Below are 40,850 nucleotides of genomic sequence, written 5' to 3'. Positions count from 1 at the left end.
ACCTTCTCGCTCTACCAGATGGTGTACGTACTGCATGGATCCAGCCCTTCTGTTCCCATCGCCTCAAGGTGTGGAGACACACCCCAAAATAATCCGCCGCTTCTCTCGGTTTTACATACCTAGCCATACCAAGCAGCCATACTGAACATATTGTGCATTATTTTCAGTATAGTCCAGCATATCATTGACTAGAGTCATGCTCCATCAACTGAAACTCTTTGCCCGAAAGCTGCACTTGCCGCCCCTGCCGCTCCAGGGTCAGGCTGGCCAGGTGCAACTGCAGGGATCCCAGGCTGAGGCTGTCTCCTTGCCATTGGGGGGAACGGCGTCCCAGAGCCCGCACCCGTGCCAGCAGCTCCACCAGATCCACCGGCTTGACCAAATAGTCGTCCGCCCCCGCATCCAACCCCTGCACCACATCCGATGTTGCGTCTTTGGCAGTTAACATCAGCACCGGCGCACATCCCCCCGATTGGCGGTATTGCCGACAGAGCTGGATCCCGCTTGGCCCCGGCAGCATCCAATCCAAAATCAGGAGATCATAGGCTTTCTCCTCCATCAGCCAGGCAGCCATCTCCCCTTCCTTGGCACAGTCAACCACGTGGCCGCACTTGGACAGGGCAGCCTGTAAAGGCTCCAACTGTTCCGGGTCGTCCTCCACCAGCAAAATTCGCATCGTCCTGTGCGCCGTTGACCAAGACGGCCAGTTCCCACTGCCCAGGCTAGGATGGATCACGGAAATAGCCCTCTGCAAGGGAGAGAACAACGGTGGGGTGGCCCAAAATCCATCGGTGGCAAGATCTGGGGTTTGATTTTTGGCTGGTGCTGCCCTTGGCAGGGCTTCTTTTTGTGGCGGGGGGAGAGTGGGTGACGGGCCAAGCGCTGAGCCGTCCTCGCCGGCTAGAGCAACCTTTGGCGATTCGCAGCCAGCAACAAGCCACCTTGGCTCTGGATATTCTTTCCATTCAGGCGGAGATCCGCCGCTCCCGTGGCTACACCAAGGTGGAGGTGACTACCACCAATCCCCACCTGCGCAAGCTGGAATTTGAATTTCCGGAGCTGGATCCGGATCGGGTGGCCGCCCAGATTGCCCAAGAGCTGGGCCTCACCCCCGACCAGGTGCAGCGCCTCACCCGCTACAGCTTGGACTAGAAAGATATTTCAAGATATTTCAAACAGGAAGGCTATCTCCCGCGTTCCCTTGGGTCAGCCCTCCGAAAAAATCCGGGCCAACTGCTCGCAGGCCGCTCTAATCTTCTCCAGGGTGCCGGGGTTGACCAAGCCGTAGTAGTCAAATCCATAGACCCTCTGGGTTTGAACAGCTTGCAGTTGATTCCAAAAGGGGCGGGAACGGAAAAAGGCCAAGGGATCCGCCGCCTCCGGGTTGACCACCAACAAAACCTCGGGGTTGGCTTCCAGGATGCGCTCTGCCGCAAGGGTGACATAGCCGCGAAATTGCCCTTGGCTTTGCAGGGCAGCCGTCAGGTTATCGGCGCCAAAGCGCTCCAGCAGATCCCCGGCCCAGCTTTGCCGGTTGGGAGAGAGAATCGGCTGGGTGCCCACCAAAAGCAGGGTTTTGGGGCGAACTGGGGGCAGCTCCTGGGGCAAAAGCGATCCGTACTCCCGCAGCAAGGGATCCGGATCCGCCCCCAAGGCAGCAGCCAGAGTGGCGATGGTTGCTTCCAGGGCAGCCCAACTGTCCACCTGCGTGAGATAGGTGGGGATCCCCAATGCCTGCAATCGTTCTGCCAAAGCCGTGTGAAAGCCACTGGCCCCCACCACCCAGTCCGGTTGCAGGGCCACGATTTGCTCCAGGTTAGGTTGGTTGCCCAGCCCCAGCCGAGTTATGCCCTGAAAGCGGGGATCCGCCTCCAACAAGCGCCCGGACGGGATCCCCACCAGCTTGTCCGGAGCCAGGCGATAGAGAATATCGGCTGTCAAGGTGGTGAGGCTGGCCACTCGCCGAACCGGAGCTGGCGGGATCTGGCTTTGGGCGCGGGCCAAGCGACCCATTCCCCAAACCCCCAGGCTGGCCAGGCCCAAGACAAGGAGTTGACGGCGAGAAAGACAAGACGGCATGGACGATCTCCAAAACAGTTCCAAAACAGTCAATTGAGGGTGAACTGAATCGGCACCGTTACCCACGACTCAATCGGGGTGTTGTTCCTCAAGGCGGGGCTAAATTGCCAGCGTTGCACCGCCTCTTGTGCGGCCCTGTCCAGGGCCGGGAAGCCGCTGGAAGAGACAATTTCCACCTGCTGCACCTGCCCTTGGGCATCCACCTTGACCCGCAACAGCACTTGCCCCTGCTGGTTGAGGCGGCGGGCTTGGGGAGGGTACTGCGGCGGCGGGTTGCGCCCCGGGATGGGGCGGGCCAGGATGTCCGGCCTGGCAGCCACTGCTGCGGGCGAGGAGGTGGGGGAGGATGCCTCCCCGGCCCCTTCTGCCGCTGTCGGCGCAGAACCCTGCGCTTGGGATCCACCGAGGCCACCCGTCCCAGGAGCGCTGGATCCAGATCCCTCGCTCCCGCCGGGGGAAGCAGTGCCCCCGCCACCCGAACGGATCCCTTGGATGAGGGGGGTGAAGCGGGGAATGGGAGCGCTCGTAGCAGCCACGGGGGGCGGCCTGTCGGCCACAGGTGCAGCCGTGGGGGTAGCCACCGGAGTTGGAGGGGGCTGCTGTGGTGAGGGGGTGACCGTCGGTGTTGGGGAGGGCGGAGGAGGGGTTGGTGCGGCCATCGGCGTGGGTGGAGGGGTCGGCTCCGGCTTTGCTGTGGGAACAGGCGTAGGGGTGGGGGGCGGCGTTTGCAAAGCCAGCTCAGACTTGGGAACGGCAGTGGTCTCTACTCTCTCCTGAGGCGCAGGAGCCGGTGGGGGTGGGTTATCCGCGGGAGGTGATTCCGGGGCCGGGTCGCTCGGCTCCCCTGCCGGCTTGGGCAAGGCCGAATCTGCCTCTGCCGCAAGCTGCGGCGGCAGCGGATCCTCCAGCCACAGCGTGACCGGGATCCGCACTTCGGGCTCCAGCAGAGGTCGAAATCCCCACCCAACCCATCCCAGCAGCCCCAGCAGATGCAGAAGCAGCGAGAGCAAAGTCTCCCAGCGCAGCGGGCGGGGCTCCCGACTTTGCCCAGGCAACTCAGGGAGATCCTCCAGCGAGGCGCAGGCAACTGAGAGGGCAAGGGAGCAATAGCCCGCCAGCAGCGCCTCCCTAAGTAGCTTCTCCCCCCAGCCGATCCAACGCAGTCCTCCAGATCTTTGGCGCCGCCCCATTGCCCACAGCCCCAGCTCCAGCCAGGCCAGACCCACCCCGTAGGCCATGCCTGCCTGCTGCCAATACCCCATCTGCAGGCGCCACAAAAGCCGAGGGTGGGATCCCCTCCCCGAAGAAGCGGATCCCCGGTTGGTGTGAGTGGGGGGTTCGGCGAGCATGGCTCGGGGCTATCTCGATGGGCACGGCTGGCGGGGAGTCCTAGAAGCGGCTGGAGAAGCTGAGGGCCACATGGCGCCCCGGCTGAGCCCGCCGCTCCACCTCAGGGCCGACAAAGAGGGTGCGGGTCTCGGAGTAGAGAAAATACTTCTCGTCGAAGAGGTTGAACACCCCGAAATTGAGCTGCCAGTTGTCGTCCAGGTTGTAGTAGCCCAGCAGATCCACCACCGTATAGCCGCTGGGCACAAAGGGAATCTGCGGGGGAGCGTTGGGGTTGGTTTGCACCACCTCCCGCTGCGGATCCCGCGGATCCGCCACCAGCGTGGCCACCAGCCTCGCCCCCCACACCTGGCTGGGATCGTCGTAGTGCAGCCCCAGCACCGCCGTCAGCGGCTCAATCGAAAGCAGGGGCTTGTTTTCTGTAAGATTGTCCCCCACCGCCCAGGCAAAGCTGCCGTTTAGGCTCCAGCCGGTTAGGTCGGGGCTGAAGAAATATTGCCCTGTCGCTTCCACGCCGTAGATGCGGGCGCGGCTGACGTTTTGGCTCTGGAAGAGGATGACCGGCGGGGGCGGCGGGCTGCCGGGGGGGCCGGGGGGCGAGGGCTCAGATCCCACCCGCCGGAACGCCTCGATAAAGTCGTTGTAGGTGTTGTAGTAGGCGGCCAAACTGAAGCTGGCCTGCGGGTAGATCCCTCGCAAACCCACTTCAAAACCCTGGCTGGTTTCCGGGCGCAAGTCGGGGTTGGAGAGGGTGCGATAGCGAAAGAAGGGGCTGACCAAGTTGGTGAAGCCGCTGTTGATCTCGTTGTATTGGGGGGCCCGAAAGCCGGTGTTGTACTGGGCCGTAAAGGTAAGGTTGGGGTTTATCCTCCACACCAGGCCCAGCTTGGGGGAAACGGCATCGGCAAAGAGGCTGGCCGCTTCTGACCCACTTTTGAGGAAAGCTTCATCGGGACTGGGGGTGAGGTTGTAGGTGTCGTAGCGGATGCCGGGGATCAACGTCAAGTTGCCGCCGCCGAAATCGATCTCATCCTGCACATACAGCCCAAAACGGACGGTGTCCGAGTCGGGAAAATCTTTGGTGGGAAAGGTGTCTGGGGGAATGTTTTGGGTTACCGCTCCGGTTTGCAGGTTGGTCTGAAAACGGTTGCGGGGTCGTTCGTTGCGGGTGGTGGAAATCTCCATGCCATACACCAGGCGGTGGGAGAGATCCCCGGTTTGGAAGCGGCTTTGGGCCTGCAGGCTGGCTCCTAAAATGTTGCTGACCAGCTCGTTGAAGGTATCTCGCCGCACAGGTACGGGTCGGCCCTGCACGGTGATGGTGCGCTCTTCCACGCTGGGCTCGCGGGTGCGGGCGGGCTGGTAGTAAATCTGGGCGGTGGCCAACTCAAAAGCGGGATTCTCAGGGTTGGCGTAGCGATACTCCAAACTGAGGCGGCTGCGCTCGGTGTCGATGGTTTCCCTAAATAAGCTGATGCCGGGATCCAGGTTGCGCCGCGAGAACGTGGTGGTGGTGCGGCTGTTGAAGTACTCGCCGGTCAGGGTGAGGCTTTCCAAGGGGCTGAAGCGGTAAACCAGCTTGGCCAAAACGTTGTCCCCATCCACCGTTTGTCGATCTTTAAAGCTGGGATCCGCTTTGATATCCGGCTCCCTGGCGTCGCGGCGGGTGTAGATGAGCAGGGCTTCCAAGTTCCCCTGCCGGCCCGCCAAGCTGAGGGTGTTGACAAAGCCTTGGTTTTTGCTGTCGTACTGGCTGGAGAGGCCCACATGGCTGTCCCGTTCCCCCAGCAGATCCGCCGGGTCTAGAGTAGTGTAGGTTACCACGCCCCCCAAGGCATCGCTGCCGTAGAGGGTGGAAGCGGGGCCGCGGATGATCTCCACCGTCTTCAGGGTCTCCAGCTCAAAGGTGTCCCGCCCGATGTTGAAGGGGCCGAAGGAAAACCGCTCCGGCTGCCGGATCCCGTCCACCTGGATCAGCACCCGGTTGGCGTCGAGGCCGCGGATGTTGAAGTCCTGCAGGCCATAGCGGACATTTCGCCGCACGCTCACCCCCGGCTCGTAGCGCACCAGATCCTGGATGTTCTGGATAAGCTCCTGCCGCAGGCGCTCCCGGTCGATGACGGTGATGGTGGCCGGGGAGTCGGCCAGGGTGCGCTCGGTGCGGGTGCCGGTGACCGTAACCTGCTGCAGGTTGAAGACGGGGGTGCCCTGCCGCAGCACTTGCAGATCCGCTTGCAGCCGCTCCACCTCCGCCTGATCCCCCCGCCGGCGGGCAGCTTCGATCTGGGCTTCTAGCTCGCGAATCTGCTCCTGGATGGTGGTGGCTCCCCGAGGGGTGGCCTGGGCCAGCAAAGGAGTCTCAGGGATCCGAGCCGCGGGTTGCGCCTGGGCCAGGGATCCCCAACTCAGCCCCAGGCCCAGCCCCAAGCTCACCGCCTTCCAGCCCCAACCGGTTACTCGCATAACGTTTCACTCTCCCAAAAACCCACAAAAAACCAAGTCAAACCTTCGCCTCAACACCCTTTCCTCCCAGCCAGAGGGGCCTTGCTGGGTCTGCGCTGCGCAGGGGGCAAAGCTGCGGCCCCACCGGCGTTGGCATCCACTCCACCTCCAGGCCAAACACCTCCTGCACCCTGCTGGGGGTCAAGACCGCCTGCGGGGATCCCAGGGCCTGCAACTGGCCGGATCCCAGCAGGGCCACCCGCCGGCTGTAGCGAATGGCCAGGTTCAGGTCGTGCAGCACGGTAATCACCGTCAGCCCTTGCTCCTGCTGCAGCCGTCGCAACAGCTCCAGCAGCTCCAGTTGGTGGCGCAGATCCAAAAACGTGGTGGGCTCGTCCAACAGCAGCACCTGCGGCTCCTGCACCAGGGCCAGCGCCAGGAAAGCCCGCTGCCGCTCGCCGCCGGAGAGCGTCTCCACCCGCCTCAGGGCCAGGGATCCCAGTCCCGTCTGCGCCAGCGCCCATTCCACCCGCTGCCGATCTGCCCGCGGCAACTGCCACACCCACCAGGGCTGGTGAGGAGAACGCCCCAAGCTCACCAATTGCCACACCGTCAGCCCTGCCGGGATCCGCGGCTGCTGGGGCAAAAGGGCCAACTGCCGGGCCACCTGTTGCGGGCTGAGCTGGGTGTGCAGATCCCAACCGTTCAGGTACACACGCCCCGCCTGCGGGATCAACACTCGGCTCAGCAGCCGCAGCAACGTCGATTTGCCGGAGCCATTGGGGCCGACAATGCTCAGCCATTCCCCCGCCTGCAGGCTGAAGCTCACCTGATGGATCACCTGCCGCGAGCCATAGCCCCCGCTCAGCCCCTCGGCCTGCAAAATTGGCCGGCCCTCCCTCATCGCTCTGCCCCCTGCTGCCGCAGCAGCCAGCCGAAAAACGGCGCCCCCATCAACGCCGTGACGATCCCCACCGGCAGCTCCACAGCCCCCAGCCGGGTGAGGAGATCGGCGCCGCTCAACAGAGCTGCCCCCCCGAGGGCCGAAAGGGGCAACAGCCAGCGGTGATCCGATCCCACCCCCTGGCGCACCATGTGGGGCACCACCAACCCCACAAAGCCGATCAACCCCCCCACGCTGACGGCTGCCGCCGCCAACAAAGCTGCCACCAGGCCGATGGCCACCCGCGTCCGCGCCAACGGGATCCCCAAGCTCACCGCCATCTCTTCTCCCAGGCCCAGCAGGTTCAAAGCCCGCGCCTGCGCCCAGCCCAGCCCCAGCCCGACCAGGATGTACACCCCGGCCACCCGCACCTCCGGCCAGCCCCGCCCGCTCAGGCTGCCGATCAACCACGTCAGGGCCACCTGCACCCGCTCATCGGCCATCAACAACAAGGTGGAGCTAATGGCCCCAAAGAGCGCGCTGACGGCCACCCCCGCCAAGATCAGCCGCTCCACCGCCAGCCCGGAGCGGGTGCGCGCCAGGCCATACACCAACACCGTGGTCAGCACCCCGCCCACCCAAGCCGCCAAGGGCACCCAAGCCGTCCACTCCCCCCAGGTGAGCAGCCCCACCGCCGCCAGGCCCGCCCCCGCCGAGATGCCCAGCAGGTAGGGATCCGCCAGCCCATTGCCCAACATCCCCTGCAGCAGGGCCCCCGCCATCCCCAAGGCCGCCCCCAGCAACTGGGCCAAAAGTGCCCGCGGCAGCCGCAACTGCCAGACAATGGTCTGCCGGACTGGATCCCCTTGCCCCCACAGGGCCTGCCACAGCTCCGCAAAAGTCATGGGAACGGATCCCAAGGCAATCGAGATCCAAAGCAGCAAGAGGATGACACTCAGTAGCAAAACCGCCAAGCCGACCGGCGAGAGGATCCGCCTGGCCTGCCCCCAGCGTGTCTCCGAGTCAACTCCTGATGACAGACGCCCTTGATTGGCCAACATCGCAAACCTCAGGACTTTTGAGAGGGGGAGAGCCGCAAGACAGCTCCGACCGGCTCGCCAGAGCAGCGAGCCCAACCCCGCCAAGCTTTCCAGCTTGTTGAGACTTAGATTCAATAAAGACGTAGCTGCCAGAATAACAGGCTTTCTGGGTTATTGCAAGTCAGTTCTAATAAGCTTCTGCCCGCGTCCCCCCCTTGAGTGCCAACCCTTTGGCGTGAGATCGGGCAACACCCAACCTACTCAGGCCTAACCTGCCAGGGATCCGACTGCCCCGGGTAGGGTCATTCCCAGCAGCCGTGGAATGGGAAGTCCTTGACATACTCCCCTACCTAAAGGCAGGGGATTCTTGTTCTTGGTTCTACGGGCGCACTTACCGTATCGGGTTGCCCCTCTACAGCAGCGGTGCATCTCTCCCCAAGCGTTCCCGACCCCCAGGCCCCCCTACATCCCCCCGTATACGGGGGGACACAGGGGGGCGGGGGGCAGCGGTTCCCTTATGCCCTAAGGTACCGTTTTGCCATTTCAACCCTAAGACGCTTAACTTAAAGATGCTGAGCCCCAAAAGGCTTAGCCCCTTCTTCAGGATATTCAGAGCTGCATTCTGATCCCTATCCAGCACAAGCAGACACTTGGGGCAAATATGAGTTCGCGTAGACAGAGTCTTAACCACTCTATGCCCACAACCACTACAATCCTGCGTGGTGTATTGAGGCGGCACTGCTACGATTGCCTTGCCCCACACCTTGCCGTAGTAGTCTAGCCAGTGAGTGAATAGCGACCAGCTAGCATCTTGGATCGATTTGGCAAGATGACGATTTTTGACCAAGTTCTTCACCGGCAAGTCCTCATACACCACGATGTCGTTAGACATCACTACGCACCGGGCTAGCTTAATCGCCCAGTCTCTACGCTGGCGCTGGACTTTGAGGTCAATCCTACCTACTCGGTTCTTCTGTTTGTGGTAGTTGTTTGATTGCGGTTTTCTCCCTTTTGCGAACATCCTGCTCAACTTGCGTTGATGCCTTTTTAGCCGCTTCTCGCTGCGGCGCAAAAACTTCGGGCAATTCACGGTATTGCCGTTCTGGTCGGTGTAGAAATGCTTGAGCCCAAGATCAATACCGATAACATTGCCTGTGTATTGTCCTTGCTCCTTGCGGTCTACATCCAGACAGAACTGGGCATAGTACCCATCTGCTCTTCGGATCACCCGCACACGGTTGATTTTGGAGCTCAGGATATCCTGTCTTGCTTCTCCATTGCAGTACAGCGCAAAGGTCCCTGCTCCAAACCCGTCCGTGAAGGTGATAGACAGGCCATCATCAGATAACTTCCAGCCCGATTGCTTGTATTCCACAGACCGGCAATGCTTCTTGAACTGGGGATAGCCTTTCTTCTTTTCGCCCTGCTTGCACCGTCTGTAGAAGTTGGAAATCGATAGCCATGCTCGCTCCGCACTCGCCTGCCGAGCAGCAGAGTTGAGCTTATTCGCAAATGGGAACTCCTTCGCCAAGTCTTTGCAGAAAGCATACAGATGCTTCTTCCCTACCCCCCGATTGTCCATCCAATGGCGCAGGCATTTGTTGCGCACAAACTGTGCGGTGCGGATGGCTTCGTCCAAAGCTTGATACTGCTTTGGCGTCCCGTTGAGGAGTTTGGCTTCCCTGACTAACATGAATCTATTTTATTCTGGGTCTTATCAGATAAAACAATCTGCGCCTTATATCCCTGACCTAAAGGGCGGGGCTTTATGGCGCCGCTTGGTAATCTCCTCTCTTCCGGAGGGAGAGGGGGGAAGATCTCAAATCAAATAGAATGGCCCAAGCCGGTTAGCTTGGGTTGGATGGACCCTGAATTTGGCCCCCTCTTGCAAGCATTGGTGCCATGGCTTCTTCTGCTGAGACCACTTGGGATGCCCTGCAGGTGGATCCCGCCCTGCTCACCCCCATGATGCAGCACTACGTGGAGCTGAAGCGGCAATACCCGCACGCCATTCTGCTCTACCGCCTGGGGGATTTCTACGAGATGTTTTTCCAGGACGCGCAACTGGTGTCGCGGGAGCTGGAGCTGGTGCTCACCGGGCGAGAGGCAGGGGCCATTGGCCGGGTGCCCATGTGCGGGATCCCTTACCACGCCTTCGACCGCTATGCCGCCCAGTTGGTGGCCAAAGGCTACGCCCTGGCCGTCTGCGACCAGATGGAGCCGGCGGATCAGGCCAAAGGCCTGGTGCGGCGGGAAGTGACGCGGGTGATCACACCCGGCACCGTCATCGAAGAGGAGCTGCTGCAGGCGCGGCAAAATAACTACCTGGCGGCCATTGTCCGCCTGAGAGGCTCCAAGCAAACGGTCTGGGGCCTGGCCTATGCCGACATTTCCACCGGCGAGTTCTGGGTCTGCCAGGGCGAGGGGCAAGAGCAGCTAGAACAGGAGCTGGCGCGGCTGCAGCCGGCGGAGATCCTGCTGCCCACCGAAGAGGGGCTGGGCCTGGGCCTGATGCGGCCCGGGGATCCCCAAGCCCCCCTGGGCCTGCCCGGCCAGTACACCTATACCCTGCGGCCAGCCGAACCCTTTGAGCTGGCCACGGCGCGGGAAAACCTGCTGCAGACCTACGGCCTGCGCTCCTTGGAGGGCTTGGGCTGCGAGGGGCTGCCCCTGGCCATTCGGGCGGCGGGAGGATTGCTCCACTACCTGGAAGAAACTCAAAAAAACCTGGTGCAGCCTTCCCCTCAGGGGGGCCATCCGCTCCTGCGCCCGCCCCGCACCTACCAGCTCACCGACTACCTGATATTGGACACCCAAACCCGTCGCAACCTGGAGCTGACCCAGACCATCCGCGAGGGGGCCTTTGTCGGATCCCTGCTCTGGGTGCTGGATCGCAGCCGCACCGCCATGGGGGGACGCACCCTACGCCGCTGGCTGTTGCAGCCTTTGCGAGATCCAGGGCAAATCCGCCTCCGCCAGGACACCATCCAGGAGCTCTTGGAAAGCCCCTCCCTGCGCACCCGCCTGGGATCCCTGCTGGACTCTCTCTACGACCTGGAGCGGCTGGCCAACCGCGTCGCCTCCGGCACCGCCAACCCGCGCGAGCTGGTGGCCCTGGGATCCTCTTTGGGCAAACTGCCCCAGTTGGCCGAGCTGGTGGCCGAAGCCCAAACCCCCCTCCTGCAGAGCCTACAACAGGTGGATCCCGCTCTGGTTGACCTGGGCCGCCGCATCGAGCACACCCTCCTGCCCTCGCCGCCCCCTGTGCTCACCGAAGGGGGGTTGATCCGGCCTGGGGTAGATGCCGAGCTGGACAGGCTGCGGCAGCAGGTGGAGCAAGACCGCCACTGGATTGCCCAGTTGGAGAAAACCGAGCGCGAGCGCACCGGCATCCCCACCCTCAAAGTGGGCTTCAACAAGGCCTTTGGCTATTACCTCAGCATCAGCCGCGCCAAGGCCCAGCAGGTGCCCAAGGAGTACATCCGCAAGCAGACGCTAACCAACGAAGAGCGCTTCATCACCCCTGAGCTCAAAGAAAAAGAGGCCCGCATCCTCACCGCCCAAACCGAGATCAACCAGCGGGAGTACGAGCTGTTTGTACAACTGCGCCAGGAGGCGGGATCCCAAGCTGCCGCCATCCGCCAGGTGGCCCAGACCCTGGCTGCTGTCGATGCTCTCTTTGGCCTGGCCGAGGTGGCCGTGCAGCAGGGCTACACCCGTCCCGTGATCACCGCCGATCGCCGCCTGATCATCGAAGAGGGGCGCCATCCGGTGGTGGAGAAGTCTTTGCCCCAGGGCCTATTTGTCCCCAACTCGGTGCGTCTGGGATCCCCCCACGGCCCGGATCTCATCGTCCTCACCGGCCCCAACATGTCCGGCAAGTCCACCTACTTGCGGCAGATTGGGCTGATCCAGATCCTGGCCCAGATGGGCAGCTTTGTCCCGGCGCGGCGGGCGGAGCTGGGCCTGTGCGACCGCGTGTTTACCCGCATCGGCGCCGTCGATGACCTGGCCACGGGACAGTCCACCTTCATGGTGGAGATGAACGAGACGGCCAACATCCTCAACCACGCCGGCGAGCGCTCCCTGGTGCTTCTGGACGAGATTGGCCGCGGCACCGCCACCTTCGACGGCCTTTCTATCGCCTGGGCCGTAGCCGAGTACCTGGCCACCCAGGTGCGCGCCCGCACGATCTTTGCCACCCACTACCACGAGCTCAACCAACTGGAAACCCTGCTGCCCAACGTGGCCAACTTCCAGGTGGTGGTGAAAGAGCTGCCGGATCGCATCATCTTCCTGCACCAGGTGCAGCCCGGGGGGGCCGACCGCTCCTACGGCATCGAGGTAGGGCGCATGGCCGGCCTGCCCCAGCCGGTGATCGAGCGGGCCAAGCAGGTGCTGGCCCTAGTGGAACAACACAGCCGCATCGGCCTCGGCCTGCACAGCCAAGGGAAAAGCCGCCCTTCTTCAAACAACCCCAAGAAACGGTTCAAGCAAGAATCCAATTCCCGCGGGATACCCGACTGCGATGCCAAGGCTGGGGATCAACTATCCCTGATCCCGACCTCCCTCTACCCCGAGGAGCTCTAGGTCTATCCTCGCTCCGGATCCCGTTCTTCCAGCCCCAAGGTGGCGGCCAGCACCTCCAGCTCCTCCCGCTGCCCCTCCACCCAGAGGTGGGATCCGGGGGGCGGAGCGGCCTCTTGCAGCTTCAGGCGGATCTGCTGCGGGCGGTGGCTGCGCCGCCAGTAGTACCAGCCCGCCCAAGGAGAGGCCAGCAGCAGCGTCCAAGGCCAGGCTCCCCAAGCCGGCTGCAGCATCTGCAGCACCAGGGCCAAACAGGCCAGCCCTGCCCCCGCCAGCCCCGTCAAAAAAACAGCCAACCCCACACTGGCCCGCGCCTGACCCACAAAGGTGGCGATCCCCTCCGGGTCAGCAGATTGCAAGCGATAGGCGCGCCCCTCCAGGTGCTTTCGGAGAAGGGATCCCATTTCTTCCAGGTTGCGACTGCTAAAATAGAGACGAGCTTCGACGCGGTCTTTGCCAGAGGCTCGCAGAAAAAAGAACAGGCCGATGGCCAGCAAGACCGTAAGCAGTAGCGTTGAAATTGTCTCCCCTTGCAAGGAAGAAGAGGCGGCTACTGCCGCACGTGCCTCGGATAGAGAGCCAAAGTTGATGGGCGGCGCAACTGCGATCGGGGCTTTCTCTCCTGACCAGAAAGAAGGAGACTTGGCAAGAAAGCAGTTCATGGAATGCTAGTTTACACGCCTGCTGACCAGTTTAGACTTCTCAGAGGAGCTGGCCGCCCCCTCCTCCAAAGAAAAACCGAGTTGCCACCTCTATCGCTTTGTAGCTCGCATGGGCAAAAAACCCCTCGGAGGGCAGTGCGCTTTTCAGCAACCTCAGTGGCAGTTCAAGAGGAGGGGAGGCTACGCCGGATCTCGTGCCTCTCGGCTGGGAAGTGCAACTATAATAATAATTAAGTTATGATAAGAGGCTTCTGCTTTACTGACTCTTGTCTCTCTCCCTTTCCAGGGTAGCCTCCTTTAAGAGGGCAGAGCTCTGCAGCGAGGGTTGAGGAGGAGGGTGCCTGCCCCACTCGAGCGATGACGGCGCAAAGCAACCGCTCCAGGGAGACACCAGCCTTAGAGATTTCCTCCCAGTCCTGCCCTTTTGGTTTGCCTGCCTCTGTCGCTGTTTCAGCAATACCTTACATGTCTAACTACGAACCTGAGCTCAACGACATTTTGTTGGATGGCGATCTCCTCGATCCCGCTGAGGAAGCAGAGGTAGATCTGGCCGAGAGCGAGTTTGCAGAAGAGGAGCCAGCTCGCCGCTCCACCGATCTGGTGCGCCTTTATTTGCAGGAGATCGGTCGTGTTCCCCTCCTGGGTCGCGATGAGGAGGTGGCTCTGGCCCAAAGAGTCCAAGACTACATGAAGCTTTTGGATGTGCGCCTGCGCCTGCAGAAAGAGTTGGGACGGGAGCCAACTCTGGCCGAGTGGGCAGCTAGGGCCAACCAGTACCCCGAATGGGCCAACCTCACCCCCGAGAAGCTACAGCAGATCCAGCGAATTGGCAAGCGCGCCAAAGAGCACATGATCAAAGCTAACCTGCGCCTGGTGGTGTCGGTGGCGAAAAAATATCAAAATCGCGGCCTGGAGCTGCTGGACTTGATCCAAGAGGGCACGCTGGGCCTGGAGCGAGCGGTGGAGAAGTTCGATCCCAAGAAGGGCTATCGCTTCAGCACCTACGCCTACTGGTGGATCCGGCAGGGCATCACCCGCGCCATCGCCACCCAGAGCCGCACTATCCGCTTGCCCGTTCACATCACCGAGAAGCTGAACAAGATCAAAAAAGCCCAGCGCAAGCTTTCCCAGGAGAAAGGCCGTACCCCCACCATTGAGGATATTGCTTCCGAGCTGGAGATGACGGTGCCCCAGGTCAGGGAGCTGCTGGTGCGGGTGCCGCGCTCGGTTTCTCTGGAAACCAAGGTGGGCAAAGACAAGGACACTGAGCTGGGGGATCTGCTGGAAACCGACGACATCTCCCCCGAAGAGACGATGATGCGGGAGGCCCTGCATCGCGATCTACAGCAGTTGCTGGCAGATCTCACCAGCCGCGAGCGGGATGTGATCCGCATGCGCTTTGGGTTGGGGGATGGGCGCACCTACTCGCTGGCGGAAATTGGCCGCGCCTTGGATCTGTCGCGGGAGCGGGTACGGCAAATCGAGGCCAAAGCCCTGCAAAAGCTGCGGCAGCCGAAGCGGCGCAACCGAGTGCGAGACTACCTCGAAGCCATCAGCTAGTCGGGCCTGCCTAGGATCTGGATGGAGATCGCTGGCTGGCAATCTTGCTCAGGCGCGTCTGGATCTGGGCTGCCAGCCAGTTCACTTCCGGGATCCGCAGATACAGGGCCCCTGCCGCAAACAAGCTGAGACCGATGCCGGCGGCCAGACCGGCCCAGAGGGCGGCGGTGATTAGAGAAGAGCCGAGAATCTCGTGGGAGCGCAGTTGCGTCCACAGCCAATGGCTGAGGCCCCCGGCCAAGGCGGTGATCCCCAGCAACGGCAGCAGGGCCTGCCCCATCTCCTGCCAGGGGATCTCCGGCAAGCGCTGGTGGAGGCGGATCCCCAGCCCAATCAGAGCCATCAGGTTAACGCCTGCCGTGGCCAAGGCAATGCCCGGTGCTCCAAAGGTTGGCAAAAACAGGAAGTCCAGCAGGGCATTGAGGCCGATGGCCAGGCCGCTGATGTGCAGGGGCGTAGCCCCATCCTCCAGGGCGTAGAAGATACGCACCAGCACATCCCGCAGCAGGTAACAGGTCATCCCCAGCCCATAAGCCATCAGCAGGGCCGCCACCTCCTGGGTCACCTCCGGCGTAAAGCGACCGCGCTGGTAGGCTACTTGAACGATAGGTTCGGCCAGGGCCACCAGCACCATCGCCAGGGGCAGGGTGAGGATGGCCGTCACCATCAGCCCTTGGCGGATACGCTGGCGCAGCTCCGGCCAGCGGGATCCATCCCCCGCCAGCTGGGCGTAGAGAGGCATCAGGGGCACCAGCACCATGTTGGAGAGGATCCCCAGGGGGGTTTGCACCAAAAGCTGGGCATAGCCCAAGTTGCCGATGGTGCGATCCCCGGGCACGAAGGAGGCAAAAAAGAGATCCACATAGACATTGATGTGGATCATGCCGGAGGAGATCACCGCCGGCAACAGCAGCAGGCCCACCGCCCGCACCGGCGGGGATCCCCACTCAAAGCGCAGCCGCAGCCGCCCCAGCCCCAGCCGCTGCTGCAGCGGCACCTGCGCCAACCACTGGGCGATGGCCCCGATGAGCACCCCCCAGGCCAGCAACGTCGGGATCCCCGTCCATCCCAACGCGAGCAGGATCCCAATGACTGACAAGCTGGAGATCAACGGGCTAAGGGCGGGCAAGAGGTAGTGCTCGGCCGCATTCAGCGCCCCAAAGCCAATGCCAATCCAGCCCGAGAGCAAGGCCAGCGGCGCCATGATCCGCAACTGCTCGGCGGCAAGAGCATGCACTTCGGGGCTGGCCCCTGGTGCGCTCAGGCGCACCACCCAGTCGGCTCCCCACCAGAGGCCCAACGTCACCGCTAAGAGCAGGCAGCCCACCAAGGTAGAAATGGACTCTAGCCAACGGGCCGGATCCTCTCTTCCCGGCTGCTGCTTTTTGAGCACGCTGACGATGGCGCTGTGAAAGGGGCCGTTGATCCCGCCCAGCAAGATCAACAAAAAGCCAGGCAGGACATAGGCTATGCTAAAGGCGCTGTACTCTGTCCCCGAGCCGTAGACTGCCGCGATTAGGGCCTGACGGATAAACCCCATGCCCTTGCTGAGCAGCGTGGCCCCTGCCACCAGCCCTGCTACCGAGAGCAAGGAACGGGGTGGAGAAGACGCGGCGGATGGGATTCGCGGGGCAGACTCTTTCATACCCCTAGCTCCCCACCGCCGCCTTGGCAATGGGCAACTGTCGGGATGCCCTAATCTTCCCAGGATTCACCCACAGGCTCACAGCCGCTACCCCCCTCGCTTCGGCATAGGGCAGCACCATTATCCCGGATTCTCCCGACCTCTGGAGGGAGGGCAAGGCAGAGCTCAGGCCAGCAGTTGTCGCTCCTGCTCCAGTTGCCGCAACAGATGCTCGTCGCCGCGGGCCTGGGCAGCGCGAATGCGCTCTTGTAGTCGCCGCAGCAGGTTTTGCCGATGGGTTTCTTCGACCAAGGTTATAAAGTCCTTGCGCGGGGAAATAGCCGCCGGCACCCTGCTCGCTGCCTTCGCCGCCGGATTGAGGACAAGGCCTCGATACCTCAAGGCAGAAAACTGTGGCAGCGACACAACCGCCGATTGGGCTGGCCAGCTCCACGCCAGGCCCCGGTAGCGCGTTGGCACCTCCTGCCGCTGGCAGGTTGCGGGGGCAGAAGGGACAAAGTCGTGGGCAATGCCCCGGTAGGTCAGTTGCATAGGAAGACTCCCCCAAATAGACTGCGGCGATCTTTAAAGAGCTGAGGAAGAAAGCGACGCCCCTGAGCCAGCTTGTTGAGAGCCGTTAGACAACAGCTTCGGCTTCCTCGGCGCAGCTCAGAGGGTAAAACCCAATTTTATTCTGTATCGAAATTAACAAAATAAGCAGTTGGGTGTCAACTTTGGGTCGAGGTCGTCTCCCTATCCAGAGAATTAGAGCAGCTCGTCGATTAGCCGTAGCACCTGGTGCAGGTCGGTGCCGGCCTCTTTTCCCCGTCTGAGGTTCAGCTCCACCAACTGCTTGAGGGCGAGCAGCTTGATATTGGCCTCCACCGCTGCCGCTGCCATGGCTTGGGCCGCCGGCAGATAGCCGCTGGCCCCCAGATCCAGCAGGGCAGCCCGCCGCAGATGGATGTTGGGGTGGCTCAACACCGACAGTAGCGGTTGGACAAAAGTGGGATCCCCTGTCAGCCGGTAACAGGCCCGCGCTGCCGCGCATTGGAGGCGAATTGAGGGGTGCTCTAGGTAAGGGCGGATCTGCCCCAGGGCGGCAGCCACCTGCAACTGTCCAAGCGCCTCGATCAAAGCCTCCAAGGCGGCAGGCGCTTCTGTCTGCAGACCCTGCTCCACCCAGCGCAGCCCTTCGAGCAACGCCACTCCCAGCTCTTCGGCTTGCCTGGGATCCCGATCCAGATTATTGGCTAGGGCGATCTCCACCAGCGCCTGGGCTGCTGCTGCCACCACTTGGCCATCGGAGCAGCGTAAAGCCTCTTTCAGAGCCGGGATCCCAGCAGGGGAGGCCACCTTGCCCAGGGCACGGGCGGCGTTGCGCCGCAGCGGATATCCCCCCTGCGTGGTGCGATCTGTCTCATCGGCCAAGGCTTCGATCAGGGCCGGGATCCCTTCGGGGATGCGCATGCGCCCCAGCCACCAAGCCGCGTAGTAACGTTCCCCCGGATCCCCATGGCGCAGCTTGGCGATCTGGCCAGCGGGGGTGAGGTCGGCGGCCGGAGGGAGATCTGAAGGAACAGCCGTGGTCATAGCATCAACAGGCCAGAGCGCCTGCAGAGGCCTCAAGCGCTGCGGACGCTGACGATCTTGGCGCCCGACTTGAGCAGCCGCTGCATCGTCGCCGAGAGCTGATCGGCAGAGACAAAGATCTGCTGGTTGGATTTGCGCACCCGGCTGGAGGTGGCCAGGGCCGAGGGCGGGTTAAGCAGCCGCGTCACCTCAATGCAGAACATGCGATCGGACTGGCCCGTTGGCGGCCCCAAGTGTTTGGTAATGGGGCTGGGGGGCAGCAGCCCCCGCACCCCGATGCGGCGGATGGCCGGGGTAAAGCCGGTGGCGAGGGGTACCATCAAGCGCGGCCTGCGCCCCTGGGAACGGTCGTTGTTGGCGTAGCCCCCGTAGAGGGCAAAAAGGTTGGTGAAGTCGCGGGTGGTATGGGCCTTGCGATATTCAAACCCGCGCGGATAGGGGACGATGTTGTCGCCAAAGGCTTCCAGGTATTCTGGGCTGTCGATGTAGGAATCGATCTCCGCGCTGTGGCCCCCAGCGTGGTAGATGTCCAGGTGTCGGGCAATATCCTTAGGGCTGGTGGGAGCTCGCCCCAGCAGGTGCTTGAAGTTGAGCTCGATGGCGCGGGTCTGGGAGTTAGGGTACAAAAACCGCCTCTTGTAGGCTTCGGACTTGGCGATTAAGCGCACAAACTCCCGCACCGTCAGGCTGCCCCGCCGTAGCAGCGATTCCGCACTGGCCAGCTCCTTCCTGTCTGCGCCAAACAGGTGATCGTTGCCCAGCACCTGGCGATAGATGGCCCGCAGGATCGCATTGAGCTGATCCTGGCTGGCATTAGGGCGCAATTCTAAGGGAGTCGTCTCTGTAATGCCCCGGATCCCCATTCGGCTTGCCGCTGTGATTCCACTCATGTTAATTCCTCATGATGAAACTGGCTGGATTAACTTTGAAAAAAGCTTGAAAAGGCTGCTTGGGTTCACCTCTCAACTCAACAACCCTCAGCAGCACAAATATGGGGTTGAAGCGAGAGCAACAGCGGCGCTTTTCCCTCTGGGGGAGAGATCCTCAGACCCAACCGGCCAAAGGGATCCCTTTCTCGCCACCGTTGCCCTCGACAACCTTTCTTCGCTATCCCCCTCAAGCGCCGGGCTGGCCACCTTTTTGGGGGATCCCAAGCTGCAGAACCTAGCTGAGCGCGTTGATGGCGTAGTCGATGTAGGTGTTGGCTTCGGTGGCCGCTTGCCCCGTCAGGCCATGGTTGGCTTTGATGTAGCGTAGCGCTTCGATAAACCAACTGGGGGAGAGTTCAAAAGCGGCGTTGATCTCGCGGATCCCGGCCAACTGATACTCGTCCAACGGGCCGGTGCCACCGGCTACCAAGCAGTAGGTGATGTAGCGCAGGTAGTGGCGCACGTCGCGGGCGCACTTGTCTTTGCCCGCTTGGGTGTGGCATTGTCCCCCAGGCTGAGTGGTATAGGGGAACTTGGCATAGACGGCCTCGGTGGCGCCGCGCACCAGCTCTTCGGCACGGCTGCTCAGGACACGGGCAGCTTCCATGCTGGCGGCAGCCCGCTGAAAACGGCCGTTGATGGCCTGCAACTCGCTGTTGCTCAGATAGCGCCCCTGGCTATCCGCGGTAGCAATGGCATCGACAATAGGGGTTTGCATGATTCAAAACGCTCCTTTACTTAAGCTCAACGCAAAAATCCAACACTGCAAAAGCGGCTTAACTGCAAAATGACTGCAAAAAAGGTTGTCTTCTCAGGGATCCCAGGCCAACCCGAGTTGAACTCCACGGCGGCCTTCACCCTAGGATCCGACTGTTCCAGGCAAAGCGATGGAGATTCCGGCCCTATCAGACCACGGCAGCAGCGGCGCGATCGAAGTAGGACTCGATTTCGGCGATCAAAGCGCTGCAATCACCCCGGGTGATGCCGTTGGGATCGCTCACCACCGCCACCGCAGCTTTTTTCATTTTTTGAATGCCGTTGGCCACAGAGCTGCCAGGGGTGCCCAGCGCCTGATAGGTTTCCCGCAAGCCGTTCAAGCAGCGCTCGTCCAGCACGCTGGGGTCAGCGGCTGCCACCGCATAGGTGATGTAGCGGAGGATGATATCCATATCCCGCATACAGGCGGCCACGTTGCGGCTGGGATAAGCAGGGCCGCCGGGAGCGTTCAAATTGGGCTCCTCGGCAAACAACTGACGGATGGCATCGGTCACAATTTTAGAAGCGTTGCTGGTGAGGCGGTTCACGGCGTCCAAGCGCTTGTTCCCCTCGGCAATCACCTGCTGCAGAGCCGCAAACTCGTTTTCTCCCAAGAAAGCGCCTTTGGAATCAGCTTGCGCAACAACTTTGCCAAATACATCGTTCATGGCTTTAAATCTCCTAGCGAAAGCAAAAGAGGTTATGAATCGTCACTCCCTGCCGCGGAAGTGGAAGCTCCCGCCAGCCAGGAATGCAGCAATGCCCCGATCCCTGATGCCGACCGGCACCGTTGGCACAGCTCCTTGTCCCAACAGACCTGCCCACGGGATCAAAGCCCGTAGAAACAAGATGGGCAAGCTAATCCTCGACCCACCTCCAGTCAAACGGCCTCGCAGGCGAAGCCGCTTGCCGACACATGTCAACGGATCCCGCTTCTTAAAGATCCTCCACTGCCGACAACCTGAACTGGACAGATGAGGAAAATCTGGCTCGCCTTGTTTCCAGTCTTTTTCTATCGCGAGGACAGGGAGCGATTGAATCAAAAAATGTAAAGGGACTTTACTTGCCGCAAAAAGTCTTGGATCCTCATCCAGACGGGCAATCCCGCCCTCTTCTCTCCATCCTTCAGGGCCTTAGTTTTTACAGAAAAAAACGTTACTTTACACAGCTTTACGACATGAAGAAAAATATAAACCGTGATTGTGGCTTTCGGCCAAGAGGCAAGCCTGCTTCAGTATCCACGCAAACCTTCTCATAAAGGATACATAATTTAACATTTGTGGAACCTCCTCGGCAGAGCAGAGGTTAGGGGAAAATCTGAGCAGGTTTTCATCGACCGCCTGGGATTTTCGGTATAAGTCCCTACGGTATTTCTGGATGCGTGGTTATGTCGAACTGGTTGGAGTCCACCTCTTCCCCTGAGCTGTTGCAGATGGCACGTTGGCTGGCGGGAGACTTCAGCAACCAAGAGCAAGCCTGGGAGAACCCACCTTTTTTTGCCTCGATCCGGGTGGCCTATCGCCCCTTGCCAACTGCTGTGCTGGGGGGAATCGGCTTTTATGTGGAGCAGGCTTACAGCGGCCATTTGGAGGAGCCCTATCGTCAGGCAGTGGTGGAACTCACTCAAGTGGGGGACGGGATCGTGATCCGCAACTACCGTCCTCTGCAGCCGCAGCGGTGGCGGGGGTGTGCTCGGGGGAGGGCGGAGCAACTCAGCCAACTGAGCGCTGCCGATCTGGCCTACCTGCCGGGGTGTGATGTGCAGGTGAAGAGGCAGGGATCCCTTTTTGTCGGCGTGACGGAGCCGGGTTGCCGCTGTTGCGTGGTGCGCAACGGTCAAACCACCTATTTGCAGACCACCTTGCACCTGAGCGAGAACGAGTTTTGCAGCCACGATCGCGGCATGGATCCGGTTACCCACCGCCAGGTGTGGGGAGCTGTGGCCGGCCCTTTTCGCTTTCGCAAGGTTGTCGATTGGCAGGCGGAGCTGCTGCAGTAGGTGGGAAGAGAATCCCTTGCCAATCTCGGCGCCGTCGGTGAAAGATGATACTTTGGGAGAAAGCAACTGCGGCCCGCTACATGTCCAATAGGGATCCTTGTCTGCCGGCTGCTCGGCAACGCTGACGCGAATGTGCGAATGAACTTTCCCCATGCAAGACGAACGAGACACGCTTCGCCAACAGCTTCTCACCCTCCAAGGTGAGGCGCTTGCCCAGGTGGCGCAGGCCGCCGATCTGGACGCCTTGGAGCAGATCCGCATCGACTATCTGGGCAAGAAGGGGAAGCTCTCCAAGATCTTGGGGGGCATGGGGAAGCTGCCCCCGGAAGAACGGCCTGCCATTGGCGCTTTGGCCAACACCTTCAAAGAGGCCCTGCAATCTAGGCTGGATGAGCGCAAACGGGCCCTGGCCGAAGCTCAGCTCCAGGCTCGCCTGGAGGCGGAGCGGCTGGACGTCACTATGCCGGGGCCGCGCCGGCCTCTAGGGCGGATTCACCCTTTGCAGGCCACCATCGACCGCATGCTCGATATCTTTGTGGGGATGGGCTACACGGTGGTCCACGGCCCGGAGATCGAGACAGAGTACTACAACTTCGAGGCCCTCAACACCCCCGCCGACCACCCGGCGCGGGACATGCAGGATACCCTCTATTTGGAAAAGGGCTATCTGATGCGCACCCAAACCTCTTCGGTGCAGGTGCGTTATATGGAGCAACACCAGCCGCCCCTGCGCATTGTGCATGCCGGGCGAGTGATGCGCCGCGACAGTGTCGATGCCACCCACTCGGCTGTGTTTCACCAAATGGAAATCTTGGCGGTGGGCCAGAACCTCACCTTTTGCGACCTGAAGGGCACCCTCAAGGAGTTTGTCACTCGCCTGTTGGGCCAGCGAGAAACCCGCTTCCGGCCCAGCTATTTTCCGTTCACGGAGCCTTCTGCCGAGATGGATGTGCGTTTTGGCTCCAAGTGGCTGGAAATTTTTGGCTGCGGCATGGTGGATCCCAATGTGTTTCAGGCAGTTGGCTATGACCCAGAGCGCTACACCGGCTTTGCGGCAGGGATCGGTGTCGAGCGGGTGGCCATGCTCCTGCACGGCGTTCAGGATATCCGGCTGTTCTACAGCAGCGACCTGCGCTTTCTGTCGCAATTCTAGAGCGGCTTAGGAAAAGGTGCGTTTGTAAACCAACTGCAGATGTTCCAGCTCGTCTTTGCGGTTGGCGCGGCGCAGCAAGCGCATCTGCTCTTCGAGAACTTGGCGGGCTTCGTTGCGGCTAATCGGGTCAAAGACCAATTCTTCCACAGCAGAGGGGTCGTCGTCAGCGGGGGGCTTGAAGTAGACCCGAAAAAACAGCCTTTGGGCATAAAGGGTGGTGAAGATGGCCTCCCCTTCGTTAACCTGACACAGGCCGTAGAGCAGACCAAATGTGGGGTGATTTAGATAGAGCTCATTCATGCCCAATAGCGTACCACTCTTGGTGGAGAAGAGGGGCTTTCCTTCTCGTTCGGTGGCCGAGAAAGTTGCCGAAACGATTTCGCTCCGGCTCTTGAGACCGAGAGCGCAAATCGTAGGTTCCACCCAGCTTGATTTTGGTTCGGCTGTTGCAACTGGATTCGAGGTTAACAGAGTTTTTTTAGACACAGGCCAGGCTGCTACCGCCGCTGCTGTTCCCCCACCTTTTTCTTCATGTCATGCAATTCCTTCTCTACCTCTAGCCGCATCTCCAGCCGGCGAAATTCCTCCTCCAACTTATCTTCCTCAAACGGTTTTCCCCAGGGGCTGAAGCCCCAAGCCGGCTCGGCGGCAGTTTTGGCTTGGGCGGCCTTGACTTCTTGCAGCTTGGTTTTCACCTCTTGGCGGCGCCGGGCAATTTGCGGCAGCAGAGCTTCCAGTTGCTGGATTTTCTCCTCCAGAGCCTTCCCTTGGTTGAACAACCGGCTTCCTTTCTCCAAAAGCTCGGCTTCCCGTCGACGCGCCCCTTCGGCCAGGTCGGGGCGGTTGGCCCGCTCGGCTTTTTCGATGCGAAAGTGCCAGGTCTTGATCTCCTCGCCCAGCTTGGCGAGAGCTTCGCTCAGGGCTTGCTTCTGGGCCAAGCTTTCCTGCCGCAGCCGTCGAGTTTCTTCTTCCTGCTGGCGCAACTGCTCGTCGAGGGCTTGCAACTCGATCTCTGGGTGGGCTTTGAGGAATTCCTCTAGGCGGGTCTCCAAAAATCGGATGATATCTTCGATCAATTTCATGGGCCGATCCTCACTGGCCGAGCGCTCAGTTGCGTTTAGGCTAGCGCAAGCCGGCTCGTTCCCGATAGGCCCCCGTTGGATCGCAGCCTAGACCAGCAAATGCCCATCGGCAACGCGGATGATGCGCTGGGCGGCCTGGGCCACTTCCAGGTCATGGGTAACCACGACAAGGGTAATGCCCTGGCGGTGCAGCTCGGCAAAGAGGTTGAGCACTTCCTGGCCGGTGCGGCTGTCCAGGGCTCCTGTAGGCTCGTCAGCCAACAACAGTTGTGGCCGGTTGACGATGGCACGGGCGATGGCCACCCGCTGCTGCTGGCCGCCGGAGAGTTGAGCCGGGCGCTGGTGCAGCTTGCTCCCCAAGCCCACTTGTTCTAAAGCTTGCTTGGCCCGCCGGCGTTGCTCTGGCTCCGGGATCCCGGCGTAGGCCAGGGGCAGCATCACGTTCTCCAGAGCCGTCAAGAGGGGCAGGAGGTGAAACTGCTGGAAGACAAAGCCAATCTTTTGGTTGCGAATCCGGGCCAGCTCCCGATCCGTCAGAGTAGAGACTTCCACGCCGTCCAGCCAGTAGCGCCCTGAGCTGGGCCGATCCAGGCAGCCCATGAGGTTCATCAGGGTGGACTTGCCGGAGCCAGAGGGCCCCATGATGGCGCAATACTCCCCTGCCTCGATCGCCAAGTCGATATCGTAGAGGGCCTGAAAGCTGCCTTCCGGCAGTGGGTAGACTTTGTTCACCCCGACCATTTGCACCACGGGCAGGTGGGGTGTGGTAGGGCGCTCCAGGGATCCGACCAGCCCCTGGCGACGATCTGCCCAGGGTTGTTGCTCAAGCATGGTGGGTACCGCGACTGGCCCCATTCTAGCCTTTGGGCTGCTGGGGCTTCGGGGGCTGACTAACCGGAAGAGCGGATTTCCAGCGGCTGATGGTAGGGACAGCTTCCTTGCGGATCCACCCGGAGGCGGTAGAGGGGGGAGCGCTCTTGGTCGCAGCGAAAGGCTTGGGCTTGTGAGGTTAAGATCTGGCGGGCAAAGCGGCAGTTCTGGCACTTTCTGCCACCGTTATCGGTGGAGGCAGAAGGCTGTTTTGGACGCGGCACGATTCCTGCTGGTGCGGGGGCGGCCCCTGCCGGGCGGATCAGCTCCCGCGGCGAAAGGCCGCGCAACACCAGTTCGGATCCCTGCCAGCGGGCCTCCACCAAGCCAGTCTCAGCCCAGGCGGCCCAGCGGGGATCCTCGGTAATCTGGGGGGGTAGGCGCACCTGAACCCCAGCCAAGGTGCGGGGCGAGCCCTGTTCCTGCCAGATCTCTTCCACCTCCCCCTCGTAGCGCAAGGCGGGATCCCTGGGAAATTCTGACGGCTTGACTTGGGTTTGCAGGCGGCCGTCGGGCAGCTCCAACCAATGGCCGGGTTGGGGGCAGTGGACATGGTAACGGTTGCACAGCTCCGGCAGATCCGCCAGATCCTGCGCCTGCTGGGGGCTGGCGTGCACCAAGACCACATGTTGGGGGCGAAAGGTGTGGACGATCTGGGTCAGATGCCCAACGTCGTTGTGGCTGTGCCAAGCCAGCCACTCCACTCCGATGCGGGAGCGCAGCGGCGCTGGCCATTGGTCAAAGGGGGTGGCCAGCTCCACTTCCGGCAGCCGCACCAGCAGACAGGAGCGCTGCGGCTGGGCCAGCAAGCGCGACCAGATGGGATCCCAGGCTTCAGGCCCGGCATCGGCATCGCACAGCAACAGGCCCTGGGGCAGGGGATCCGCCTCCGTGAGGGGCTGCACCCGCGGCTGCAGGCGGTCTTCCCAGAACAAGGGCTGATAGGTGGCGAAATTGCGCACCGGCTCCGGCAGGTAGGGGAGCAAGCGTTCGTAGAGGTTGCAGCCTGCCGCCAGCCCCGGCGCCACCCACACGGTCAGCTCTTGGGAAGCCTGGGTAAAGCGGTGGTGGGCTTTGAGGAGGAAGAGCAGCTCCTGCCCCAGCCCCAACACCGGCAGCGGAAACAGCACCGTCTGCCCTGCTGCCAAGGCGCTGATCAGACGCTCCACCAGGCGGTTTTCCAGATGGCGACGGGGTGGATGGCGAGTAGAGCCCAGGGAGGCCTCGATGAGCAGCACATCCGGCTGCCAATGGCGCAAGGCGCTCAGATCCAAGCCAGGGGCAAAGCGAGTTGAGGCCAGGGAGCAGTCGCCAGTGTACAGGCAGGTTTGAGCTGGAGTAGTCTGGGTATTTTGCAACAGGGTTGCCGCTGCCCCCGGCAGGTGCCCGGCGGTAAAGAAGGTGAGCATTAAGTGAGGCAAGATCTCCCGCGCCTGGCCAAAAGGTAGCGCCCGAAAAGGAGGAAAGCGAATCTCCCGGTCGTAGTCTGGCCAGATGCCGCGCTCCCAGAGGCCGCTGGCCAAATGAGCCGTCACCGGGGTGGCGTAGATGGGCACCTGTGGGTAGCGGCGATAAAAGCCAGGTAGCCCCTGCACATGGTCAAAGTGGGCGTGGCTGCAGATAACAGCATCGGGGATCCCTGGCAGGGCCTTGAAGAGGGAGGAAGCAGGCAAACCGCAATCGAGGAGCAAGCGGTGGGATCCCATCTCCAGCCAGTAGGCACAGCCCTGCCGGCGGGGATCCGTGCCCAGGGGAAACAGTCGAAGGGGGGGTCTTTCTGACTCCACAGAGTTTTTAAGCTAGAAGACCACGCTCAATCCTGCAAACCACAAGGGCGGCTCGGCCAGGGATCGCCCCTCCCCCTCCGTACACCTCCCGGAAAGGCAGGGGCAACCTCTGCCGATCTAGCTATCCTATCCTTCTTCCAGCATAGCTGTTGACCACTTCCGCCGGGGCAGCCGGCCATTTTCTCTATGCTCTCCATGCAACAGCGGAATAATAGGGGGATTTGGCTTTGCCGTGTGCCTGGCTTGGCAGCCCTAGGAGTTGGAGAGCGCATCTGTTGTTTCTTCCGCTGCCGGGTTGTGGCTACGCAAGGCAAAGCCGGCAAAATCGTGATCGTCCGGGCGCACCGTTAGAACCATCAGGTTGTAGAAGGCCCAGACTAGGCCAAACAGCAGCTCTGGCCAGGTTGGATCCCAGTTGCCGGCAAAGCGCAGGGATCCCACCCCCATGGCCAACAACGTCAGCACAATAGCCAGCGCCTGCGGGCCGAGGGAAAGCTGGGACGGCTGTTCGGGGTAGGGGGGCACCCCCCGCACCGCCTGCACCAGCGCCTGGATGGACTGGAAAAACTGGCTGCCCGTCTGCCGCTCCGACTGCCACGCCGCTCCCCACAGCGACGGGGGAAAAGCCAACAGCCAGGTGAGGCGCCCCAGCAGGGCGTAGGGAAGAAACCAGGCAAAGAAGACTCTATCAAAGGCCGGCACCGGCATCCAGCCTGTGCAGAGAAAGAGGATGGGCACCGCCAAATAGGCCAGCTCCGCCACCCCGCCCGCAGCCCAGAGGGCCAGCCACAGGTACTGAAAGCGCTGCTGCTGCGTGGTGGGCTTGCTCCAGAAGGGGTTTTCCCGCAGGGCAGAAAACACCGCCAGCAGAGCGACGCGGCGGTTGCGCAACGGCAACAAAATGCCAGTGACCTGGGCTGGGCGCACTAGGTGGGACTGCCAGCCGCGGCAGTGCATCTGACACCCCAACTGCACAGGGCGGCGAATGTCGATTTGCGGGATCCCCTCCAAAGCTGCCCGCCGAATGAGACAGCCAGATCCCAGCAGCGGCGCCGCCTGGTAGCCCTGGGATCCCACCGCCAAAAGCTGCTGCAGCGGGTGAACCGCCCTGGGCTGGCCCAGGGTGCGCAGCGTTGCCTGCACAAAGCCGGTGGCATTGGCAATCGGGGCCCGCTCCGGAAAGTCGTAAAACAGGGGCAACGTCTGCCACAAAAAATCCGGCTCGACAAAATGGCCGGGATGCAGCAGGAGCAGATATTCTCCCTGGAGCTGGCCGGATCCCAGCATGTAGGCTAGGGGATCGGTCGTGGGGCTTGGGCAAGACCAGTACTCGCAGGGGATGGCCCGCGCCACTTTAGCCATCTCCGCATCTTCCACCCGATCCACAATATGGACAAACAGCCGCTCCCAGGGGTAATCCAGGCGCAGGGCCGAGAGCACCGTCTGCCGGGTCGCTTCCACGGAATCCCGCTGGCGCAGCACCAGCACGTCCACCCGCGGCAGTTGAAAAAACGCCCGCCGCAGCACCTCGGGCGCGGGCACCCCCTCCTGCGGCACCTGGGGATAGCGGCTGAGGATAAAGCCCACCGCCGCCAGCCAAACGTACAGCTCTGCCCCCCAAAACAGAAGGGATCCCAGACCGGTCAGCCCCTCGCTGATGCGCCAGTAGAGGTACGCCACCCCAGCGATAAGGTGGAGCAACCCCACTCCCCGAAACAAGTACACCCGCACAGCCCTGGATCTCACAGGCGCTCCACACAGGATTGGGATTGGGCCAAGCCAGGATCCCCCCTTTGCCCAGCTGCAGGCTGAGGAATGGAACCAGTTGAGCTGTCTTGCCCAGTTGCCCAGCCAGAACGGGAAGCTCACTGCCTATTGGGCAGCCGCCTCAACCGGGTAGACGCTCACCTTTTTCCGCCACTTGCCGTAGCGCTCAAAGGTAACAATGCCGGTGGCCACCGCAAACAAGGTGTCGTCGCCGCCGCGGCGCACGTTCACCCCTGGATGAAACTTGGTGCCCCGCTGTCTCACCAAAATGTAGCCAGGGTGCACCAGCTCGCCGCCAAAGCACTTCACCCCCAGCCGCTTGGCATTGGAGTCGCGACCGTTGCGGGTACTGCCGGTTCCTTTCTTGTGAGCCATAACGCCTCCTCTGCAACTGTGTCGTCGCCAAAGATAAGTTGGGATCCTGAGTTTAGGATCTATTCCTCCGCCGCTGGGATCCCTGTGGTGTCAGTGGTCGCCTCAGAAGTGGATGGCGGAGCAGACTGGGCCGTGGCCAGGGTTGTGCCGTTGAGTTCGATGGACTCGATCAGCACGCGGGTGAGCGGCTGCCGGTGTCCTCTCTTTTTGCGGGTTCCCTTCTTCGGCCTCATCTTGTAGACGATGATTTTGTTGCCGCGGCGGTGCTGCAAGACCCGTGCCCTGACCACTGCCTCGGGAACATACGGATGCCCTAGCGTCACCTGTCCCTCGTGGTTGATTAACAACACCTGGGACAGGGCCAAGGGGCTGTTTTCCTCTGTGCCGGGCAGGCGATCGACGTCGTAAAAGCGCCCTGGCTCTACCCAAAGCTGCTTGCCACTGGTTTCCACAATTGCGTAGGTCATGCCTTTTCCTTGCCGTACAGGTGCCCCTAGGGGTCTTGCAACCTGATCCGAGCATTGACAGCGATTTTTAATCCTAGCGGAAAAACCTGCCCTCTGTCAGCTAGGGCTATTCCCTCACCCCCATCCCCTCTCCCTTTGGGAGAGGGGAGTTGGAGCATCATTCGGTCAGCTTTTCCCAGGCGGCCTGGAGGGCAGCTTGCATGCGCTGGGCGGCGCGGCTAAGGCGCTGCTGCCAGGTTGTCCATTTTTGCTGCAAAAACTCTGCCGCCTCATCGAGCAGGGAGAGGTCGAACTTGCCCCCTTTGGCCAGCTCGTCCCGCACTTGCTTGACCTTGACGCGCACCACCTCCGGCGGATCCTGGGGGCCGACCAGGGATTTGAGGCGATCCCCCATGCGCTGGATGAGCTGCTTGACTTGGCGAGACTTTTCGCTCCAAAAGTTCTTTAGGCCCTCAGTTTCTGATTTGAGGCGCTGCGGCGCATCTTCCTTGACCACCACGGCATCTACGTCGATGGCCTCTACATCCTCCGGCAACAGGACGGCGCGCCCTCCCCAGGGCTCGGCGATGCTGCCCCCCAGGATGTAGGCGGCAATCGTTCCGGTTTCCCAATCGAAGAGAAAATCCTCGATCCAGCCCACCGGCTGATCCCCAATACGCACGGTTCGCCGGTAGAGGGAGCTAAGCGGCGTTGCCGGAGTGGCGAAGACGGTGGAGTAGGTCAGCAGCGTGTCCGGCCCGATGAGAGAGATTTGCTCCAGGGGGGTGTAGCCCTGCTGGCTGGTGAAGTAGCAGACCCGCCCTTGTCCATCGACCCAGATTTCTTCGACAGTGCCCAGGGCCGTGGCAGTGCTGCTATCCAGGGCCAGCAGGCCCACCACTTGGCTGCGTCGGACGACTTGTTCCATAGAGAAGTTCTCCTGACTTGCGGGATTTAAGGGAGATGGAGGCTTGGGCTGCTTAGCCTCCGCGGTAGTAGTGTAGCTGCGCCCTGAGGCGGGCAATTTCCTGGGCCATATCCAAAACCATGGCCGCCCCAACCCAGTTGAGGCCCAAGTCCCGATGCAGGCGGATCATCTGCAGCAGGCGCCGCAGTTGTTGGGGGGTGAGGTAGCTGCTTTGCGCTTCCACCAGCCCCTGCAACAGCAGCCACTCCAGCAGGTGGGTCGGGATCCCGGCTACTTCACTGGCCTGCTCAAAGGTGTAGAGCCGTTCTTCTACCCGCACAATGGCCAAGCTCATAGCCTCACCTCCTGCAAGTAGGCGCGGGGATCCCAGCTCCGATTTTGCCGCAGCTTCTCGTAGAGATCCCGCTCAGTGGGGGAGAGGGATTTGGGCGTGACAACCTTCAGCCGCACCAGCAGGTCGCCCCGCTGCCCTTGGGGATCCCGCCAGCCCTGGCCGCGCAGCCGCAGGGTCTGGCCGCTATCGACGCCGGCGGGGATCTTCAGTTGCACCCGACCGGTGGGGGTGGGGACTTCCGCTGTGCCGCCCAAAACCGCCTCGTCAGGGGTGATGGGCAGCTCGCAGAGCAGGTTGTCGCCGTCGAAGCGGAAGAAGGGGTGCGGGGGCAGCTCCAGGGTGAGGTAGAGATCCCCCCTCGGCCCGCCAAAGGGGCTATATTGGCCTTTACCCTTGACGCGGATGCGGCTGCCCGGTTTGGCGCCGGGAGGAATGCGGATGGTGAGGGTTTCGCCATCCACGCTCAGCCGCTTTTGGGTGCCGTGGAAGGCCTCTGCCCAGGTGAGGCCCAGCGTGGCTTCTACGTCTTGCCCTGGCAGATCCACCGAGACAAACGGCCCAAACCCCGTGGTGAAGCCCTGGAAGCCGCCGCGGCGGGATCCCATGCGGCCCAGCAGCTCGTTGATGAAGTCCTCGAAGCTGGCGTACTGGGCAAATCCCTCCATGCCCGGCCCCGCCGCCGCGCCGCTGCCCACCCGTTGCCAGTACTGGCCAAACTGGTCGTAGCGCCGCCGCTTGTCGGGATCCGAGAGCACCTCGTAGGCTTCGTTGATCTGCTTGAAGCGCTCCTCGGCCGCCTTGTTGCCGGGGTTGACGTCGGGGTGATACTGGCGAGCCAGCTTGCGATAGGCGCGCTTGATCTCCTCTAAAGAGGCATCTCGGCTGACGCCCAGGATCTGGTAGTAGTCCTTGAAATCGCTCGCAGCCATAAGCTCACCCCTACGAAATCAGGTTAAGGCTTTTAGGATACCTTCAGGCTAGAGGTGCAATCGGAAAACCCAGAGCGAGGGAGAAACACTTAGCTCTGTCCTTGCCCCTGAGAGCACTCCCCTAGGGTTTGCGCCTGGAGAAAATCCCCTTGTCGTCTCTTGTGAAAACTTGTTTGACCTTTTCCCAAGCCTTGAGCAGCGCCTGGGTGACCGGGCTGCCCTCTGCCTTGGCCTGGTTATAGGCTTCCACAAAGGTTTGCTGGGCTTCTTCTGAGAGATCGGCGCGGATCTCGGGGGAGATGGTTTCGGGAGTCAGGGATCCCTCTGGCTCGCTGGGCAAGTTCAAGTCGGCAGTGGCCACCTCTTCGCCGCCGGCACTTTGCAGCAGCAAGTAGATTTCGCCCGCTTTTTCCTCCGGCACCTGCACCACCAACAGGAATTCGCCCGCCTGCACCCGCGTCTGGTAGATGGCGGCCTTCTCCTGTGGCATGCCCAGGGCAATGAGGGCGGATCCCAGCCCCGCTCCCAGCGCCCCGTAGAGAGCGCCACCGGTTGCCCCCAGCAGCGCCGCTCCTAGTGGCCCGGCGGCCACCACCGCCCCCAAAAAGGGAATAAACAGCACCCCTACCCCCGTGAGGAGCCCCAGCAGCGATCCAAACAGGGATCCGTAGATGGCGCCGCTGGTCAAGCCATCGAGAACCACATCTTTGCGAGTGATAAAGCCACTAATTTTGGCTTCCGTTTGAAAGTTGCGGCCAATGATGGAGATGCGGTCGTTGGGGATACCGCGGTTGAGTAGGCGCTGGATGCACTCTTGGACTTTGGCTTCTTCTTTGAAAACGGCAGAGACGCACTTTTTGGGGGCTTGGGCGAAGGTATTCATGAAAAAGGCTCCTGTGAAAGTTTTGACCCAAAAGGCTAAGGGAGGTTTTTTGGCAAACTTTTCCCCTCTTTGCCTATGCCGCCTATTATCTCCCTCTGTCGCCCAAGCGGGAGTCGAGGGATCGCGAAACTCCTGGAGCGATCTCCGTACTGAGGAGGCCTGCCCAAGCGCCCCGCGCCGCTGGCCTTCACCCCCAGCCCCTCTCCCAGAGGCACCCTCACCCCCAGCCCCTCTCCCAGAGGGAGAGGGGAGTTGGGAATCGAGGGATCTCACGGCCTAGAGGGATCCAAGACCCTGCCTCAAGCCGCGGCAGACCCCACTCAAAAAGGCAAGATCTAGGGTCTCGAGGGTGTCGCTCAGCTTGTGGTAGTGGGGGTTGCGCAAAAAGGCGGTGTCGGTCACCATAGCCGCAGGGTAGCCCGCATCCCAAAAGGGGGAGTGGTCGCTGAGGCGGGTAACCGGCAGGAACAAACCCCGCTGGCCGGCTGGCAGCCAGCAACACGGGATCCCCACCTGCTGAAAACTGCGCTGCAGCCTAAGCAGATCCCCCAGGGCGGGCCAGTTGCCAATGAGACCGATGTAATCTCCCCGGTCGGGGTAGAGCCGCTCCAGGCTGGCGGGGTAGCGCTGGGATCCGGGGGTGGGATCCCGGTAGCCCAGCATCTCCAGAGAGAGCATCAGCCGCAGGGGTTGGCGCTGTTGTCTGAGAAAGCGGGCGTAGGCTTTGCTCCCTAGCAGGCCCCGCTCTTCTAGGTCGAAGGCCACTAGCCACAGGGGGGAAGGGGCGGGCTCGGCGGCAAAATGGCGGGCCAACTCCAGCAACACCGCCACGCCGCTGGCGTTGTCGTCGGCGCCGGGGGTAGCAGGCGCGGCGTCGAAGTGGGCCCCGATTAAAATGGGCCTGCGGCCAGGCTGGGATCCCGGCAATTTCAAGATCCAGTTGCGGTGCTGGCAGCCATTGGCCTCAAAGGGGAAGGGCTCCACCGGGCCGCACTCGGAAAGCTGTTTTTGGATATACTGCTCCACCTGCCGGTGGCCCAAAGGCGACCAGTCGGGATCGCGGGGCTGAGCTACTTGCTGCAGGTGCTCCCGGAGGCGCTGTTGCAGATTGGGCTCTCGGGTCACTTTTCTTGTCCGGCGAGGGCTTGAGCGTGGACTTGGCGAGCCAGCTCCAGAGTAAAGTGGCTGTGGGATCCCGCCCTTCCCGCCAACACCTGAAACGGCAGCCCAGGCTCCCCTAGGTGATCCAACACCAAAGCCGCTCCCGAAAAGTCTTGCTCCCGCGTATAGTTGTTTACTGTCACCACGGCCGGGACGCCCGCCTGCTGGGCCGAGCGCAGCCCGTTCTCCGAGTCCTCAAAGGCCAGGCACTCCTGGGGGCGCAGCCCCATCTGTTCCAGCGTGTAGCAGTAGATGTCGGGGGCTGGCTTTTTGGCGGGGACAATATCGCCGGCAGCGATCACCTCAAACCAGCTCAGGCTTTCTGGCAGGGTGTGCTCCAGAAGGGCCGTCACGTTTTCGGGCGTGGTGGTGGTGGCGATGGCCAGGCGGATCCCGGCGGCTCTGGCTTCCTGTAAGAGGCGCTTGACGCCGGGGCGCAAAGGGATCCCTCCTTGGGCCAACAGAGCTGTGTAGTGGCGGGTCTTGGCCTGGTGCAGCCGGGCTATTAGACTGGTCAGGTCTTCGCCGGCAGGCAGGGGCGGCTGGCAGGTCTGGACGAAGTGGCGAATGCGCTCTTTGCCGCCGGTGATGGCCAGGAGCTGGCCGTAGAGCTCCACCGACCAGTGCCAGTCCAACCCTGCCTCGGCAAAGGCGGCGTTGAAAGCCACGCGGTGCCCATCCCGCTCCGTATCCGCCAGCGTGCCATCCACATCAAAAATGAACGCCTGCAGTTCCATGCGCATCCCCCGTTCCCACCCCGCCAGCCTCTTGTCAACTGGGCAAGCGACCCTATGCTACCTCATGGTTTGGATGCTCTCAGCCAGGTTCCTGGGAAGGCCAACAAGATGAGAAAATGAGGCACCGGTTATCCAAGTCTCGCCATGAGCTTTGATTTTGACTTGATCATCATCGGTGCTGGCGTCGGCGGCCATGGCGCGGCGCTGCATGCCGTCGAATCCGGCCTCAAAACCGCCATCGTCGAAGGTGCGGAAATGGGCGGCACCTGTATCAACCGCGGCTGCATCCCCTCCAAAGCTCTCCTGGCCGCCTCCGGACGCCTGCGGGAACTGCAACACACCCCTGAGCTGGGCATCCAAGTGGGATCCGTCCAGGCCGACCGAGGAGCCATTGCTGCCCATGCTGCCCAGGTGGTGGAGAAGATCCGCACCGACATGACCCGCTCCCTAGAGAAGCTGGGGGTAACAATCCTGCGGGGGCGGGGCAGGCTGGCGGGGCCACAAACGGTCGAAGTCCAGGAAGAGAAGGGATCCCAGACCTACACGGCGCGGGATGTGATCCTGGCCACGGGTTCTCGACCCTTTGTGCCGCCGGGGATCCAGGTGGATGGCCGCACCGTGTTTACCAGCGACGAGGCGGTGCGGTTGGAGTGGATCCCGGAGCGGCTGGCCATCATCGGCAGCGGCTACATCGGCCAGGAATTTGCCGACGTCTACACGGCGCTGGGATCCCAAGTTATTCTCATCGAGGCGCTGGAGACCCTGATGCCGGCCTTTGACCCCGACATTGCCCGCCTGGCCCAGCGGGTGCTGATTAAACCCCGCCAGATCCAGACCTATGTGGGCGTGCTGGCCAAGCAGGTGATCCCCGGCCAGCCGGTGACGATCCACCTCTCCAACGGGGAGACGCTGCAGGTGGATGGCTGCCTGGTGGCCGCTGGGCGGATCCCGGTCTCAGAAGGGCTGGGCCTGGCGGAGCTGGGGGTTGTTACGGACAAGCGCGGCTTTGTGCCGGTGGATAGCCGCATGGCCACCGAATTGCCCCACCTGTGGGCCATTGGGGATGTGACGGGCAAGATGATGCTGGCCCACGCGGCGGCAGCGCAGGGGCGGGTGGCGGTGGAAAACATCTGTGGCCGCCCTGCCTACATGGATTACCTGAGCATCCCGGCGGCGGTGTTCACCCATCCGGAGATGGGCTTTGTGGGGCTAACCGAGCCGCAGGCCAAAGCCGAGGGCTATAGCGTAGGCACGGTGCGCACCTACTTTGGCGGCAACTCCAAGGCCATTGCTGCTGGCGAGACTGAGGGCATGGTGAAGCTGGTCTTTGATAAAGAGACGGGCCTCTTGCTGGGATCCCACATTTTTGGGCCGCATGCCGCCGATCTCATCCACGAGGCAGCCCAGGCCATCGCCCGCCGCGCCACGGTGCGAGAACTGGCCGGCTTGGTGCACGTTCACCCCACCTTGGCAGAGACGCTGGAGGAGGCCTACCGGCGAGCTGCCCACAGTTTGACGGCGGCCTAGCCCTGCCCTGCTGCCGACCGACACGGGCCGACTTGACGGCCAAAACCGGTCTAAGAATCTACAAAGACTCTTAGGATAGGGGGGAAGAGGTGGGAGGACGTGCCTTTGGCAAGCGAAGCGGAGATCACCCAGGCAGTGCAGGCCCAGTACGAGGCGTTTCCCTACCCGCCTGTGCCTTACGACCAACCCTTTGAGGGCTTCTCCAGCCTGGGCAGCTATACGTTGGCCCAATATGCCCGCACCCGCACCTTACAAGAGCCGACGGGCGCCAGGTTTTTGGTGGCCGGGTGTGGCACCGGCTGGGAGGTGCACGGCATTGCCGCCAGCAACCCCGGCTATGGCGCCGTGGTCGGGATCGACCTCAGTCGCCCGGCCCTAGAGATTGCCCAGAAGCGGATCAAGTACCACGGCCTGCGCAACTGCTCGGTGCACTACGGCGATCTCATGGATCCCTCCACCTGGCCGGAGGGGAGCTTCGACATGATCAGCTCCTATGGGGTAATTCACCACACCGCCGATCCGGTCAAGGCTTTGCAGAACCTGGCCTCGCGCCTGGCCCCTGACGGGGTAATGGCCCTGATGCTCTACAACCGTTCTGGTCGTTGGCACCTCTACCGCATTCGCCGCGCTCTGGAGCTGCTGGGGATTACCCCACCGGCCACGCCGGAAAAGATCGAATTTGTGCGGCAATTATTAAAGGCAGCCCATCCCAATTCCCTGCTGGCCCGGCACGCCAAGGCCCACGAAGAGTACTACTTACCAGATGAAAACATCGTCGATAACTTCTTCCACGCCAACGACATCCCCTTTGACATTGGCGAGATCCCCGACCTGGTGGCCCAGGCGGGACTGGAGTTTATCGATGTCGCCCCCTACTTGGACTATTGGAACGCCAGGCCCTTGATTGCCGCCACCCACCCGGAGTTCCACCGCCGCTACGAGGCCCTTGCCCGCATTGACCAACTGCGGGTCATCGAGTACCTGGAGCCCCTCTACCACACGCAAAATCTCTTTTGGTGCTGCCACCAGGGCAAAAAGTTGGCCCATTGGGATCCCTTTACTCCCGAGTTTTTCCAAAGCTCCCGTTGGCAGCTCAACCCCCTCTTTCTCCAGTACGGCAAGGTGCGCTACTGGGATCAAAAGATCCCCTTTTCGGATCTGCTGGGCAAAGTGGATCCGGCCCAGATCGTGACCCAAAAGATGGACATCTTCTGGCCCATCGCCCGCATCCCGGGCAAGATGATCGCTTCTAGCCGCTACCAGGTGGTGGAGCTGCTGCTGCCATTGGCCAAGCAAGCTCGTTCCGGCGCCGAGATCTTGGCCGACCATCGCGAGAGAGCCGGCCACGTCCTCCGCCTCTTCCAGCAGTGGGAAGCCGACCGGCTGGTTCTAAGAGTTGCTCCCTAACTCCCCTCTCCCTTTGGGAGAGGGGCTGGGGGTGAGGGCTAAGCAGGCTGTCGGCCCCCCACAATGGCACGGCAGCGAATGTAGGGCCCTCCGGCGTCTACCTTGGCCGGCTGACCCTTGCCGCAGTGGCCGGATCCCAAGTCCCACCGGAAATCCCGCGACACGGCATCCACCGACTGCAACACCTCAAAGGCATTGCCCGTGATGGTAACTCCCCTCAGCAGCTCCGCCAGCTTGCCATTGCGAATGCGGTAGGCCCGCTCCACGCCAAACATGAACTCACCGGTGGAGTCGGCTTGCCCGTTTCTGGCCCCATCCAGGAAGTAGCCGTCGGGAGTGCTGGCGATGATCTCCTCCAATGTCTGGGATCCCGGCTCGATGTAGGTGTTGCGCATGCGGATGAGCGGCTCGTCGGCGTACTCCCAGGCGCGGGCATTGCCGGTGGGCTCGACGCCGAAGTGGGCAGCCGTTTCGCGGTTGTGCAGGTAGCTCACCAGGATGCCGTTCTGGATGATGGTGGTGGTTTGGGTGGGGACGCCCTCATCGTCCACAGGCAGCGTTCCCCCTGCCCCCGGCATCAATTCAGAACGGCCAGAGTCCTTGAGAGTAACCAGCTCGCTGGCCACCCGCTGCCCCAGCTTGCCGGCTGCCACCGAGCCGGCCAAGACAAAATCCGCCTCGACCGTGTGGCCAATGGCCTCGTGCACCAGCAGCCCCACGATGGAAGGGGACAAGATGACCGTGGCCCATCCCCCCTCAGCATAGCCTGCAGAGAGGAGATCGACGGCTGTGGCAGCCGCCTTCTCCGCCATCTGCAAGGGATCCGCCCGAAAAAGGCAATCCCACCCCCCCGTCACGCCAATGGACTCAGTACCGCTGCTGAGTTGGCCATCCGCCTCGGCCACCGCCTGGATCCGCAGCTCAGGGCGCACCAGCCGGAAGGCCACATCCGCCCCATCCGTAGTAACAATGGCTTTTTCCTCGTAGATCTCGTTGTAAGTGCAACTGGCGGAGGTGATGCGGGCGGAAGACTTGCGCGCCTGGGCTTCTGTTTCCAGAGCCAACTGGATCTTGGCCTCCAGGGGTTTGTTGACCACCTCCTCCACGCCGGGCTCGCAGAACTCCCCCTGGGCCAGGGATACGCTGGGCAAAGCCTTCAGCTTCTGCCTGCGGCAGTCGGCGCTGGCGCGGGCCGCTTGCTGAGCTTCGGCAATGGCCTTGCGAATGGCTGCTGGCGAGGGATCCCCGGCGGCGGCAAAGCCCCAGGTGCCGGCTTCTAGCACCCGCACCCCCACACCTGAGCGCCGTCGAACCGCTGTGCGCTCAATGCGCCCCTTTTCCGCCGTGACACTGCGAAAGACTTTGCTGTGGTAGCGCAGCTCCACAAAGCCGGAGTAATCCCGGAGGATGTCGCGCAGGAGATCTCGCATGGCAATGAGCAGGGAAGGCCGTACTCACTCCAGCATAGCTTTGTTTTCGCCTGAATCCTCCGCCAGCTGGGGCGGCTGCCACTTCAGCACCAAGGTTGAAAGAGGGGGCAGGCAGAGCTCAAGCGAGTAGGGCAGGTTGTGGTAGGGCCAGTCATCCGTCCACTTGCCCCCTAGGTTGCCAACCCCGCTGCCCCAGAACTCCACCGCGTCGCTGTTGAGGAGCTCCCGGTAAAACCCCCGCTCCGGCACCCCAATGCGGTAGTTTGGCCAGACCACGGGGGTGAAGTTGCAGACCACCACCAGCCACTCCTTGGGATCCTCCCCATAGCGGATGAAAGAGATAATGCCCCGATGGTCGCTGCAGTCGATCCAGCGGAAGCCTTCTGGCTTGGTGTCTTGGGTGTAGAGAGCCGGTTGCGAGCGCAGCAGCTGGTTGAGGGTGGCTACGTAGTGGCGCAGTTTAGCGTGGGGCTCATACTGCAGCAGCTCCCAGTCTAGATCTGCCCAAACATTCCACTCGTTCCACTGGCCAAACTCCATGCTCATGAACAAAGTTTTCTTGCCGGGGTGGGTGAACATGTAGCCGTAGAGAGCCCGCAAGCTGGCGAACTTGTGCCACATATCCCCTGGCATTTTGCCCAGCATGTGGCTTTTGCCGTGTACCACCTCATCGTGGGAAAAAGCGAGCATGTAATTTTCGCTAAAGGCATACATGAGGCTAAAGGTTACCAGGTTGTGGTGGAACTGGCGAAACCAGGGATCCATGCGAAAATAATTCAGCATGTCGTGCATCCAGCCCATGTTCCACTTGAGGTTAAAGCCCAGACCACCCACATGGGTTGGCCAGGTTACCATTGGCCAGGCAGTGGATTCCTCGGCAATGGAAAGAACGCCAGGGTAGTACTTGAAAATAAGGGTATTGAGCTGACGGAAAAAGTCGATGGCCTCCAGGTGTTCTCGCCCGCCGTAGCAGTTGGGGATCCATTCTTTGCGGTCGTAGTCCAGATAGAGCATTGAGGCCACCGCATCCACCCGAAGGCCGTCGATGTGGTATTTGTCAAACCAAAAGAGGGCATTGGCTATTAGATAGTTGCGCACCTCGTTGCGGCCGTAGTTGAAAACCAAAGTGCCCCAGCCCTTGTGCTCGCCCTTGCGAGGGTCGGCATATTCGTAGAGGTGGGTACCGTCAAAAAAGGCCAGCCCATGCCCATCTTTGGGGAAATGCCCCGGCACCCAATCGACAATGACGCCGATCCCTTCCTGGTGGGCGCGATCGACAAAGTACATGAAGTCTTGGGGCGAGCCGTAGCGGGAGGTTACCGCGTAGTAGCCAATAACCTGGTAGCCCCAGGAGCCGTCGAAGGGGTGCTCGGCCACGGGTAAGAGCTCGATGTGGGTAAAGCCCAGCTCCTTGACATAGGGGATCAATTTGTCCGCCAGCTCCCGGTAGGTAAGAAAGCGGGTGTTGGGCTTTTGCTCCACCGGCACCAGGTGCCCATCAGCGGGGGGGTCTTCCGTGGAAGCGTGCATCCAGGATCCCAAATGCACCTCGTACACCGAGATGGGCGAGCGCAGGGGGTCGGTGGCAGCCCGCTTTTCCAGCCACTCCTGGTCGTGCCAGGTATAGGTGTGGAGGTCGGCTACAATTGAGCCAGTTTTGGGTCGCACCTCCTGCTGAAAGCCATAGGGATCTGACTTTTCGTAGATATCCCCCCAGGCAGTTTTCACCTCGTACTTGTAGACGGCTCCTGGCCCAACACCAGGGATGAACACCGCCCAGATGCCGCTTTCGCCCAGCCGCTTCATCTGGTGTTGGCGGCCATCCCAGTGGTTGAAGTCGCCAATGACACTGACATTGCGGGCGTTGGGAGCCCAGACGGCAAAGTGGACTCCCTGAACCCCATCTACGCTGATGGGATGAGCGCCCAACTTCTCGTAGATGCGGTGGTGGTTGCCCTCGTTGAAGAGGTAGCGATCCAGCTCGCCGATGTGGTTGACCTTCTCCAGGGGAAAGCGATAGGGATCCTCCCACTCTTCCAAGTGCTGGCCCTCCGGATCCCAGACCCGCTGCGCCCGCAGAAAGTAGTCTGGAACCGGCGTGCCAGGCGCAAAGCACAGCTCAAACAACGTTTCTGGATGCAGCGGCTGCATGGGGTAGGCCTGCCCAGTGGCGCGTTCTACCAACCAAACCTGTTTGGCATTGGGCACCAGGGCCCGCACCAGCCAGAAGGACGTCTCCCCCTGCTCTATCTGCTGCGGCCCCAAAACAGCATAGGGATCCTGCCACTGGTTGGTGACGAACTGAAGCACTTGTTCGGCAGACAGGAGAAAGCCCATCGGCAAGCTTCAACAAAGCAACAATCTCAGTCTAGCGGTCGTCGGCTGCCGCTTTTGGCAGCTCGTGACATCCTCTCCCGCTAAGCCCTGACGGGCTGTAGACGGGAGCTTCCGAGAATCACTTCCCGGAGTTGCTGCTTCAACGGACTGGTAAACCAGGATCCTCCACAGCCAGAGAGCGGCAGTCCCACCGCCC

Annotated in this window: 37 protein-coding genes; 7 read left to right on the top strand and 30 right to left on the bottom strand. The window is 61.7% G+C overall.

Going from position 1 to position 40,850, the window contains the following annotated elements; translation table 11 throughout:
• A partial coding sequence (locus SYN60AY4M2_RS11965) for a MerR family DNA-binding transcriptional regulator (protein ID WP_143597327.1) occupies nucleotides 1-127 on the bottom strand: 127 nt, incomplete at its 3' end.
• Nucleotides 128-181: 54 nt separating this feature from the next.
• Nucleotides 182-676 (bottom strand): response regulator transcription factor, encoded by a 495-nt coding sequence (locus SYN60AY4M2_RS11960; RefSeq protein WP_240527842.1) that lies wholly within the window; start codon nucleotides 674-676, stop codon nucleotides 182-184.
• Between the two features lie 92 nt (nucleotides 677-768).
• Here SYN60AY4M2_RS11960 and SYN60AY4M2_RS11955 point away from each other — a divergent pair, with 92 nt between their 5' ends.
• On the top strand, nucleotides 769-1,152 hold the full coding sequence (locus SYN60AY4M2_RS11955) for a hypothetical protein (RefSeq protein WP_099813018.1): 384 nt from the start codon (nucleotides 769-771) through the stop codon (nucleotides 1,150-1,152).
• Nucleotides 1,153-1,206: 54 nt separating this feature from the next.
• Here the strand turns inward: SYN60AY4M2_RS11955 and SYN60AY4M2_RS11950 are convergent, their stop codons facing one another.
• The 6 genes from SYN60AY4M2_RS11950 to SYN60AY4M2_RS11925 all read right to left on the bottom strand — a co-directional run bounded on the left by SYN60AY4M2_RS11950 (nucleotide 1,207) and on the right by SYN60AY4M2_RS11925 (nucleotide 9,484).
• Nucleotides 1,207-2,079 (bottom strand): ABC transporter substrate-binding protein, encoded by an 873-nt coding sequence (locus SYN60AY4M2_RS11950; RefSeq protein ID WP_099813017.1) that lies wholly within the window; start codon nucleotides 2,077-2,079, stop codon nucleotides 1,207-1,209.
• A 29-nt stretch (nucleotides 2,080-2,108) separates the two neighbouring features.
• On the bottom strand, nucleotides 2,109-3,428 hold the full coding sequence (locus SYN60AY4M2_RS14685) for an energy transducer TonB (RefSeq protein ID WP_011430844.1): 1,320 nt from the start codon (nucleotides 3,426-3,428) through the stop codon (nucleotides 2,109-2,111).
• A gap of 40 nt (nucleotides 3,429-3,468) precedes the next feature.
• Nucleotides 3,469-5,889 carry a TonB-dependent hemoglobin/transferrin/lactoferrin family receptor gene (locus SYN60AY4M2_RS11940; protein WP_099813016.1) on the bottom strand — a complete coding sequence of 807 codons (2,421 nt, stop codon included), beginning with the start codon at nucleotides 5,887-5,889 and terminating at the stop codon, nucleotides 3,469-3,471.
• Between the two features lie 37 nt (nucleotides 5,890-5,926).
• Nucleotides 5,927-6,772: an ABC transporter ATP-binding protein gene (locus tag SYN60AY4M2_RS11935; RefSeq protein ID WP_011430846.1), complete on the bottom strand. Its 846-nt coding sequence runs from the start codon at nucleotides 6,770-6,772 to the stop codon at nucleotides 5,927-5,929.
• Nucleotides 6,769-7,812 (bottom strand): iron ABC transporter permease, encoded by a 1,044-nt coding sequence (locus tag SYN60AY4M2_RS11930; RefSeq protein ID WP_011430847.1) that lies wholly within the window; start codon nucleotides 7,810-7,812, stop codon nucleotides 6,769-6,771. Before SYN60AY4M2_RS11930 ends, SYN60AY4M2_RS11935 begins: the two co-directional genes overlap by 4 nt.
• Before the next feature lie 391 nt (nucleotides 7,813-8,203).
• Nucleotides 8,204-9,484: an RNA-guided endonuclease TnpB family protein gene (locus tag SYN60AY4M2_RS11925; protein WP_011430848.1), complete on the bottom strand. Its 1,281-nt coding sequence runs from the start codon at nucleotides 9,482-9,484 to the stop codon at nucleotides 8,204-8,206.
• A 209-nt stretch (nucleotides 9,485-9,693) separates the two neighbouring features.
• Here SYN60AY4M2_RS11925 and mutS point away from each other — a divergent pair, with 209 nt between their 5' ends.
• The gene (gene mutS, locus SYN60AY4M2_RS11920; RefSeq protein WP_240527841.1) at nucleotides 9,694-12,381 is read left to right on the top strand and encodes a DNA mismatch repair protein MutS; all 2,688 of its coding nucleotides are present in this window, start codon (nucleotides 9,694-9,696) and stop codon (nucleotides 12,379-12,381) included.
• Between the two features lie 2 nt (nucleotides 12,382-12,383).
• On the opposite strand, the gene SYN60AY4M2_RS11915 is transcribed toward mutS, so the two are convergent.
• Nucleotides 12,384-13,040, bottom strand: a complete 657-nt coding sequence (locus SYN60AY4M2_RS11915) for a cofactor assembly of complex C subunit B (protein ID WP_099813015.1) — start codon at nucleotides 13,038-13,040, stop codon at nucleotides 12,384-12,386.
• Nucleotides 13,041-13,496: 456 nt separating this feature from the next.
• On the opposite strand from SYN60AY4M2_RS11915, the gene sigC reads away from it, so the two are divergent.
• On the top strand, nucleotides 13,497-14,600 hold the full coding sequence (gene sigC, locus SYN60AY4M2_RS11910; protein ID WP_041439130.1) for an RNA polymerase sigma factor SigC: 1,104 nt from the start codon (nucleotides 13,497-13,499) through the stop codon (nucleotides 14,598-14,600).
• A 10-nt stretch (nucleotides 14,601-14,610) separates the two neighbouring features.
• On the opposite strand, the gene murJ is transcribed toward sigC, so the two are convergent.
• The 6 genes from murJ to SYN60AY4M2_RS11880 form a co-directional block, all read right to left on the bottom strand.
• Nucleotides 14,611-16,245, bottom strand: coding sequence for a murein biosynthesis integral membrane protein MurJ (gene murJ, locus SYN60AY4M2_RS11905; RefSeq protein ID WP_011430852.1), 1,635 nt, complete (start codon nucleotides 16,243-16,245; stop codon nucleotides 14,611-14,613).
• Between the two features lie 165 nt (nucleotides 16,246-16,410).
• Nucleotides 16,411-16,776 (bottom strand): DUF4278 domain-containing protein, encoded by a 366-nt coding sequence (locus SYN60AY4M2_RS11900; protein WP_011430853.1) that lies wholly within the window; start codon nucleotides 16,774-16,776, stop codon nucleotides 16,411-16,413.
• Nucleotides 16,777-16,989: 213 nt separating this feature from the next.
• Entirely contained in the window at nucleotides 16,990-17,817 is an 828-nt protein-coding gene (locus SYN60AY4M2_RS11895; RefSeq protein WP_099813014.1) for a HEAT repeat domain-containing protein, read from the bottom strand.
• Between the two features lie 32 nt (nucleotides 17,818-17,849).
• The gene (locus SYN60AY4M2_RS11890) at nucleotides 17,850-18,707 is read right to left on the bottom strand and encodes a phycobilisome rod-core linker polypeptide (RefSeq protein WP_011430855.1); all 858 of its coding nucleotides are present in this window, start codon (nucleotides 18,705-18,707) and stop codon (nucleotides 17,850-17,852) included.
• Nucleotides 18,708-18,981: 274 nt separating this feature from the next.
• Nucleotides 18,982-19,464, bottom strand: a complete 483-nt coding sequence (locus SYN60AY4M2_RS11885) for a phycocyanin subunit alpha (RefSeq protein WP_011430856.1) — start codon at nucleotides 19,462-19,464, stop codon at nucleotides 18,982-18,984.
• A 187-nt stretch (nucleotides 19,465-19,651) separates the two neighbouring features.
• Nucleotides 19,652-20,170, bottom strand: a complete 519-nt coding sequence (locus SYN60AY4M2_RS11880; RefSeq protein ID WP_011430857.1) for a phycocyanin subunit beta — start codon at nucleotides 20,168-20,170, stop codon at nucleotides 19,652-19,654.
• A gap of 719 nt (nucleotides 20,171-20,889) precedes the next feature.
• Here SYN60AY4M2_RS11880 and SYN60AY4M2_RS11875 point away from each other — a divergent pair.
• Nucleotides 20,890-21,501, top strand: coding sequence for a chromophore lyase CpcT/CpeT (locus SYN60AY4M2_RS11875; RefSeq protein ID WP_041438454.1), 612 nt, complete (start codon nucleotides 20,890-20,892; stop codon nucleotides 21,499-21,501).
• 151 nt (nucleotides 21,502-21,652) lie between these two features.
• A complete protein-coding gene (gene pheS / locus SYN60AY4M2_RS11870; RefSeq protein WP_099813013.1) occupies nucleotides 21,653-22,654 on the top strand; it encodes a phenylalanine--tRNA ligase subunit alpha in 1,002 nt (333 codons plus the stop codon).
• A 6-nt stretch (nucleotides 22,655-22,660) separates the two neighbouring features.
• On the opposite strand, the gene SYN60AY4M2_RS11865 is transcribed toward pheS, so the two are convergent.
• From SYN60AY4M2_RS11865 to SYN60AY4M2_RS11800, 13 genes are all read right to left on the bottom strand, one after another.
• Nucleotides 22,661-22,954: a PipX family protein gene (locus SYN60AY4M2_RS11865; protein WP_099813012.1), complete on the bottom strand. Its 294-nt coding sequence runs from the start codon at nucleotides 22,952-22,954 to the stop codon at nucleotides 22,661-22,663.
• A 197-nt stretch (nucleotides 22,955-23,151) separates the two neighbouring features.
• Complete coding sequence (locus SYN60AY4M2_RS11860; RefSeq protein WP_011430861.1) at nucleotides 23,152-23,736, bottom strand: TIGR04376 family protein; 585 nt, start codon at nucleotides 23,734-23,736, stop codon at nucleotides 23,152-23,154.
• An 87-nt stretch (nucleotides 23,737-23,823) separates the two neighbouring features.
• On the bottom strand, nucleotides 23,824-24,567 hold the full coding sequence (locus SYN60AY4M2_RS11855) for an ABC transporter ATP-binding protein (protein WP_011430862.1): 744 nt from the start codon (nucleotides 24,565-24,567) through the stop codon (nucleotides 23,824-23,826).
• A 59-nt stretch (nucleotides 24,568-24,626) separates the two neighbouring features.
• Complete coding sequence (locus SYN60AY4M2_RS11850) at nucleotides 24,627-26,393, bottom strand: MBL fold metallo-hydrolase (RefSeq protein ID WP_099813011.1); 1,767 nt, start codon at nucleotides 26,391-26,393, stop codon at nucleotides 24,627-24,629.
• A gap of 252 nt (nucleotides 26,394-26,645) precedes the next feature.
• Nucleotides 26,646-28,139, bottom strand: a complete 1,494-nt coding sequence (locus tag SYN60AY4M2_RS11845; RefSeq protein ID WP_099813010.1) for a cellulose synthase — start codon at nucleotides 28,137-28,139, stop codon at nucleotides 26,646-26,648.
• A gap of 126 nt (nucleotides 28,140-28,265) precedes the next feature.
• Entirely contained in the window at nucleotides 28,266-28,535 is a 270-nt protein-coding gene (rpmA, locus tag SYN60AY4M2_RS11840; RefSeq protein WP_011430865.1) for a 50S ribosomal protein L27, read from the bottom strand.
• Nucleotides 28,536-28,594: 59 nt separating this feature from the next.
• Nucleotides 28,595-29,002 carry a 50S ribosomal protein L21 gene (gene rplU / locus SYN60AY4M2_RS11835; protein WP_011430866.1) on the bottom strand — a complete coding sequence of 136 codons (408 nt, stop codon included), beginning with the start codon at nucleotides 29,000-29,002 and terminating at the stop codon, nucleotides 28,595-28,597.
• A gap of 157 nt (nucleotides 29,003-29,159) precedes the next feature.
• Entirely contained in the window at nucleotides 29,160-29,909 is a 750-nt protein-coding gene (locus SYN60AY4M2_RS11830; protein ID WP_099813009.1) for a photosystem reaction center subunit H, read from the bottom strand.
• Nucleotides 29,910-29,961: 52 nt separating this feature from the next.
• Complete coding sequence (locus SYN60AY4M2_RS11825) at nucleotides 29,962-30,243, bottom strand: chaperone modulator CbpM (RefSeq protein ID WP_011430868.1); 282 nt, start codon at nucleotides 30,241-30,243, stop codon at nucleotides 29,962-29,964.
• Nucleotides 30,240-31,172: a DnaJ C-terminal domain-containing protein gene (locus SYN60AY4M2_RS11820; RefSeq protein WP_011430869.1), complete on the bottom strand. Its 933-nt coding sequence runs from the start codon at nucleotides 31,170-31,172 to the stop codon at nucleotides 30,240-30,242. The genes SYN60AY4M2_RS11825 and SYN60AY4M2_RS11820 overlap by 4 nt, the downstream gene beginning before the upstream one ends.
• Before the next feature lie 121 nt (nucleotides 31,173-31,293).
• The gene (locus SYN60AY4M2_RS11815; RefSeq protein WP_011430870.1) at nucleotides 31,294-32,055 is read right to left on the bottom strand and encodes a ChaB family protein; all 762 of its coding nucleotides are present in this window, start codon (nucleotides 32,053-32,055) and stop codon (nucleotides 31,294-31,296) included.
• 276 nt (nucleotides 32,056-32,331) lie between these two features.
• Nucleotides 32,332-33,180: a M28 family peptidase gene (locus SYN60AY4M2_RS11805; protein ID WP_099813007.1), complete on the bottom strand. Its 849-nt coding sequence runs from the start codon at nucleotides 33,178-33,180 to the stop codon at nucleotides 32,332-32,334.
• Nucleotides 33,177-33,959: an HAD family hydrolase gene (locus tag SYN60AY4M2_RS11800; protein ID WP_346426056.1), complete on the bottom strand. Its 783-nt coding sequence runs from the start codon at nucleotides 33,957-33,959 to the stop codon at nucleotides 33,177-33,179. Before SYN60AY4M2_RS11800 ends, SYN60AY4M2_RS11805 begins: the two co-directional genes overlap by 4 nt.
• Before the next feature lie 138 nt (nucleotides 33,960-34,097).
• Here SYN60AY4M2_RS11800 and lpdA point away from each other — a divergent pair, with 138 nt between their 5' ends.
• A complete protein-coding gene (gene lpdA / locus SYN60AY4M2_RS11795) occupies nucleotides 34,098-35,480 on the top strand; it encodes a dihydrolipoyl dehydrogenase (protein WP_099813006.1) in 1,383 nt (460 codons plus the stop codon).
• Nucleotides 35,481-35,579: 99 nt separating this feature from the next.
• On the top strand, nucleotides 35,580-36,887 hold the full coding sequence (locus tag SYN60AY4M2_RS11790) for a class I SAM-dependent methyltransferase (protein WP_240527345.1): 1,308 nt from the start codon (nucleotides 35,580-35,582) through the stop codon (nucleotides 36,885-36,887).
• 38 nt (nucleotides 36,888-36,925) lie between these two features.
• Here the strand turns inward: SYN60AY4M2_RS11790 and SYN60AY4M2_RS11785 are convergent, their stop codons facing one another.
• Both SYN60AY4M2_RS11785 and glgB read right to left on the bottom strand, forming a co-directional pair.
• On the bottom strand, nucleotides 36,926-38,317 hold the full coding sequence (locus SYN60AY4M2_RS11785; RefSeq protein ID WP_099813005.1) for a TldD/PmbA family protein: 1,392 nt from the start codon (nucleotides 38,315-38,317) through the stop codon (nucleotides 36,926-36,928).
• 24 nt (nucleotides 38,318-38,341) lie between these two features.
• Nucleotides 38,342-40,654: a 1,4-alpha-glucan branching protein GlgB gene (gene glgB / locus SYN60AY4M2_RS11780; RefSeq protein WP_099813004.1), complete on the bottom strand. Its 2,313-nt coding sequence runs from the start codon at nucleotides 40,652-40,654 to the stop codon at nucleotides 38,342-38,344.
• Nucleotides 40,655-40,850: the final 196 nt, after the last annotated feature.

It is taken from the genome of Synechococcus sp. 60AY4M2, from assembly GCF_002760375.1.
Lineage (GTDB): Bacteria > Cyanobacteriota > Cyanobacteriia > Thermostichales > Thermostichaceae > Thermostichus.
The sequence above is the reverse complement of the archived record's forward strand: the minus strand, read 5'-3'. Positions and strand labels throughout refer to the sequence as shown.

Coding starts and splice junctions, on each gene's coding strand:
- SYN60AY4M2_RS11900 (WP_011430853.1), bottom strand. CDS start 16,776: ATGCAACTGACCTACCGGGGCATTGCCCACGACTTTGTCCCTTCTGCC.
- SYN60AY4M2_RS11960 (WP_240527842.1), bottom strand. CDS start 676: ATGCGAATTTTGCTGGTGGAGGACGACCCGGAACAGTTGGAGCCTTTA.
- SYN60AY4M2_RS11820 (WP_011430869.1), bottom strand. CDS start 31,172: ATGGCTGCGAGCGATTTCAAGGACTACTACCAGATCCTGGGCGTCAGC.
- SYN60AY4M2_RS11935 (WP_011430846.1), bottom strand. CDS start 6,772: ATGAGGGAGGGCCGGCCAATTTTGCAGGCCGAGGGGCTGAGCGGGGGC.
- lpdA (WP_099813006.1), top strand. CDS start 34,098: ATGAGCTTTGATTTTGACTTGATCATCATCGGTGCTGGCGTCGGCGGC.
- SYN60AY4M2_RS11815 (WP_011430870.1), bottom strand. CDS start 32,055: ATGAATACCTTCGCCCAAGCCCCCAAAAAGTGCGTCTCTGCCGTTTTC.
- SYN60AY4M2_RS11800 (WP_346426056.1), bottom strand. CDS start 33,959: ATGCGCATGGAACTGCAGGCGTTCATTTTTGATGTGGATGGCACGCTG.
- SYN60AY4M2_RS11825 (WP_011430868.1), bottom strand. CDS start 30,243: ATGAGCTTGGCCATTGTGCGGGTAGAAGAACGGCTCTACACCTTTGAG.
- SYN60AY4M2_RS11880 (WP_011430857.1), bottom strand. CDS start 20,170: ATGAACGATGTATTTGGCAAAGTTGTTGCGCAAGCTGATTCCAAAGGC.
- SYN60AY4M2_RS11930 (WP_011430847.1), bottom strand. CDS start 7,812: ATGTTGGCCAATCAAGGGCGTCTGTCATCAGGAGTTGACTCGGAGACA.
- mutS (WP_240527841.1), top strand. CDS start 9,694: ATGGCTTCTTCTGCTGAGACCACTTGGGATGCCCTGCAGGTGGATCCC.
- SYN60AY4M2_RS11830 (WP_099813009.1), bottom strand. CDS start 29,909: ATGGAACAAGTCGTCCGACGCAGCCAAGTGGTGGGCCTGCTGGCCCTG.
- SYN60AY4M2_RS11785 (WP_099813005.1), bottom strand. CDS start 38,317: ATGCGAGATCTCCTGCGCGACATCCTCCGGGATTACTCCGGCTTTGTG.
- SYN60AY4M2_RS11950 (WP_099813017.1), bottom strand. CDS start 2,079: ATGCCGTCTTGTCTTTCTCGCCGTCAACTCCTTGTCTTGGGCCTGGCC.
- SYN60AY4M2_RS11915 (WP_099813015.1), bottom strand. CDS start 13,040: ATGAACTGCTTTCTTGCCAAGTCTCCTTCTTTCTGGTCAGGAGAGAAA.
- murJ (WP_011430852.1), bottom strand. CDS start 16,245: ATGAAAGAGTCTGCCCCGCGAATCCCATCCGCCGCGTCTTCTCCACCC.
- SYN60AY4M2_RS11895 (WP_099813014.1), bottom strand. CDS start 17,817: ATGACCACGGCTGTTCCTTCAGATCTCCCTCCGGCCGCCGACCTCACC.
- SYN60AY4M2_RS11890 (WP_011430855.1), bottom strand. CDS start 18,707: ATGAGTGGAATCACAGCGGCAAGCCGAATGGGGATCCGGGGCATTACA.
- pheS (WP_099813013.1), top strand. CDS start 21,653: ATGCAAGACGAACGAGACACGCTTCGCCAACAGCTTCTCACCCTCCAA.
- SYN60AY4M2_RS11865 (WP_099813012.1), bottom strand. CDS start 22,954: ATGAATGAGCTCTATCTAAATCACCCCACATTTGGTCTGCTCTACGGC.
- rplU (WP_011430866.1), bottom strand. CDS start 29,002: ATGACCTACGCAATTGTGGAAACCAGTGGCAAGCAGCTTTGGGTAGAG.
- glgB (WP_099813004.1), bottom strand. CDS start 40,654: ATGGGCTTTCTCCTGTCTGCCGAACAAGTGCTTCAGTTCGTCACCAAC.
- SYN60AY4M2_RS11925 (WP_011430848.1), bottom strand. CDS start 9,484: ATGTTAGTCAGGGAAGCCAAACTCCTCAACGGGACGCCAAAGCAGTAT.
- SYN60AY4M2_RS11940 (WP_099813016.1), bottom strand. CDS start 5,889: ATGCGAGTAACCGGTTGGGGCTGGAAGGCGGTGAGCTTGGGGCTGGGC.
- SYN60AY4M2_RS11885 (WP_011430856.1), bottom strand. CDS start 19,464: ATGCAAACCCCTATTGTCGATGCCATTGCTACCGCGGATAGCCAGGGG.
- SYN60AY4M2_RS11875 (WP_041438454.1), top strand. CDS start 20,890: ATGTCGAACTGGTTGGAGTCCACCTCTTCCCCTGAGCTGTTGCAGATG.
- rpmA (WP_011430865.1), bottom strand. CDS start 28,535: ATGGCTCACAAGAAAGGAACCGGCAGTACCCGCAACGGTCGCGACTCC.
- SYN60AY4M2_RS11860 (WP_011430861.1), bottom strand. CDS start 23,736: ATGAAATTGATCGAAGATATCATCCGATTTTTGGAGACCCGCCTAGAG.
- SYN60AY4M2_RS11855 (WP_011430862.1), bottom strand. CDS start 24,567: ATGCTTGAGCAACAACCCTGGGCAGATCGTCGCCAGGGGCTGGTCGGA.
- SYN60AY4M2_RS14685 (WP_011430844.1), bottom strand. CDS start 3,428: ATGCTCGCCGAACCCCCCACTCACACCAACCGGGGATCCGCTTCTTCG.